45 protein-coding genes, 1 tRNA gene and 1 pseudogene (1 of these 47 running past the window's edge) are annotated in these 57,671 nt (G+C 69.4%); 44 read left to right on the forward strand and 3 right to left on the reverse strand.

From position 1 onward, the window contains the following. From QN163_09310 to cas1, 3 genes are all read left to right on the forward strand, one after another. Positions 1 to 2,625: HD domain-containing protein (locus tag QN163_09310; GenBank protein ID MDR5684210.1), on the forward strand; the 2,625-nt coding region annotated here is incomplete at its 5' end. Beyond that, complete coding sequence (locus QN163_09315) at positions 2,622 to 3,746, forward strand: hypothetical protein (GenBank protein MDR5684211.1); 1,125 nt, start codon at positions 2,622 to 2,624, stop codon at positions 3,744 to 3,746. The genes QN163_09310 and QN163_09315, both read left to right, overlap by 4 nt. Positions 3,747 to 3,768: 22 nt before the next feature. Next, positions 3,769 to 5,457 (forward strand): CRISPR-associated endonuclease Cas1, encoded by a 1,689-nt coding sequence (gene cas1, locus QN163_09320; GenBank protein ID MDR5684212.1) that lies wholly within the window; start codon positions 3,769 to 3,771, stop codon positions 5,455 to 5,457. A 1,343-nt stretch (positions 5,458 to 6,800) separates the two neighbouring features. Here cas1 and QN163_09325 read toward each other — a convergent pair. Continuing rightward, a complete protein-coding gene (locus QN163_09325) occupies positions 6,801 to 7,775 on the reverse strand; it encodes a LysR family transcriptional regulator (GenBank protein ID MDR5684213.1) in 975 nt (324 codons plus the stop codon). A gap of 119 nt (positions 7,776 to 7,894) precedes the next feature. Here QN163_09325 and QN163_09330 point away from each other — a divergent pair, with 119 nt between their 5' ends. From QN163_09330 to fusA, 24 genes are all read left to right on the forward strand, one after another. Further along, positions 7,895 to 8,797, forward strand: a complete 903-nt coding sequence (locus tag QN163_09330; GenBank protein MDR5684214.1) for a nucleotidyltransferase domain-containing protein — start codon at positions 7,895 to 7,897, stop codon at positions 8,795 to 8,797. Positions 8,798 to 8,860: 63 nt separating this feature from the next. After that, a complete protein-coding gene (locus QN163_09335; GenBank protein ID MDR5684215.1) occupies positions 8,861 to 13,168 on the forward strand; it encodes a DEAD/DEAH box helicase in 4,308 nt (1,435 codons plus the stop codon). Positions 13,169 to 13,251: 83 nt separating this feature from the next. Next, positions 13,252 to 14,631 carry a sigma-54 dependent transcriptional regulator gene (locus tag QN163_09340; protein MDR5684216.1) on the forward strand — a complete coding sequence of 460 codons (1,380 nt, stop codon included), beginning with the start codon at positions 13,252 to 13,254 and terminating at the stop codon, positions 14,629 to 14,631. A 52-nt stretch (positions 14,632 to 14,683) separates the two neighbouring features. Continuing rightward, positions 14,684 to 16,117, forward strand: coding sequence for an RNA polymerase factor sigma-54 (gene rpoN, locus QN163_09345; GenBank protein ID MDR5684217.1), 1,434 nt, complete (start codon positions 14,684 to 14,686; stop codon positions 16,115 to 16,117). Positions 16,118 to 16,214: 97 nt separating this feature from the next. Next, positions 16,215 to 16,490 (forward strand): NifU N-terminal domain-containing protein, encoded by a 276-nt coding sequence (locus tag QN163_09350; protein MDR5684218.1) that lies wholly within the window; start codon positions 16,215 to 16,217, stop codon positions 16,488 to 16,490. A 2-nt stretch (positions 16,491 to 16,492) separates the two neighbouring features. After that, entirely contained in the window at positions 16,493 to 16,960 is a 468-nt protein-coding gene (locus tag QN163_09355; GenBank protein ID MDR5684219.1) for a (2Fe-2S)-binding protein, read from the forward strand. Positions 16,961 to 17,044: 84 nt separating this feature from the next. Then, on the forward strand, positions 17,045 to 19,330 hold the full coding sequence (locus tag QN163_09360; protein ID MDR5684220.1) for a xanthine dehydrogenase family protein molybdopterin-binding subunit: 2,286 nt from the start codon (positions 17,045 to 17,047) through the stop codon (positions 19,328 to 19,330). Positions 19,331 to 19,370: 40 nt separating this feature from the next. After that, positions 19,371 to 20,348: a xanthine dehydrogenase family protein subunit M gene (locus QN163_09365; GenBank protein MDR5684221.1), complete on the forward strand. Its 978-nt coding sequence runs from the start codon at positions 19,371 to 19,373 to the stop codon at positions 20,346 to 20,348. Positions 20,349 to 20,680: 332 nt separating this feature from the next. Beyond that, positions 20,681 to 20,977: an Asp-tRNA(Asn)/Glu-tRNA(Gln) amidotransferase subunit GatC gene (gene gatC, locus QN163_09370; GenBank protein MDR5684222.1), complete on the forward strand. Its 297-nt coding sequence runs from the start codon at positions 20,681 to 20,683 to the stop codon at positions 20,975 to 20,977. Next, a complete protein-coding gene (gene gatA / locus QN163_09375) occupies positions 20,974 to 22,449 on the forward strand; it encodes an Asp-tRNA(Asn)/Glu-tRNA(Gln) amidotransferase subunit GatA (protein MDR5684223.1) in 1,476 nt (491 codons plus the stop codon). The genes gatC and gatA overlap by 4 nt, the downstream gene beginning before the upstream one ends. Continuing rightward, positions 22,446 to 23,948, forward strand: coding sequence for an Asp-tRNA(Asn)/Glu-tRNA(Gln) amidotransferase subunit GatB (gene gatB, locus QN163_09380; protein MDR5684224.1), 1,503 nt, complete (start codon positions 22,446 to 22,448; stop codon positions 23,946 to 23,948). The genes gatA and gatB overlap by 4 nt, the downstream gene beginning before the upstream one ends. A gap of 22 nt (positions 23,949 to 23,970) precedes the next feature. Continuing rightward, positions 23,971 to 25,344, forward strand: a complete 1,374-nt coding sequence (gabT, locus tag QN163_09385) for a 4-aminobutyrate--2-oxoglutarate transaminase (GenBank protein MDR5684225.1) — start codon at positions 23,971 to 23,973, stop codon at positions 25,342 to 25,344. Positions 25,345 to 25,412: 68 nt separating this feature from the next. After that, complete coding sequence (locus QN163_09390; GenBank protein MDR5684226.1) at positions 25,413 to 28,829, forward strand: DNA polymerase III subunit alpha; 3,417 nt, start codon at positions 25,413 to 25,415, stop codon at positions 28,827 to 28,829. Positions 28,830 to 28,869: 40 nt separating this feature from the next. Continuing rightward, positions 28,870 to 31,506, forward strand: coding sequence for a DNA polymerase I (gene polA, locus QN163_09395; protein ID MDR5684227.1), 2,637 nt, complete (start codon positions 28,870 to 28,872; stop codon positions 31,504 to 31,506). Continuing rightward, the gene (locus tag QN163_09400) at positions 31,503 to 32,480 is read left to right on the forward strand and encodes an NUDIX domain-containing protein (protein ID MDR5684228.1); all 978 of its coding nucleotides are present in this window, start codon (positions 31,503 to 31,505) and stop codon (positions 32,478 to 32,480) included. Before polA ends, QN163_09400 begins: the two co-directional genes overlap by 4 nt. Beyond that, positions 32,477 to 33,082 (forward strand): dephospho-CoA kinase, encoded by a 606-nt coding sequence (coaE, locus tag QN163_09405; GenBank protein ID MDR5684229.1) that lies wholly within the window; start codon positions 32,477 to 32,479, stop codon positions 33,080 to 33,082. Before QN163_09400 ends, coaE begins: the two co-directional genes overlap by 4 nt. Positions 33,083 to 33,175: 93 nt before the next feature. Continuing rightward, entirely contained in the window at positions 33,176 to 35,308 is a 2,133-nt protein-coding gene (locus QN163_09410) for a stalk domain-containing protein (protein MDR5684230.1), read from the forward strand. A 140-nt stretch (positions 35,309 to 35,448) separates the two neighbouring features. Beyond that, positions 35,449 to 35,907, forward strand: coding sequence for a DNA-3-methyladenine glycosylase I (locus tag QN163_09415; GenBank protein MDR5684231.1), 459 nt, complete (start codon positions 35,449 to 35,451; stop codon positions 35,905 to 35,907). Between the two features lie 30 nt (positions 35,908 to 35,937). After that, positions 35,938 to 36,150 carry a hypothetical protein gene (locus QN163_09420; protein ID MDR5684232.1) on the forward strand — a complete coding sequence of 71 codons (213 nt, stop codon included), beginning with the start codon at positions 35,938 to 35,940 and terminating at the stop codon, positions 36,148 to 36,150. Between the two features lie 26 nt (positions 36,151 to 36,176). Beyond that, the gene (folD, locus tag QN163_09425; protein ID MDR5684233.1) at positions 36,177 to 37,028 is read left to right on the forward strand and encodes a bifunctional methylenetetrahydrofolate dehydrogenase/methenyltetrahydrofolate cyclohydrolase FolD; all 852 of its coding nucleotides are present in this window, start codon (positions 36,177 to 36,179) and stop codon (positions 37,026 to 37,028) included. 16 nt (positions 37,029 to 37,044) lie between these two features. After that, positions 37,045 to 38,367 (forward strand): folylpolyglutamate synthase/dihydrofolate synthase family protein, encoded by a 1,323-nt coding sequence (locus QN163_09430; protein MDR5684234.1) that lies wholly within the window; start codon positions 37,045 to 37,047, stop codon positions 38,365 to 38,367. A gap of 36 nt (positions 38,368 to 38,403) precedes the next feature. Then, positions 38,404 to 40,017, forward strand: a complete 1,614-nt coding sequence (gene lysS, locus QN163_09435) for a lysine--tRNA ligase (GenBank protein ID MDR5684235.1) — start codon at positions 38,404 to 38,406, stop codon at positions 40,015 to 40,017. Then, positions 40,014 to 41,003: a D-2-hydroxyacid dehydrogenase gene (locus QN163_09440; protein MDR5684236.1), complete on the forward strand. Its 990-nt coding sequence runs from the start codon at positions 40,014 to 40,016 to the stop codon at positions 41,001 to 41,003. The genes lysS and QN163_09440 overlap by 4 nt, the downstream gene beginning before the upstream one ends. Before the next feature lie 118 nt (positions 41,004 to 41,121). After that, entirely contained in the window at positions 41,122 to 43,203 is a 2,082-nt protein-coding gene (gene fusA, locus QN163_09445) for an elongation factor G (protein MDR5684237.1), read from the forward strand. Positions 43,204 to 43,224: 21 nt separating this feature from the next. Here fusA and QN163_09450 read toward each other — a convergent pair whose 3' ends face one another. Next, complete coding sequence (locus tag QN163_09450; protein MDR5684238.1) at positions 43,225 to 44,739, reverse strand: HD domain-containing protein; 1,515 nt, start codon at positions 44,737 to 44,739, stop codon at positions 43,225 to 43,227. A 109-nt stretch (positions 44,740 to 44,848) separates the two neighbouring features. Here QN163_09450 and rplU point away from each other — a divergent pair, with 109 nt between their 5' ends. The 16 genes and pseudogenes from rplU to QN163_09530 all read left to right on the forward strand — a co-directional run bounded on the left by rplU (position 44,849) and on the right by QN163_09530 (position 57,240). Next, complete coding sequence (gene rplU / locus QN163_09455) at positions 44,849 to 45,157, forward strand: 50S ribosomal protein L21 (protein ID MDR5684239.1); 309 nt, start codon at positions 44,849 to 44,851, stop codon at positions 45,155 to 45,157. A 16-nt stretch (positions 45,158 to 45,173) separates the two neighbouring features. Then, positions 45,174 to 45,437, forward strand: a complete 264-nt coding sequence (gene rpmA, locus QN163_09460; protein MDR5684240.1) for a 50S ribosomal protein L27 — start codon at positions 45,174 to 45,176, stop codon at positions 45,435 to 45,437. A 91-nt stretch (positions 45,438 to 45,528) separates the two neighbouring features. Then, positions 45,529 to 46,509, forward strand: a pseudogene (gene obgE / locus QN163_09465) (GTPase ObgE). A gap of 90 nt (positions 46,510 to 46,599) precedes the next feature. Further along, on the forward strand, positions 46,600 to 47,226 hold the full coding sequence (nadD, locus tag QN163_09470) for a nicotinate-nucleotide adenylyltransferase (GenBank protein ID MDR5684241.1): 627 nt from the start codon (positions 46,600 to 46,602) through the stop codon (positions 47,224 to 47,226). 48 nt (positions 47,227 to 47,274) lie between these two features. Then, the gene (gene rsfS / locus QN163_09475; GenBank protein ID MDR5684242.1) at positions 47,275 to 47,634 is read left to right on the forward strand and encodes a ribosome silencing factor; all 360 of its coding nucleotides are present in this window, start codon (positions 47,275 to 47,277) and stop codon (positions 47,632 to 47,634) included. Between the two features lie 62 nt (positions 47,635 to 47,696). Next, the gene (locus QN163_09480; GenBank protein ID MDR5684243.1) at positions 47,697 to 48,581 is read left to right on the forward strand and encodes a GNAT family N-acetyltransferase; all 885 of its coding nucleotides are present in this window, start codon (positions 47,697 to 47,699) and stop codon (positions 48,579 to 48,581) included. Between the two features lie 52 nt (positions 48,582 to 48,633). Continuing rightward, positions 48,634 to 49,560, forward strand: coding sequence for a DMT family transporter (locus tag QN163_09485; GenBank protein MDR5684244.1), 927 nt, complete (start codon positions 48,634 to 48,636; stop codon positions 49,558 to 49,560). 118 nt (positions 49,561 to 49,678) lie between these two features. Continuing rightward, on the forward strand, positions 49,679 to 50,059 hold the full coding sequence (locus QN163_09490; GenBank protein ID MDR5684245.1) for a DUF2089 domain-containing protein: 381 nt from the start codon (positions 49,679 to 49,681) through the stop codon (positions 50,057 to 50,059). Positions 50,060 to 50,089: 30 nt separating this feature from the next. Continuing rightward, positions 50,090 to 51,490 carry a DUF4097 family beta strand repeat-containing protein gene (locus QN163_09495; protein ID MDR5684246.1) on the forward strand — a complete coding sequence of 467 codons (1,401 nt, stop codon included), beginning with the start codon at positions 50,090 to 50,092 and terminating at the stop codon, positions 51,488 to 51,490. Continuing rightward, positions 51,490 to 51,846: a hypothetical protein gene (locus QN163_09500; GenBank protein MDR5684247.1), complete on the forward strand. Its 357-nt coding sequence runs from the start codon at positions 51,490 to 51,492 to the stop codon at positions 51,844 to 51,846. Before QN163_09495 ends, QN163_09500 begins: the two co-directional genes overlap by 1 nt. A 79-nt stretch (positions 51,847 to 51,925) precedes the next feature. After that, positions 51,926 to 52,936, forward strand: coding sequence for an ATP-binding cassette domain-containing protein (locus QN163_09505; GenBank protein ID MDR5684248.1), 1,011 nt, complete (start codon positions 51,926 to 51,928; stop codon positions 52,934 to 52,936). Further along, complete coding sequence (locus tag QN163_09510; protein MDR5684249.1) at positions 52,933 to 53,754, forward strand: ABC transporter permease; 822 nt, start codon at positions 52,933 to 52,935, stop codon at positions 53,752 to 53,754. The genes QN163_09505 and QN163_09510 overlap by 4 nt, the downstream gene beginning before the upstream one ends. Next, positions 53,754 to 54,566 (forward strand): ABC transporter permease, encoded by an 813-nt coding sequence (locus tag QN163_09515; protein ID MDR5684250.1) that lies wholly within the window; start codon positions 53,754 to 53,756, stop codon positions 54,564 to 54,566. The genes QN163_09510 and QN163_09515 overlap by 1 nt, the downstream gene beginning before the upstream one ends. A gap of 78 nt (positions 54,567 to 54,644) precedes the next feature. Further along, on the forward strand, positions 54,645 to 55,565 hold the full coding sequence (folP, locus tag QN163_09520; protein ID MDR5684251.1) for a dihydropteroate synthase: 921 nt from the start codon (positions 54,645 to 54,647) through the stop codon (positions 55,563 to 55,565). Further along, complete coding sequence (gene folE, locus QN163_09525; protein MDR5684252.1) at positions 55,556 to 56,167, forward strand: GTP cyclohydrolase I FolE; 612 nt, start codon at positions 55,556 to 55,558, stop codon at positions 56,165 to 56,167. The genes folP and folE overlap by 10 nt, the downstream gene beginning before the upstream one ends. Positions 56,168 to 56,184: 17 nt before the next feature. Further along, entirely contained in the window at positions 56,185 to 57,240 is a 1,056-nt protein-coding gene (locus tag QN163_09530) for an iron ABC transporter permease (protein MDR5684253.1), read from the forward strand. A gap of 8 nt (positions 57,241 to 57,248) precedes the next feature. Here QN163_09530 and QN163_09535 read toward each other — a convergent pair. Beyond that, positions 57,249 to 57,322: transfer RNA gene (locus tag QN163_09535), tRNA-Cys, on the reverse strand. Between the two features lie 176 nt (positions 57,323 to 57,498). Here QN163_09535 and QN163_09540 point away from each other — a divergent pair. Further along, positions 57,499 to 57,671, forward strand: the beginning of a protein-coding gene (locus QN163_09540) for a sugar ABC transporter permease (GenBank protein ID MDR5684254.1). 769 nt of this gene lie beyond the right edge of the window; only the first 173 of its 942 coding nucleotides appear in the window; its start codon is at positions 57,499 to 57,501; its stop codon lies beyond the right edge, outside the window.

Genomic DNA, 57,671 nt, shown 5'->3' on the forward strand with positions numbered 1-57,671 from the left:
GGCCTCCTGAAAGTAGTGGCCGACCGGCTCCGGATGCTGAGCGGGACCGAACGCCCCCTGGCAGTGGCACGCCTCCGCGGCGGGATCTTCCGCGACGACGGCTGGGCGCGGATTCCCTCGCAGCCGGCGATCATCACCTCGACGGTCGACCAGCTCGGTTCCCGCCTCCTCTTCCGAGGCTACGGCCACAGCTTGCTCACGGCGCCCATCTTCGCGGGCCTTGCGGCCAACGACAGCCTCATCATCCTGGACGAGGCCCACTGCGCGGTGCCGTTCATGCAGACGCTCGCCGCCATCGCCCGGTTCCGAGGGCCGAAATGGGCGGAAGAACCGCTGCCCGCGCCCTTCGCCTTCGTCATCATGTCGGCCACACCGCCACCCGAGATACCACCCGAAGCGGTCTTTCCCGGCGACGTGCGGGAGCCAGCGCTGGACCACCCCGAGCTTCACCGCAGGCTCCGAACGTCGAAGCCGGCCGAGCTGATGACGGTCGCGAACTCGGGGAAGGCGAAGAATCAGACCCAGGACGACCGCGATCCGTTGGTGGTCGACGCCAGCGCCCGCGCGGCGCACTACATCGCCGAGGGAAAGCACCGCGTGGGCGTGATGGTCAACCGCGTGCGGACGGCCGAGCTGATCGCAGAGCGGCTCCGCGAGGCCCTCGCCGACCGCGCGGACGTTATCCTACTGACCGGACGCATCCGCCCGTTCGAGCGCGACGGGTTGGTCGAAGGCTGGATCCCGTATCTGCGAGCCACGAACCCGACGGAACCGGAACGTCCCGTCATCGTGGTCAGCACCCAGTGCCTCGAAGTCGGCGCGGACTTCAGCTTCGACGCGCTCGTCACCGAGTGCGCGAGCCTCGACGCCCTTCGGCAGCGCTTCGGGCGTCTCGTCCGGCTGGGAGCGGATACCCCGGCCCCTGCGGCGATCCTGATTCGGGATGGCGACCTGGACCCCGACGAGCCCGACCCCATCTACGGTCGGGCGCTGTTCGAGACGTGGCGGTGGCTCCGGGACCAGGCGGCGCCGGATGGGGAAGGGCGCCTTGTGGTCGACATGGGCGTCGAGGCGCTGGAGGCGCGGCTCCGCGACGTGGAAGACCTGTCGCCCTTGCTGGCGCCGAGTCCGGACGCGCCGGTGCTGCTCCCCGCGCACCTCGACCTCCTGTGCCAGACGGCCCCAGCGCCTCATCCGGAGCCCGACGTCTCGCTCTACCTGCATGGCCGGCCTGGTCCGCCCGAGGCGTCGGTGGTGTGGCGCTGCGACCTGTCGGCGGACGACCCCCACGCGTGGAGCGAGACGGTGGCGCTCTGTCCGCCGGTGAGCGGCGAGATGCTCGCGGTCCCGCTCTGGCGTCTGCGAGCGTGGCTCGCTGAGCGACCGGAGGCCGACGACGCGCCGGATCTCGAGGGGGTCGGCCCTGCACCGGAAGGGCGCGATGGCCGGGTCAGGCCGTTTCTCCTGTGGCGCGGCCGCGAGCGCTCGCGCGTGGTGACCGATCCCAGGGAGATCAGGCCGGGGGACGTGGTGGTCGTGCCGGCTACCTATGGGATCGAGGGGCTCGGCCAGGCGACGCGGGCGAGGGCGCTGGGCGAGGGCGGCCTCGATGTGTGGGAGGCGGCGAGGAAGGCTTCCGCACAGCCGGTCGCCGTGCGCCTGACCCAGGCGGCGCTGGCCCCGTGGCTCGGATGTCCCGCGCTCAAGGAGCTGCTGGCGGCGGCGAGCTCCCCGGTGTGGGACCGTGGCGCGATCAAGGACGCCATCGAGGCGGTGCTCCAGTACCGTCCCGCGAGCGAGGACGCCCCGCCGCCGCCCCCGGCCTGGTGGCTCGAGCTCCTCAAGGCTGCACGGACGGGCCCCTTGTCCGAGCACCCCGCGGGCGGGATCGTCCTGTTCGCACGCCGGGGAGCACCCTTCAGGGCCGAGCTGGACCTGTTCGCGGACGACGACGACCTGCTGTCGGCCGCCGGTGCTGCGGTGGGCCTCGACGAGCACTCCCGCGCGGTCGAGCGGGCGGCCAGGAAGCTCGTGGCACTGTGCCTGTCCGAGAGGGAGCGGGACGCCGTGCGACTGGCCGCGCGCTGGCACGATGCGGGAAAACTCGACGAGCGATTCCAACTCATGCTGCACGAGGGCGACGAGGTCGCCGCGGCCGCGGCACCCGGCCCACTCGCGAAGTCGGCAGCCATTCCGGAGTCGCCGGCCCGGCGGCGGGAGATCCGGGCGGCGAGCGGCCTGCCCGAAAGCTTCCGGCACGAGATGCTTTCGATGGATCTCGCCGCGCGCTTCGCCGGGCTACCCGGGGACCCTGTACTGGCCGACCTCGTGCTCCACCTGGTGGCGAGCCACCATGGCCACGGGCGGCCCTTCGCTCCCGTGTGCGCCGACCCCTCGCCGTCCGGCGTCCATGGCGAGTTCGGTGGTGTCCGCATCGACGTCGACGGCGGGACCCGCGCGGCCTGGCCGCCGGTTCACCGTCTGGACTCGGGCGTGGCGTCGCGCTTCTGGCGGCTGGTGCGCCGCTACGGCTGGTGGGGGCTGGCCTACCTCGAGGCGATCGTGCGGCTGGCCGACTGGTACGGCAGCGCGTTCGTGATCCCACCGGAGGAGGACAGCCGATGACTGCCCGGTCCTTCGAGCTCGGGGGACTCGACGGCGCGAACCCGCTCGGGTTTCTGGCCGGAGTAGGCGTCCTCGTCACGTTGACCTGGAAGGGCGAGCGCGAGGCGCGGCTGCGGTGGGTACGACGCCACACGTGGGTGCCGGAGCTCGAGGGCGTCTCGGCAGCGAGCGAGAGCCATCTCGCCCGGCTCCTCGCCGACGCCTTGCGCGGTCGCGCGACTTCGGAGGACGCCCGACGCGAGCTCGAGGCAGCGCGGAAGGCCATGGAGGCTGCGAAGACGGAAGTGAAGAAGAAGCGACAGGACTTGAAGCAGCGGCGGTTGGCCCGCAGCGAGCGCGCGCAGGAAGAAGAACGCAAGCTGCGGCCGATCGAAGAAGAGTTGCGCACTCGGCGGGCGGAGTACCTGGAGGCGCTGCGGGCGGCCGTACCTCGCAGCGAGCTGGCGCTCGGGAAGCGGGTGGAGGATGCGACAGCCGAGGAATATCGCGAGCTGGTCGACGGCGTCGTCGCACGGAGCGACCCTGCGAACCGCGACGAGCTCGATCTGCTTGCGGCGCTGGCGAGCGATGCGTGCGTCGAGCGTGGCCGGCTCCAGCCGACGCCGTTCGAGTTCACGCGCGGGTCCGGACATCAATCCTTTTTGGAGGATGTCCGCAAGCTGGTGGGGTGTGTGACAGAGGAGCGAGTGCTGCGCTGCCTCTTCGAGCCGTGGGATTACCGTGACGAGGGTCTGTCGCTGCGCTGGGATCCAGTGGAAGACCGCCGCTACGCGCTCTTGGATCGGAACCCGTCGGATGAACGCGCCCGCACGGTCTGGATGGCAAACCTTCTCGGATACCACGCCCTCGCCGTCTTTACGACTGCTCCCGTCGGAGGCAGGTTGGCAGCTGCCGGTTGGGATCGAAACGCGAGGAGCTTTACGTGGCCTCTGTGGCAGGTCCCTGTTGGCGTGGATATCGTCCGTTCCCTGGTGCACCTTCGTGAGTTGACCGTAGAAGGCCCGGACGCTCTTGTGCTACGAGAACGAGGAATCATTGCAGTCTATCGGGCGGAACGAGTCGAGGTGGGACAGGGACGCAACCGAAAGATCAACTTTTCGCCGGCACGCGGAATTGCGTAGCCGCTGAGGTGGGAAACTCCATCTGGCGCTCAGACGAGCGATGGCTATGGAGGACAGGGTTCTGCCCGAGGGTGAAGCCGCCGAGCTCGTTCCAGCTCGTATGGTGAGTGAGTTCGTCTACTGCCCGCGTCTTTTCTACCTGGAGTGGGCGCAGGGCGAGTTCGTGCACAATACAGACACTCTCCAGGGCGCGGCGGTCCACCGCCGCGTGGATCGGGAGGAAGGTTCTCTGCCTGATCCAGTGGACCTGGAACCGGAAGACCGAATCACCGCTCGGGGGGTGCTACTGTCTGCCCCATCTCTGGGCCTCATCGCGCGCATTGATCTGCTCGAAGGAGAAGGCGGTCGAGTTCGTCCCGTCGACTACAAGAAAGGGTCACCTGGGCGGGAAGGGCCTTGGGAACCGGAGCGCGTCCAGCTCTGCGTGCAGGGATTGATTTTGCGTGAGAACGGATACCGCTGCGACGAGGGAGTGATCTATTATGCAGGCACGCGCCAGCGCTTCGTTGTACCCTTCGATGCGGCTTTGATCGACCGCACGCTGGACGCAGTTCGCGGAATTCGCAGTGCGATTGCGAATCCTCTGCCTCCACCCCCACTGGTCGACAGTCCAAAGTGCCCTCGGTGCAGCCTCGTTGGGATCTGTTTGCCCGATGAGATCAATCTGCTACGGGGAGTCGATGTCGACGAGGTGCGCCGGCTGATCCCAGCCCGCGATGAAGCCGGCCCGCTTTACGTGGTCACACAGGGAGCCACCGTCGGCAAGTCGGGGGAGCGCCTGACGATACGTAAGGCGGAAGGAGAAACCGAGTACGTCCGCCTCATCGACGTGGCTGAACTGTCACTCTTCGGCCATGTGCACCTGACCGCTGCAGCAGTCCGCGCTCTGATGGAGCGGGGCGCACCCATTCTCCATCACACGTACGGCGGCTGGTTGATCGCCGTGACGACGTCCCCGACGCAGAGGAACGTGCTCTTGCGTCTTGCTCAATATAGGGCCGCCACGGACGATCGGACGGCGCTCAGGTTGGGGAGGGCGTTCGTATCGGGGAAGATTCGCAACCAGCGCACGCTGCTACGACGGAACCATCGAACCGTCAGCGACGCCGTTCTGGAAGAAATGGCCCGCCTGGCGCGCGCGGCCGAGCGCGTTCGATCTGCGGATCGGCTGCTCGGGGTAGAGGGCACGGCTTCACGTCTGTACTTCTCTCAGTTTGCCGGCATGCTGAAGACCACTGCGGAGTTCGATTTTTCTACGCGCACACGACGCCCGCCGACCGATCCGGTAAATGCGCTGCTGTCCTTCTTGTACTCTTTGCTTGCGAAGGAGTGCGTCCGTGCAGTCTTGGCGGCTGGCCTTGACCCGTATCTAGGTTTCTTTCACAGGGTTCGCTACGGCAGGCCGTCGCTCGCCCTCGATCTTGCCGAGGAGTTCCGTCCCATCATTGCCGATTCCACGGTGTTGACGTTGCTGAACAACGACATGCTGGATGAGTCCGATTTCGTCCGCCGGGGACCGGCGTGTGCCCTGCGAGATAGGGGACGGAAGAAGGTATTGGAGACGTATGAAGCTCGCATGGAGACCCTGATCCGGCATCCGCTGTTCGGTTATTCGGTGAGCTACCGCCGCGTCCTGGAGGTCCAGGCGCGGCTCATGGCTCGAGTCGTGGAGGGCGAGGTTGGAGAGTACAGACCGTTTGTCACGCGATGAAGGAGATGAAGGATACGATCCGACACAGGTTCGTCGTCTGCTACGATGTCAGGGAGCCGAAGCGATTGCGTCGAACACACCAGACCATGCTTGGCTACGGCGATCCCCTTCAGTATTCGGTGTTTGTATGCGACCTGTCGCCGATGGAGCTTTTGCTCATGGAGGAGAGACTCCGTAATGTGGTAAGTCTTGGGGAAGACGCGGTCCACATCGTGGACCTGGGCCCGATCCGCGGTCGTGCGGCACTCAGGATTCGATCCCTAACCGGGACCGTGTTCCCGGCGCCGGTGCGACACCGCGTCATTTAGGACTGCGCTGATCCTTGACAACCGAATACCTGTGCGGGAGCGTGCGAGAGGTGAGGTGGAAAGTCGATCCGTGGGGACCTCTCGCAGGGTTACGAGCCTCGCTGTTCTTGGCTTCCCAGCGTGGGATCCTCGACCGAGCTTCCTGTGCATAGGAGGAAGAGGCAACGCTCTCGCGAACACTGGCTAGGAGACCTTATCGGAGCGCGTTGTGGCGTCGGCTGTTTCCGCGGTCACTCGACCGCGGCTCCATTGAAGCTACCTGCATGCGTGGGATCCCCGTGATCCTCTTTGACGGCCATCCCTACCGTCATCCTGCCTCCTTGCCAGGCATGGCGGACTGGTTCTCCACGTGCTGCGTGACGATCGAGCAGCGGATGATCGGGTGGAGAATCGGATGGGTTGTGGCACCGCGGGATCTCGCCGATGACGTGGCCAGGGCGCACATCTACAACGGGCTCACTCCAGGAGGAACTGCGCAGGCGGGGGCGCTGGCCGCTCTCCGCGGCCCGGCCGCGGACTTGGCCGCAGCAGTCACTGAGTACCAGCGCCGCCGCGACGCAATCCTCGACCAGCTCAAGGGCCTTCCAGCGGTGCGACCCGCGGCCGGGTGGTTCCTGCTCATGGAGACGGAGCCACTTAGGTGCTCTCCACAGTATAGGGTGACGGACCGGTCGTGTGGTCCGCGCACACAAGTACGTACAGCAACGAGCCGGGTCGAGCGGCTGGCCCTCGTGGGGCAGCGCCTGCGGCCTGCCCTGGCGAGCCTCCGCTGAACGGCTGGGACCTTCGCCTTGGACGCGGCAAATCCGGTCCAGTCAGGCCTGGCTCTTCGTGCGGTGGTTGCTTCGTGCCGTCGTGCAGGTCTGGGACTTATGCACAGAGGTGCGCGCCTGCGTGTGCGCGTCTGGTGGCAGACGGAAGGAAGCCCCAACGGGCCGGGTGGACCACTCGGTGGGTAGCGGCGTCTGGGTGCATCGATCGAGAGCCCCGAGGGCGAGTCGTGTCCTGCCGAGAGCAGCGCGCGCTTGAGGCGGTTCAGCGGCGCGAAGGGCGGGCGCGAGGGGATGACGGGACGCGCCCGGCGCGCGCGGTGCGTCGGGCGGCGAGTCGGGCGCGGGCGAGGGCGACGAATGCCCGCGCGCTCGCCGACAGCCGGCCGACCCTGCGGAGGGCGAGGAAGATCTCGCGGCGGGTCTCGGGCAGCCCACGGACCGAGCGGGTCCGGACCATGCCGCCGCGGACGTACGGCGCGACGGATCGCAGGGGTGCGAACCCCACGCCGGTGCCGCGCGCGATGAGGACCACGCCGAGGGGGATGCCGTCCACTTCGATCGCCGCGCGCAGCCCGAGTTCGTCCTGCATCCAGCGTTCGAACTCCTCGAATCCCTCGCCCCACTGCATCGCGATCAGCGTGTGGCCGGCGAGGTGGCGCACGTGCAGCCCGCGCCGCCGGCTGAGCGGGTGGCGGGGCGGCACGACCAGCACGATGTCGTCGGACAGCAGCGGCTCGATCGAGATCAATGGCTCGTGCAGCGGCCGCACGACGAACCCGACGTCTACCAGCCCGTCGCGGAGCAACTCCAGCACCTCGTTGGAGTGACCGTAGCGGACGACGATGCGCGCGCCCGCTCGGCGGCGTCGGAAGGCTTCCACCAGATCGGGGAGGAGCGCGGTGGCGGCCGATACCGTCGCCCCGACGAGCACGCTGCCGTGGCCCTCGGCCTCGCGCGCCGCCTCGCTGCCCTCCTGCAGCAGCTCGATCGCGCGCACGGCATAGGGCATCAGCGCCTCGCCCGCCTCGGTCAGGCGCACGGTGCGCCCGCGCCGCTCGAACAGCGGCCGGCCGATCTCCTGCTCGAGCGCCTGGATCCGCGCGGTGACGGAGGGCTGCGTCAAAAACAGCGCCGCGGCGGCGCGGGTGAAACTGCGCTCGCGGGCGACGTGCAAAAACGCTTCGAGATTCTGGATGTCCATGGAAGGGAACCGTCCATCAGAAAGGTTCTTGGCCATCGATAGACTTCCTCTATGGTTCGGCAACCGACCAGGCGCGGCGCACAGGGGGTCGGCTGCGCCACGCGGCTGGCTGCCGTCGCCTGGCGGGTCGAGGGCGTTCGCAGTAGCATAGGGGCATGGGCAGCGCGTTCGACGAGCTGCGCGTGTATTTCCGGGGATCCGCGGAAGTCGCTGCGGTGTACCTGTACGGCCGGTACGCTGACGACCAGACCCATCCCGACAGCGACATCGAGATCGGGATCGTCCTGCCTCCGGAGTCGTCGGAGGAAGACGTCTCCGCGTACATGGAACGGCTGGCGCACGACAATCCGCTGGGCCCGGCGCACGGTGTGCTGATGCCCTCGGCCCTCAACCAGCACCTGCCACAGGTGGCGCACGAGATGATCCACTACGGGTCGGTGCTGGTGGACAACGACCCGGTCGCACGCGAGCGGTTCGTACAGATGACCGAAGAGCGGATGCAGGCCGAGAGGCCGCGCCTGCTGGAGGAGGCACGCGAACTGCTGCAGCAGAGCCGCTCGCTCGGGGAGGGCGTACCGACCTTCCGGCCGCGGTCGGGGCAGCCGATGAAGATGGTGGATCCGGTGCGGGTGGGGTGGCGCCTGGGCCGCGTGCTCACCTCGCTGGCGGTCATCGAGGTCGGCACGCGCGAGATCGAGGAGGCGGTCCAGGACGCCGAGCGCGTGAACCAGATGATCGGGTGGTTCTCCAATGCGGCGGGGGCGGCGACCGGAATCGCGAAGGCGATGCTTACCACCTACGACGTGCCGCGCCCACCTCGGCGCTGGCAGGTCTTCTTGCCGCTGGCCGACCTGGGACTGCTTACGATGGAGCACGCGCTGTGGATGGCGGCGATGGTGGAGACGCGCTGGAGTCTGATGTTCGCCGACACCGTCACCGCTCCCGAACGCGTGCTGATCCACATCCGCACCTATCTGCCGCACCTGCTGCAGTTTGCCCGCGTCGCCTGCTGGGCCACGGAGATGCCGACGTTGGGCGAGGCGGCGCGATTGCATTGAAGAGGGGGATTGGCTTGCGGGCAGCCCGGCGGGGACTGGGCTCCGACCGCTGACCGCCCGTCCATGGACATCCTGTACGGATTCCATCCCACCGTCGCTGCCTGGTTTCGGACCACGCTGGGTGGACCCACAGCGCCGCAGCGCATGGGCTGGCCGGCGATCGCACGCGGCGAGCACGTGCTGATCTGCGCGCCCACGGGCTCCGGCAAGACGCTGGCGGCGTTCCTGTGGGCCATCGACGACCTCGTGCGGCGGGCGGAGTCGGGGCAGCTCGCCGACGAGACCGCGGTCGTCTATGTCTCACCTCTGCGGGCACTGGGCAACGACATCCACCGCAACCTGACCGAACCGCTGCGGCAGATCCGCGATCTGGCCGCTTCGATGGGATCGCCCCTGCCCGAGATCCGGGTGGCGGTCCGCTCGGGCGACACGACGGCGGGCGAGCGCGAGGGCATGGTGCGCAAGCCTCCGCACATCCTGATCACCACGCCGGAGTCTCTGTACATCCTGCTGACCGCCGAGCGCAGCCGTCGCTTCTTGCGCACCGCGGGCGCGGTCATCGTCGACGAGATCCACGCGATCGCCCCGGACAAGCGCGGCGCGCACCTGGCCCTGTCGCTGGAGCGGTTGGACCGGCTGGCCGGCCGTCGCCTGCAGCGAATCGGGCTGTCGGCCACCGTCAGGCCGGTGGAGGAGGTGGCGCAGCTGCTCGTCGGGAGCGACGGACGGTGCCAGATCGTCGACGCCGGCCACCGGCGCCGTTGGGACCTGTCGGTGTGGGTCCCCTCCCAGCCCCTAGGGCCTGTTGCCACGCACGAGCTGCGCGGCGAGGTCCTCGACCGGATCGCGCGGCTGGCAGGCGAGCACAGGACGACCCTGGTGTTCGTGAACACACGCCGCATGGCGGAGCGGGTGGCCCACCTGCTCACCCAGCGGCTGGGCGAGGGCAAGGTCGCAGCGCACCACGGGAGCCTGTCGTTGCGGATGCGGCGGGCCGCCGAGAGTGGGCTGCGGTCGGGCGAGGTCCCGGTCGTCGTCGCAACCGCCTCGCTGGAACTCGGGATCGACATCGGCCACGTGAACTTGGTGTGCCACATTGGGGCACCGCGTGCGATCTCGACGATGCTGCAGCGGGTGGGACGCTCCGGTCACGGCGTGCTCGGCACGCCCAAGGGGGTTTTGTTCCCGCTCACCCGCGACGAGCTCATCCAGTGCGCGGCGTGCGTTCGCGCCGCTCGGGAAGGAGAACTCGACCGTATCGTGCTCCCCCCTGGCCCGCTGGACGTCCTCGCCCAGCAGATCGTCGCGGAGTGCGCGGCCGGCGAGATGCGCGAAGCCGAACTGTGGGAGATGGTCCGGCGTGCACATCCGTACCGGAGCCTGCGGCGCGACGACTTCGAGGACGTCCTGGAGGTCCTCGCCGACGGCGTGGCCACCTCCCGCGGGCGGCGGGGTGCGTGGCTGCACCGCGACCGGGTCCACGGCATCGTCCGGGGAAGGCGGGGCGCGCGCCTGGCCGCGATTACCTGCGGTGGGGCGATCCCCGACGTTGCCGACTACGACGTGGTGGAGGATCCCACGGAGACGTTCCTCGGCAAAGTCAACGAAGACTTCGCCGTGGAGTCGATGGAGGGTGACGTCTTCCTCCTCGGCAACGCTTCTTGGCGGATCCGACGGGTGGAGTCCGGCCGCGTCCGGGTGGTCGATGCCGGCGGCCAGCCGCCGTCGGTCCCGTTCTGGTTGGGCGAAGCACCCGCGCGCACCCCGGAACTGTCCGAAGCTGTGGCAGCGGTGCGCGAACGGGTGGAAGCCGGGCTGGTGGATCGTGAGGCGACGATCGCCTGGCTGCAGGCCGACTGCGGGGTCGACCGCGGTGGGGCGGAGCAGATCGTCGAGTACGTGGGCCAGACCCAGCTGGCCCTGGGAAGGGTGCCGACGGGGCGGCGCGTCGTTGCGGAGCGCTTCTTCGACGAGGCCGGAGGGATGCAGCTGGTCGTTCATGCCCCGTTCGGCGCCCGGATCAACCGGGCGTGGGGACTCGCGCTGCGCAAGCGTTTTTGCGTGACGTTCGACTTCGAGCTGCAGGCCGCGGCGACCGACGACGGGATCGTGCTGTCGCTGGGCGAGCAGCACAGCTTTCCGCTGGACAGCGTGTTCGCGTTCGTCCGTCCGCACAATCTGCTGGACAGCCTCACGCAATCCGTCCTGCAGCACCCGGTGTTCGGAACCCGTTTCCGGCAGAATGCACAGCGGTCGCTGGCCCTGCTGCGGTTCGAGCGTGGCCGCCGGGTCCCGATGCCGATCCAGCGGATGCGCTCGGAGGATTTGCTCGCATCGGTGTTTCCGGAGCAGGTCGCCTGCCAGGACAACCGTCCACCAGGTCCCATCACACCGCCCGACCACCCGCTCGTCACCGAGACGCTGCGCGACTGCCTGCACGGGTGGATGGACACCGAGGGGCTGCGAACGATCCTTGAGCGCATCGAGGCGGGCGAGATCGAGGCGGTCGCCGTGGAGACCCCGCGGCCGTCGCCGATGTCGCACGAGATCCTCAACGCGAATCCCTATGCGTTCCTGGACGAAGCGCCGCTGGAGGAACGCCGCGCGCGGGCGGTCGCGCTGCGCCGGACTGACCCCGAACTCGCCAGGGGCGCAGGGGCGCTCGATCCGGTCGCGATCGAGACGGTGCGCGCGCAGGTGTGGCCCGACGTGCGCGACGCCGACGAACTGCACGACTTCTTGCTGTCGGTGGTCCTGCTGCCGATCTCCGAGGCCGGGGCGTGGGAGGGATTGGCCCAGCGCCTGGTGTCCGACCGACGCGCGACCGTGGCGTCGTGGGCCGCACCCTCGGGCACTTTGATGCGGGCCTACGTCGCGGCCGAGCGCCTGGAGTCCACGCGCCGGGCGCTGGGCGACGTCCGCATCGAACCTACCGTCGTCGCGCCGCCGCTGCGCCGCAGTCGGGCGGAGCCCACGCGCGAAGAGGCGCTTCGGTGCATCGTCGGGGGATGGGCGCAGCACCTGGGGCCGGTCACCGTCCCGGATCTTGCCCGCCGCTTGGGTCTCGATCCATCCGAGGTCGCTTGCGCGATGGTCGCGCTGGAGTCGCTCGGGGCGGTGTTGCGCGGCACCTTCACGCCGGGAGCGGGTGCCGAGGAGTGGTGCGACCGGCGCGTGCTGGCCCGGATCCACCGGCTGACCGTTGCGACGCTGCGGCGGGAGGTCGAACCGGTCTGTGCGACTGACTTCGTGCGATTCTTACTGCGCTGGCAGCACGTCCAGCCGGGCACCCAGCTGCACGGCCGCGAGGGCCTGGCGCAGGTGATTCGCCAGCTCCAGGGACTGGAGCTGCCGGCGCCGGCGTGGGAGTCGTGGGTCTTCCCTGCCCGTGTGGCGGGCTACAGCCCCGCCGACCTGGAGACGCTGTGCCTCTCGGGGGTGGTGGCGTGGGGCCGGCTCACCGGCGGCGACGAGGAGGCCGGTCAGACGAATGGGATCGATCGGCGGCCGGTACCCACCCGCAGCACACCGATCGCGTTTATGCTCCGCGAGCATATTCCGCTGATCTTACCTCCGCGCGGTGCCGACCCCGACGTGCGGTGTCTGTCGGGCGCCGCGCAGGAAGTGGTGCGTTTCCTGTCCACCCACGGCGCGTCGTTTTTCACGGACATCGTCCGGGGCTGCGGATTGCTCGCCGCGGAGGTCGAAGACGCCCTTTGGGAGTGCGTCTGCGCGGGGTTGGTGACGGGGGATGGGGTCGCCGGGCTGCGGGTGCTGCTCGGCCAAGCCGCGCGTGCACGCCAGAGGACCCGCAACCTGCGCGCGGTCCCGACCCGATTCTCCGCGGCGTTCGGCAGGTACGTGCCGACGGGACGCTGGGGTCTGTGGCGCCCGCCCGACGAGATGGTGACGCCACAGCGGCGGCACGAGGCGATGGCCCAGCACCTGTTGGTGCGCTACGGGGTCGTCTTCCGCGAACTGTGCGCACGGGAACGGTGCGCCCCGCCGTGGCGGGTGTTGGTCGACATTTACCGCAGATGGGAGGCGCAGCAGCGGATCCGTGGAGGCCGTTTCGTCTCGGGGTTTGCTGGCGAGCAGTTCGCCCTGCCGGAGGCGCTCGAGGCGCTGCGCGCGGTCCGGCGGGCGCCCGCCGAACGCGAGGTCGTGGTTGTCTCGGCGGCGGACCCGACCAACCTGGTCGGCGTCGTGCTGCCGGGCGAACGGGTGCCAGCGCGTTCGGGGCTCGTCGTCGCTTATCGCAACGGAGCGGTGTGCGACGTCGGGACGCTGGGCGCCGTCCGCAGCCGTCTGCTCGCCGACATCGTCGGGGCGACCCGGGCTGACGGACTTCGACATCGCCCGTATCCCTGAACCCCGTTCCCCATCGCCCCCCCGCCATCCGGTTCGCCATAGGAGTTCCGGGCCGGAGTGCCGAAAGGCGGTCTCGGGAGCCCATGGCGAAACGCGTCCTGGTTGTCGACGACGAGGAGAACATCCGGACCCTGATCACGCAGATTCTGCGGCGCGAGGGGTTCGAGGTGGAGACCGCCGCGGACGGAGCCGCCGGCCTGGCGCGTGCGCAGTCGGGTGAGTTCGACCTGATCCTGCTCGACGTGCGCACCCCGAAGATGGATGGGATGACGGTGCTGCGCGAGCTGCGGCGCGTCGACCCCAGCGCGATCGTCATCATCGTCACCGGATACGGCACGCTGGAGATGGCCGTCGAGGCGATGCGCAACGGCGCGTTCGACTACGTCCCCAAGCCGTTCAAGCAGGACGAGCTGCTCGTCAAGATCCGCCGCGCGCTCGAACACGAGCAGCTGCTGGAGGAGAACCGCCAGCTCCACGAGGAGCTGCGGCGGACGTTCAAGTTCGAGGGCATCATCGGCACCTCGCCGAAGATGCAGGAGGTGCTGCGCGTGGCGGCGGCGGTGGCGCCGACCGACGCGACCGTCCTCCTGTACGGAGAGACGGGGACCGGCAAGGAAGTGCTTGCGCGCTCCATTCACTACCAGAGCCACCGCGCCGAAGGACCGTTCGTGCCGATCAACTGCGGGGCGATCCCCGAGACCCTGTTGGAGACCGAACTGTTCGGCCACGAGAAGGGAGCGTTCACCAGCGCAGTTGGCAGCCGCATGGGCAAGTTTGAGGCGGCCGACGGGGGGACGATCTTCCTGGACGAGATCGGCGACATGAGCGCGGCGATGCAGGTGAAACTGCTGCGCGTGCTGCAGGAGCGGGCATTCGAGCGCGTGGGCGGCAACAGGGTCATCCGCGTCGACGTCCGCGTCATCGCCGCGACGAACAAGGACCTGCGCCAGGCGATCCGCAACGGTGCCTTCCGTGAGGACCTCTTCTACCGGCTCAGTGTGGTGCCGATCGAACTGCCCCCGCTGCGCGACCGGCCCGACGACATCCCCGTGCTGGCCCAGCATTTTTTGGAGAAGTACCGGGAGCGCTATCGCAAACCGATCCAGGGGTTCAGTGCGCAAGCGGTGCGCAAGCTGCGCAGGTACACGTGGCCGGGCAACGTGCGGGAGCTGGAGTTCGCCGTCGAGCGCGCGGTCATCCTGTCGCGCACCACGGAGATCTGGGCCGAAGACCTGTGGCTGGGCGATGGCGTACCCGCGCCGGCAGAAGAGGCCATCCCCGCGCTGGCGGCGGTGGAGAGGCAGCACATCGTCAGGGTGTTGCAGCACACCGAGTGGGACACCCGGACCGCAGCGAAGACGCTGGGGCTGTCGGCGGCTGCCCTGCGCAAGAAGATGGACCAGCACGGCATCGCCCCACCGGCGGCGGAGGCACCGGAACCCAGAAAGGCCCGCGGCCGGTGAGGGTCCGGCCTGACGGGGCGTCGGCCGAAGGGGAGGGCGCTGAAAAGCGACCATGGAGATCCGTCCTGGGGTCGAGATCGCCCCGCTGCCGCAGCAGCGGATGGTCCCCAAGCTCATGGCGGTCAACGCCGTCCTGGTGCTGCCGCTGCCGCAACTGGAAGTCCGCATCGAGGAGGAGCTCCACGCCAACCCCGCGCTGGAACGCGCGGAGAGCGCCTGTCCGAGGTGCGGGGCCGAGATGAGGGGGCCGCTGTGCCACGCCTGCGGCCACGTGCTGGGTGAGCCGCTGGGCGAGGAAACCGTGCCGTCGACGCGTTCGGCGGACGACGACTTCGACCCTGTCGCGCACGTGATGGCGGAGGTGTCGCTTCAAGACTACCTGCTGCTCCAGCTGGGCGCCCGGGATCTCAAAGGACGCCGCCGCGCCCTGGCGGAGTTCCTCATCGGCAGTGTTGACGAGCGCGGCTATCTGGTGGCGGACCTGGACGAGGCGGCCGGCCGTTTCCGCGTGTCGCGGCGGACCGCCGAGGAAGTCCTGGCACTGATCCAGACGTTCGAGCCGACCGGTGTCGCCGCACGCTCGGTCGAGGAGTGCCTGCTGCTGCAGCTGCGGGCGCTCGAACCCTCGGAGACGAACGGCCTCGCCCAGCGGATCGTCATGGAAGGTCTGCTGCCCGACCTCGGGCGGGGACAGTACGCGAAGATCGCCCAGCGGCTGGGCACCACGCCGCAGGCGGTCCGCGACGTGCACACCTACATCCGCCGGCATCTGGTGCCATACCCGGCGGACCGCTACGAGGCCGAGCGCGAGGGCGGAGGGCGCCTGCGCCCGCAGGAGGTGCCGCGTCCGGACGTCGTGATCGTGCGGACCCCCCGGGGCTACGCGGTCGAAGTCGCCGGACCTCCGGCGATGGGCCTGCGGGTGAACGACGTGTACCGCGAGCTGTACCGCCGCGCCCGCAGGTCTCCGGAGGAGTTCGCTGCGCACGCGCGGGAACACATCCGCGACCACGTCAACCGGGCGAAGCTGTTCATCGAGACGGTCAAGCGGAGGAACTGGACGCTGCGGTCGATCGTCGAGGCCATCGTCCAGGCGCAGCGCGAGTTCCTCGACCGGGGGGTGGAGCACCTCAAGCCTTTGACGCTGGCGATGGTGGCCGCCCAGGTGGGGGTGAGCGAGTCCACCGTCAGCCGCGCGCTGGACGGGAAGTACGTGCAGCTGCCCAGCGGGCGGGTCGTCAGCTGCCAGGTCTTCTTCGACGGTTCGCTGCCGGTCAAGGAACGCATCCGCCACCTGGTGGCCACCGAAGAACCGGACGCGCCGTACACCGACCGTGAGATCGCAACGCGGCTGCGGCGCGAGGGCATCCGCATCGCGCGGAGGACGGCGGCCAAGTACCGCGAGGAGATGGGCATTCCGCCCTCGGCGGCACGCCGGGAACGCGGTGAGGTACGACCGCGCGGCGCAGTCGCCGGATCCGCCTGAGCGCCGCGCGTGAATTTGTCAAGACTGCCCGACCGCGCCACGGGACGGTACGCTGTTGGAGGTTCCGCCTGACGGTGGTGCGGACGGAGGGTGCGCCGTGCGGATCGACGTGCAGCCCACACCCAACGTGCACGCCCTGAAGTTCATCCTGGACCGCCGGGTGACTGAGGGGAAGAGCCAGACGTACACCGCGGTCGAACAGGCCGCCGAGGCGCCCCTGGCCCGCAGACTCCTGTCGGTGCCGGGCGTGCGGATGGTCTTCTTGCTGAACGACTTCATCACGCTGACGCGCGACCCCGACGCCGACTGGAACGCGATCGTGCCGGAAGCCGAACGCATCATTCGCGAACACTACAGGAGCGAAGGGGACTAGGCGTGGTCGTGCTCCGCGTCAACGGCCGGGACCACAGCCTCGACATCACGGCCCACCGCACCCTGCTGCGGGTTCTTCGGGACGACCTGCACCTGCGCGGGACCAAGGATCCCTGCGAGCGCGGCAGTTGCGGTGGCTGTACGGTGCTCGTCGACGGCCGGGCGGTGTACAGCTGTCTGCTGCTGGCCGTCACGTGCGCCGGACGCCAGATCACGACGATCGAGGGCCTGGACGGCGGGGCGCTGCACCCGATCCAGCGGGCGTTCGTCGAACACGATGCGCTGCAGTGCGGTTACTGTACCCCGGCGCAGATCCTGACGGCGAAGGCGCTGCTGGGCACCCGACCCGAACCGTCCGAGGCCGAGGTCCGGGAGGCGATGTCCGGCGTCCTGTGCCGCTGCGGCTCCTACCCGAAGATCCTGCGCGCGGTCCTGACCGCCGCGGGCGCGATGAGGGCGCACGGCGGGTAGGGGCAGGGCTGGTCCGCGCACGCAACGGGTCGATGGCACCCGGCGGCCACCGAGAGCCGCATTCTTTCGATCGAGGCTTGCGCCGTGCCGAGGATCGTCAAGACCAAAGTCGAGTTCGAAGGCCGCATCGAGGAGCGCGAGGTCGTCGTCGAGGGTGAGGACCTGCCGCCGTACGAGCAGACCTCCTTCCGCTACGTCGGCAAACCGATCCCGCGCGTCGACGGCCCGTTGCGCGCCACCGGACGGGCGACGTACACGGCGGACCTGGCGCCGCCGGGGACGCTGCATGTGCGGTTTTTGCGGTCGCCCCACGCGCACGCGCGGATCCGGGCCGTCCGGACCGAGCGGGCCGAACGCATGCCCGGGGTCTTCGGGGTAGCCACCCGCCACAACTGCGACCTGGTCTGGCGGCGGTGGCGGTTGTTCGAGGACGTCGTGCGCTACGCGGGGGACGAGGTGGCGGCGGTGTGCGCCGCAACCCAGGAGATCGCCGAGCAGGCGCTGCGGTGCATCGAGGTGGACTACGAACCCCTTCCGTTCGTCACCGACATCGAGGACGCGATCGCACCCGATGCACCGCGCGTGTGGGAGTCGGGCAACCTGCTGCGCGAGCCACCCTACGTCCGAGGCGACGTCGAGCGCGCGCTCGCCGGTGCCGATGTGGTCGTCGAGCTGGAGGTGCGGACGGCCTGCGCCCTGCACAACTCCATGGAGCCACACATTGCGGTGGCGCAGTGGGAAGGGGACCGGCTGACGGTCTGGGAGTCCACGCAGCACATCTTCGGTGTCCGCGACGCGCTCGCCGCCGCCTTCGGCCTGGGCGTCGACCGCGTGCGCGTCCTCAAGCAGTTCATGGGCGGAGGGTTCGGCAGCAAGAACGCCGTCGGCAAGTACACCCTGATCGCATCGCACTTCGCGCGCATGACCGGACGGCCGGTGCGGTGCGGACTGGATCGCCACGAGGAGAACCTCTGCGCCGGAAACCGCGGCGCGTCGCTGCAACGGATCCGGCTGGGCGCGCGCGGCGATGGGACCCTGGTGGCGATCGACGCGACCCTCTACACACAGCTGGGCGCCTACGCGGCTTGGGCGCCTGCGATCGGCGGGCCGTTCCGCGAACTGTACGCGTGCCCGAACGTGCGCACGGAGGAAGTCGGGGTCTTCACGCACACCGGACCGTTCGCGGCCTTCCGCGCTCCCGGTTACGTGGAGGGAACGGTGGGCCTGGAAGTCGCGATGGACGAACTCGCCGCGCGGCTGGGAATCGATCCGCTGGAGATTCGCCGCCGCAACCACGCGGACCGCGACCCGGCCACCGGGCAATCCTATTCCGCCAAGCACCTGTTGCGCGCCTACGACCTGGGAGCGGAACGGATCGGATGGCAGCGCCGCGGCCGGCTGCCGCAGGGCACCAAGCGGCGCGGCCTGGGGATGGCCAGCCAGATCTGGGGTGGCGCCGGCGGCCCGCCTGCGTATGCGATGGTGCGCCTCAACCGGGACGGCAGCGCAGAGGTGATCACCGGCACGCAGGACATCGGTACGGGCACCCGCACCGTACTCGCCCAGATCGCCGCCGAGGAGCTGGGGCTTCCGATCGAGCGAGTGACCGTCCACCTGGGGGATACCGAAAACCCGTACTCCCCGCTGTCGGCCGGCAGCCAGACCCTGGCCTCGGTGGGGCCCGCGGTGCGCATGGCGGCTGCGGACGCCCATCGGCAGGTGCTGGAGTTCGCCGCACAGATGCTGGAGGCCGACCCCGCCGACCTGCGGGCGGACGACGGCGAGATCGAGGTAGCGGGCGCGCCGACCCGACGTCTGTCGTTTCGCGCGGTGGCCGAAAAACTGGGCAACTTCCAGATCCTGGGCCGCGGCTTTCGGGGCCCCAACGCCGCCGACCAGCGCCTGCGGACGTTCGGGGCTCAGTTCGCCGAGGTGGAGGTGGACGTCGACACCTTAGACATCCACGTGCTGCGGATCGTCGCGGTGCACGAGTGCGGCCGGATCATCAACCCACTCACCCTCAGCAGCCAGGTCGAAGGCGGCATCCTGCAGGGCGTAGGCTTCGCGCTCACCGAAGGGCGGCTGCTGGACCCGGCCACAGGCCGGCCGGTGAACGCCAACCTCGAGGACTACAAGATCCCGACGGCCCAAGACGCGCCGGTGATCGAGCACTACATGATCGAGGCCAGCGACGACGCAGCCAACAACCTGGGTGCCAAGGGCATGGGCGAACCGCCGATCATCCCGACCGCGGCGGCGATCGCCAACGCCGTCTCGGATGCGCTGGGCGTGCGCATCACACACCTTCCGATCCGACGCGAAGTCGTGCTGGCGGCGGTCGAGCAGGCACGGCGGTCGGGGCAACTGTAGCCGTGGTGTCGGTGACCGGGCGGCGCAACGTGGAGTTTCCGTGAACCCGTTCGCGTACCTGCAGGCGAAGACCCTCCGTTCGGCGGTCCGGGCAGCCCGACAGGAGGGCGCGGCGATCCTAGCCGGCGGCACGGACCTGATCCCGCTGATACAAGACGGTATCGTAACACCGGCCGTCGTGGTGAGCCTCGGTTCGGTGCGTGGGCTGGACGGGATCCGCTCCGGGTCCGAGGGGCTGCGGATCGGCGCCTGCGTCACGTTGAGCGCCCTCGCCGCCCACCGCGCCGTCCGCACGCGCTACACGGCACTCGCCGAAGCGGCACGGGCTGCGGCGTCCTGGCAGATCCGCAACCAGGGAACGGTCGGCGGCAACCTCTGCCAGCACTCACGCTGCTGGTACTACCGGCAGGACTTCCCGTGCCTGCGGCGGGGCGGGGACCGGTGCTCGGCCGCAGACGGCGAGAACCGGCTGCATGCGATCCTCGGCGGCGGACCGTGCTACGACGTGCACCCGTCCGACCTCGCTCCCGCGCTGGTCGCGCTCGATGGGCGCGTCCGGATCGCCGGCCCGGGGGGGAACCGTGAGATCCCACTGGAGCAGCTGTTCGTCCACCCGTCGGCCAATGCCCGCCACCACCTGGCGCTCGGCCGCGGCGAGATCGTGACCGCGGTGATCGTACCCCGGCCGGCGGACGGGACGCGCAGCCTGTACCTCAAGGCGATGGACCGCGCAGCCTGGTCGTTCGCGCTCGCCAGCGTGGCGGTCGCCGGGCGCGTCGAGGACGGCCGCGTCACCGGACTGCGTGTCTGCCTGGGCGGCGTGGCGCCGGTGCCGTGGCGGGCCCGGGCGGTCGAACAGGCACTGGTGGGCCAGCCCCTCCACAGTCAGCGCGTCGAGCAGGCGGTCGAGCGGGAACTGGAGATGGCCAAACCTCTGGGCCGCAACGCCTACAAGGTCGCGCTCACGCGCGGCCTGCTGCGGCGGGCCCTGCACACGCTCGGTCACGCCAAGGCCTGAGCACGCGGCGCCCGCGCCTGGATGCGGCGATTCCCACCCGCGTCGAGGGCCGAACCTACTGGATGACGAACCGCCCCGCGCTGGCCATCAGCAGGAGCACGAAGACGGTGAGCAGCACCAAGATCAATTCGGTGTTGCCGGAGAACACGGCACACCTCCCGTCCCCTTTGTCCGACCTCCGATCCTCTGCTTGGGAGTACGCACGTCGCACCGTGCGGGTTCACCTGGGTGTGGGCTGCGACAGGCCGGTCACCTGCCCGGCGCATTGGCGACGTGCGCGACACCCGTGCTACGATACGCAAGGCTCCCCGGATCTTCGACACGAGGATCTCATGCGGATCACACCGGACACCGTCGCCTACGTCGCGCGGCTCAGCCGCCTGGAGCTGACCGAAACCGAACGAGAACGGTTCGGCGAGCAGCTCAACGCGATCCTCGCGCACTTCGCAGCGCTGGACCGGCTGTCCACCGAGGGGGTGGAGGCGACGTCGCACGCGGTTCGGGTGACGAACGTCTTCCGCGACGACCGGGTCGACCCCTCCCTCCCCATGGACGAAGTGATCGCGATGGCGCCGCAGTCGCGCGAGGGCTTCGTCGTCGTCCCGCGTGTCATAGAGCCCGACGAATGACCGATCTGCTGGCCCTTTCCTACACCGAAGTCCGATCTCGTCTCGGCAAGGACCTGTCGGTGGCGGAGGTCGTAGAGGCGTACCTCGACCGGATCGCTGCCGTCGACGACGTCGTGCACGCGTACATCACGGTCACGGCCGAGTCGGCGCGCGCGGAGGCCACAGCGCTGGACGCCCGGATCGCATCGGGCGAGCCCGCCCCCCCTCTGGCAGGCCTCGCGGTCGCCATCAAGGACAACATATGCACGCGGGGCGTGCGGACGACCTGCGGGTCGTCGATCTTGCACGACTTCGTGCCGCCCTACGATGCGACCGCCGTCCGCCGGCTGCGCTCGGCGGGGGCCGTCGTGCTGGGCAAGACGAATCTGGACGAGTTCGCGATGGGGTCGTCTACCGAAAACTCGGCGTTCGGCCCGACGCGCAACCCATGGAACCTCGACGCGGTGCCGGGGGGCAGCAGCGGCGGATCCGCGGCCGCGGTGGCGGCCGGGGCTGCGCTGGCGGCGCTCGGATCAGACACCGGCGGTTCGATCCGTCTGCCGGCGGCGCTGTGCGGCGTCGTCGGCCTCAAGCCGACCTACGGGCGGGTGTCGCGCTACGGGCTGGTCGCCTTCGCTTCCTCGCTGGATCAGATCGGGCCGTTCGCCCGGACCGTGGCGGACTGCGCGTGGGTGCTGAGGGCGATCAGCGGACGCGACCCGCTCGATTCGACGTCGGTCGACCTGCCCGTGCCGGACTTCGCCGGGCAGCTGACCGCAGACGTGCGCGGCCTGCGCGTCGGCGTGCCGACGGAGTTCTTCGGCGAGGGTCTGCGGCCGGCGGTGCGCGACGCGGTTCTAACCGCCGTGAAGGTCCTCGAAGGCGCGGGTGCGGTCGTGGAGGAGGTGGCGCTGCCGACGCTGGAGTACGCGTTGCCGACCTACTACCTGATCGCCTGCGCGGAGGTCAGCAGCAACCTGGCCCGCTACGACGGCGTGGCCTACGGACACCGGTCGCCGCGGGCGGAAGACCTGTATACGCTGTACACGAGGACGCGCGCGGAGGGCTTTGGCGCGGAGGCCAAACGGCGCATCATGCTGGGTACGTTCGCGCTGTCAGCCGGCTACTACGAGGGCTTTTATAAGAAGGCCCAGCAGGTGCGCACGCTGGTGCGCCGCGACTTCGACCGCTGCTTCGAGCGCGTGGACATCCTCGCCACACCGGTCTCGCCCACACCCGGGTTCTGGATCGGCGAAAAGGTCGACGACCCGCTGCAGATGTACTTGTCCGACGTGTACACGATCCCTGTCAACCTGGCCGGGCTGCCGGGGATCTCCGTCCCGTGCGGGTTCGACGGCGGGCTGCCGATCGGGCTGCAGCTGATCGGCCGTCCGTTCGACGAAGCCACAATCCTGCGCGCCGCGCACGCCTACGAACAGGCGACGGAGTGGCACAGGGCACGCCCGCCGCTGGGTGCGCGGGGCACAGCATGAGCGCGGGAGCGCCGGTGGGACTCGCAGGCGAACGCCCAGGCGGCGATCCGGAAGTCGAGGTCGTCATCGGTCTGGAGATCCACGTCCAGCTGCTGACGGCGTCCAAGATGTTCTGCGGTTGCAGCACGCGGTTTGCAGCACCGCCGAACACGCAGACCTGCCCGGTCTGCCTGGGCTTGCCCGGCTCGTTGCCGGTGATCAACCGTCGAGCGGTCGAACTGGGGCTGCGGGCCGCGCTGGCGCTGCACTGCACGGTCCAGCCGATCTCCCAGTTCCACCGCAAGAACTACTACTATCCGGATCTCCCGAAGAACTACCAGATCTCGCAGTACCAGTACACCGGTCATCCGCCTCTGGCGACGGACGGCCATCTGGAGATCAACACCGACGGCGGCCGGCGGCGGGTCCGAATCCGGCGCGTGCACCTGGAGGAGGACACGGCCAAGCTGATCCACCCCCCGGGCGCCGACCACAGTTTGGTGGACTACAACCGTTCCGGCGTGCCGCTGATGGAGATCGTCACGCAACCGGACCTGCGGTCTCCGGCGGAGGCCGGCGCCTTCCTTCGGGCGCTGCGCCAGGTGCTGCAGTACGCGGAGGTGTCGACGGGCCGCATGGAGGAAGGCACCTTGCGCTGCGACGCGAACGTCTCGCTGCGCCACCCCGATGGAGAGCTGGGCACGCGCACCGAGGTCAAGAACATGAACTCGATCCGGTCGGTGGAGCGTGCTTTGGCCTTCGAGGTGGCCCGCCAGCACCAGGTTCTGGTGCACGGCGGCGAGGTGGTGCAGGAGACCCGCCACTGGGACGAGCGGCGCGGGGTCACGTTCGCCTCGCGGACGAAGGAGCAGGCTGAAGACTACCGCTACTTCCCCGAACCCGACCTCGTACCGATGGTGGTGACCGAGGCCTGGCTGGCCGAGATCGCATCGGGTCTGCCGGAGATGCCCGAAGCCCGGCGCAACCGGTTCGTCTCAGCCTACGGCCTGGGGACGCACGAGGCAGGCGTGCTCGTACAGACGCGAGAGGGGGCCGACTTCTTCGAGGAGGCGGTGCGGCTACACCCCAGCCCGCAGGCGATCGCGAACTGGCAGATCGGGGACTTGGCCGCGTATTTGAACGAGCACAACCTGGAACTGAGCGATCTGCCGATCACTCCGGCCCACCTGGCGGAACTCGTGCGCCTCGTCGAAGACGGGACGATCAGCGGCCGCATCGCCAAGGAGATCCTGCCGGAGGTGCTGTCCAGCGGCCGCCGACCGGAGGAGGTCGTCGCCGAGCGCGGGCTGGTCCAGATCCGGGACGAGGCGGCACTGCGCGAGGTGGTCCGCGCGGTGATCGCGGACAACCCGCAGGCAGTAGGCGACGTACGGGCGGGCAAGGAACGCGCGATCGGTGCGCTCGTCGGCCAGGTGATGAAGCGGACGCAAGGACGCGCGGATCCCGCGGCCGTCAACCGCCTTCTGCGCGAGGAGCTGGACCGCGACGGCGGAAGGTGAACGGTCCATACCGGAGGCGAAGATGAACCAGACGCGTGTGCTCACCCAACTGCCAGGACCCCGCAGCCAGGAGATCCTACGCCGACACGGCCAGGTGGTCGCCCGTGCCCTGAGCGTACATCTGCCCGCGGTCATCGACCGCGGAGAAGGCGCGCTGCTGTTCGACGTCGACGGCAACCGGTTCATCGACCTGGCCGGCGGCATCGGGTGCCTGGCGGTCGGGCATGCGCATCCGCGGGTCGTGCGGGCGATCCAGCAGCAGGCGGCGCGGTTCACGCACACCGACTACACCGTCGTACCCTACGAGGGCTACGTGGAACTGGCCGAGCGTCTGGCCCGCAGCGCGCCAGGCGACTCCGCGAAGAAGGTGGCTCTGTTCAATTCCGGTGCGGAGGCTGTAGAGAACGCGGTGAAGATCGCGCGCGCGGCCACCGGCCGCCCGGCGGTCGTCGCCTTCGAGGGAGCCTTCCACGGCCGGACGTACATGGCGATGTCGCTGACGAGCAGAGTCGACCCCTACAAGCGCGATTTCGGGCCGTTCGTGCCCGAGGTCTACCGGGCGCCGTTTCCGTACGTCTACCGCAGCCCGTACCCGACGCCGGAAGCGACCGCGGACGACTGCATCCGGCAGCTGGAACGGATGTTTGCGCTGCACGTGCAGCCCGACCGGGTGGCCGCGGTCGTCGTCGAGCCGGTGCAGGGGGAGGGCGGGTTCGTGGTGCCGCCCCCGGACTTTTTGCCCAGGCTGCGGGAGCTCTGCGACCGGCACGGCATCCTGCTCATCGCCGACGAGGTGCAGACCGGTTTCGGCCGCACCGGTCGTATGTGGGCGGTCGAGCACTTTGGGGTGGAACCCGACCTGATCACCGCGGCGAAGGCGATCGCGTCGGGGATGCCGCTGTCCGCGGTGATCGGGCGGGCGGAGATCATGGACGCCGTCCCGGACTCCGGGATCGGCGGGACCTACGTCGGCAACCCCGTGGCGTGCGCCGCCGCCCTGGCTGTGCTGGATGTGATCGAGCAGGAGGGACTGATCGAGCGAGCGGTGCACATCGGCGAGCAGCTGACCGAGCGGTTCCGCGCCATCCAGCGCGAGTGCAACATTGTGGGCGACGTGCGCGGCCTGGGCTCCATGGTGGCCATGGAGTTCGTCCTCGATCGGGACACGAGGACGCCCGCGCCTGCACACGCGCAGTCCGTAATCCGTCGGGCGATGCACGACGGCGTGCTGCTGCTGAAGGCGGGGATCTACGGCAACGTCATCCGCATCCTGGCCCCGTTGGTGATCACGGACAACCAGCTCCACGAGGCCCTTGACGTCATCCACCGTGCCGTCGCCGAGACCCAGCGCCGACCGCTGATGGAAGTCCCCCAGACCAAGGGGACCGGGGTGTAAGGGCGGCTGTCCCCACAGAGCGATCCTGGGTACAATATCTGGCGTAGGCCACGGCCCCGGACCACAAGATGTCGGACTTCGTCCACCTCCATCTGCACACCGAGTATTCGCTGCTGGACGGCCACAGCCGCATCCAACCCCTGATGCATAGGGCGGCTCAGCTCGGCATGCGCGCTTTGGCCCTGACGGATCACGGCGCGATGTACGGCGCGATCGAGTTCTACAAGGCCGCGCGGGAAACCGGCATCAAGCCGATCCTCGGGGTCGAGGCCTACCAGGCGGTGCGGCGTCACACCGACCGCGATCCGCGGGCGGACAACGCGTCGTTCCACCTCACTCTGCTGGCCTGCAACGAGGAGGGTTACCGGAACCTGATCCGGCTCGTGACGCGGGCACACCTGGACGGATTCTACTACCGCCCTCGCATCGACAAAGACCTGCTGGCCGCCCACAGCCGGGGTCTGATCGGCCTGTCGGGCTGCATGCAGGGCGAGGTGCCGCAGCGCCTGCTGCGCGGTGATCCGTCGGGCGCACGGGACGTGGCCGGGCTGTTCCGCGACATCTTCGAACCCGGCAACTTCTTCGTCGAGCTGCAAAACCAGGGACTGCCCGAACAGCAGCGGCTGATTCCCGCACTGGTCCAGCTGGCGCGCGAGGTGGGGCTGCCGATCGTGGCGACCAACGACGTGCACTACATCGCCCCCGAGGACGCCGAGGCGCAGGACGTGTTGATGTGCGTGCAGATGAACAAGACGGTGCACGATCCGGACCGGCCCCGGATGGGCGACGTCCCCCACTTCTACCTCAAGAGCGCCGAGGAGATGGCCCGCCTGTTCGCCGAGCTGCCCGAGGCCGTCCGCAACACGGTCGCCATCGCCGAGCGCTGCGACACTCGCATCGAGCTCGACGTACCGAAGCTGCCGGAGTTTCCGGTGCCCGAGGGCTTCACGGCCCAGAGCTACCTGCGCCACCTGTGCGAGCAGGGCATCCAGCGCCTGTACCCGCGCGTGACCCCCGAGATCCAGGAGCGGCTGGATTACGAACTCGGGGTGATCGAAAAGACCGGGTACGCGGCGTACTTCTTGATCGTCCAGGACTTCGTCCGGTTCGCCAAGGAGCGCGGCATCCTCACGACGGTGCGTGGATCGGCCGCGGGTTCACTGGTGCTGTACGCCTGCGGGGTCACGGATGTCGATCCGCTCGCCTACAAGCTGCCCTTCGACCGCTTCCTCAACCTTGAGCGGTACACGCTGCCGGACATCGACGTGGACTTCATGGATACGCGGCGGGACGAGGTCATCCGCTACGTCATGGACAAGTACGGCTCCGACCGCGTGGCCCAGATCATCACCTTCGGCACGATGAAGGCGCGGCAGGCCGTGCGCGACGTCGGCCGGGTACTGGGCATGAGCTACGGTGAGGTCGATCGGATCGCCAAGCGTGTGCCGTTCGCCGCGACGCTGGACGGTGCTCTGCACGGCGACCCGGAACTGCGTAAGATGGCCGACGAGGACGAACGGGTCGCCCGGCTGCTACAGCTGGCCCGCAAGCTCGAGGGCGTCGCCCGCAACGCCAGCACGCACGCAGCCGGGGTGATCATCTCGCGGGATCCGCTGACCGAGCACGTCCCCTTGACCCGGGGCAAGGACGACGCGGTGATGACGCAGTATGACATGAACAGCGTCGCCGACATCGGCCTGGTGAAGTTCGACTTCCTCGGTCTGACGAACCTCACGATCCTGGACACGGCACTGCGGATCATCGAGCGCAAGCGCGGCGTGCGCGTGGACCTGGCCCGGTTGCCCCTGGACGACCGGAAGACCTACGAACTGCTTTCTTCGGGGGAGACGACGGGGGTGTTCCAGTTGGAGTCGTCGGGGATGCGCCGGTACCTGCAGGAGCTGCGGCCCAGCAGCGTGCAGGACATCATGGCCATGGTCGCCCTGTTCCGGCCGGGCCCGATGGCCAACATCCCCGCCTACATCCGCCGCAAGCACGGGCGTGAGAAGGTGACCTACCCGCACCCGCTGCTGGAACCGGTGCTGCGCGACACCTACGGTGTGATGGTCTACCAGGAGGACATCATGACCGTCGCGCAGGCGCTGGCCGGCTACACACTCGCCGAGGCCGACGTGCTGTGCTATGCGATCCGCAAGAAGGTCAAGGACAAGCTGCTGGCCCAGCGGGAGAAGTTCGTGCGCGGTGCGCGCGAGCGGGGCGTGCCCAAGGAGGTCGTCGACCGGGTCTTCGAACAGTTCGAGCCGTTCGCGCGGTACGGGTTCAACCGTGCCCACGCCGCATGCTACGGCCTGATCGCCTACTACACCGCGTACCTGAAGGCCAACTACCCGGCGGAGTACATGACTGCGGTGCTCAGCGCCGACAGCGGCAACCTCGAGCGCATCGGGCTCGACGTGGAGGAGTGCCGCCGGATGGGCATCGCGGTGCTCCCGCCCGACGTCAACGAGTCGGAAGCCGACTTCACCGTCGTCAACGAGAACACGATCCGGTTCGGGCTCAGCACGATCAAGAACGTCGGGACCGGTGCCGTCGAGCAGATCGTCCGCGCCCGGGAGGACGGCGGGCCGTTCCGGTCGCTGTACGACCTGTGCGCGCGAGTCGACGGCCGAGTGGTGACCAAGCGCGTCGTGGAGAGCCTGATCAAGGCCGGGGCGACCGATTCCCTGGGTCACCGGGCGGCGCTGCTGGCAGCGCTGGACGACGCGATGGAGTACGGGACGCGGCGGCAACGGCAGGCGGCCGGCGCGCAGACAGGCTTGTTTTCTTTCACCGCCGAAACCGACGCACCGCCCCCTCTGCCCGATGTGGAGCCGCTGGACACGCGAACGCTGCTCAAGATGGAACGGGAGATGCTCGGCCTGTACGTCACCGACCACCCGGTGCGCACGTGGCAGCCGATCCTCGAACGACAGGCCAGACACCGCATCGCGGATCTGCCCGCGGTCGGCGACCGGGAGACCGTCGTCGTCGGCGGCATCGTCACGCACGTGCGGGCCATGACTGCGAAGTCCAGCGGGAGCCGATTCGCGGCGGTGACCTTGGAGGACCTCACCGGATCCGTGGACGTCCTGGTGTGGCCGCGGACCTACGAGCGCTGCGGGTCCATCCTGCGCCCCGATGCGGTCGTCGTCGTGCGCGGACGCATGGACAACTCTGAGGCCCGGCCGAAGCTGCTGGCCGAGGAGATCCTGCCGGTCGAGGCTCTGTCGATGGGCGGCGAGGGCGGCCCCAACGGCGCCGCCAACGGTGCCCGAGCCCTGCATCTGCGGGTGTCGACTGCCGAAGAGATGCTGCAGCTATCGGACTTCCTCCAGGGCCGTACCGGTCCACGCGAGGCGTACGCGCACGTGCTGACCCTGCAGGGGGAGTCCGTGCACCGTCTGCGCCGTGGAGTGCCGGCCGACGACGAGTTCCGCCGAGAACTGGAGATGCTGCTGGGTGAGGACGCCGTCTGGGAGGAGTAACCGCACCCTGCGGGCGCGCGAATTCCGATAGAATCTCCCCGTGACCGGACAACGCCCCAAACTCGTGTTGCTGGACGGCAACGGCCTGGTCTACCGGGCGTTCTACGCGCTGCCGTACTTCACGACCAGCGACGGCAGGCCGACCAATGCCGTCTACGGGTTCACCACCATGCTCCTCAAGGTCCTGGAGGAGGAGAAGCCCACCCACGTCGCCGTGGCGTTCGACCGCGCCGCGCCCACGTTCCGCCACGCAGACTACAAGGAGTACAAGGCCACCCGCGAGCGGATGCCCGACGACCTGCGGCCGCAGATGTCGCTCGTGAAGGAAGTCGTCGAGGCCTTCGGGATCCCGATCTTCGAGGTCGAAGGGTTCGAGGCCGACGATCTCATCGCCACCCTGGCACGGCGCGCCGAGCGCGACGGATTCGAGGTGCTAATCGTCACCGGCGACCTCGACATGCTGCAGGCCGTCGGTGACCGCACGCGCGTCATAGTCACCAGCCGAGGGATCTCAGAGACCGTCACCTACGACGTCGAACGCGTGCGGACCCGTTTCGGGATCTCCCCCGAGCAGATGGCGGACTTCAAGGCGCTGCGCGGCGACGCGACCGACAACCTGCCCGGCGTGCCCGGCATCGGCGACAAGACCGCCGCCCAGCTGTTGCAGCAATTCGGGACCGTAGAAAACCTCCTCGAACGACTGGACGAAGTACCCCCCAAGCTTCGCGATCGGATCGCGGACCACGCCGACCGGGTCCTGCAGAACAAGCGGCTGGCGACGATCGCGCCCTGGGCCCCGCTCGAACCGGCCTGGGAGGATCTGCGGGTGCGCGAACGCGACACCGAACGGCTGGGCGCTGTGTTCGCCGACCTGGAGTTCAAGAGCCTGCTCGAACGCATCGGCGCCTCACCGGCGCCGCATCCGATCGGGGAGTACGCGCGGTCCGCCGACGTGGAAGAGGAGATCGCCTCCAGCGAGATCGCGGTGGTCCTCGATGCGGAGGGCCGGGCCATGGAGGGCCGGCCGGTCGGCGCCGCGGTGTCGGCGTCGGCCGGACACGCCACCTACGTCGCTTTCGACGGGTCCGTGCCGCCGAACCTCGCGCGGCTGCTGGAGTCCTCCGGAATCCGCAAGATCAGCCCGGACGCGAAGGCGGATCTGGTGCGCCTGCGGCGGATGGGGCTGGCACCGCAGGGGTTCGACTTCGACGTGGGGATCGCATCGTACGTCCTCAACCCGGGCCGCCGCAGCCACGACCTGCAGACCGTCGCGTGGGAGCAGATCGGCTGGCGGCTGGGGGGCGGCGCGGGTGGGGGGTCGGAGGGATTGCAACTCACGCTGCGCGAGCGCTGGCACGACCTGTGCGAGCACGTGGACGCCCTGCAGCGCGTCAAGGCGCCGCTCGAGCGAGCCCTGCGCAACCGCGAGGTGGAGGCGGTGTTCCGCCAGATCGAGATGCCGCTGGTACCGGTGCTGGCCGAGATGGAGATGGCCGGCGTGGCGGTGGACGTGGCCTACCTGGCCGATCTGGCGCGCGAGCTGCGGGAGCGGGCGGAGCGGCTGGCCCAGGGGATCTACGAACTGGCGGGTACGGAGTTCAACATCGCATCCACGCGGCAGCTGGCATTCGTCCTATTCGAAAAGTTGGGGTTGCCGCCGGTCAAGAAGACGAAGACCGGATACTCGACCGATGCCGACGTGCTGGAGGCGCTGGCGCCGCACCACGAGATCGTGGCCAAGATATTGCAGCACCGGGAGCTGTCGAAACTGCTGTCGACGTACGTCGAGGTGCTGCCGCGGTTGGTGAATCCCCAGACCGGCCGTGTGCACACGACGTTCAACCAGACCGTGACCGCCACCGGCCGGCTGAGTTCGCAGGATCCGAACCTCCAGAACATCCCGATCCGCACCGAGGAGGGCCGGCGGATCCGACGCGCGTTTGTTGCTCCTCCCGGGCGCGTACTGGTGGGGGCGGACTACAACCAGATCGAACTGCGGATCCTCGCTCACATCAGCGGCGACGAGGCGTTGCGCGAGGTGTTCCGTGCCGGCCGCGACATTCACGCGGAGGTCGCCAGCGACGTGTTCGCCATCCCGCGCGAGCGGCTGGGGCCCGAACAGCGCCGGCGCGCGAAGGCGATCAACTTCGGCATCGCCTACGGCATCAGCGGGTTCGGGTTGGCGCAGCAGATCGGCGTCAGCCCGCAGGAGGCCGACGCCTACATCGAACGGTACTTCGCCCGATATCCGGGCGTGCGCGCGTACATCGAGCGGACGATCGCGCAGGCGCGCAAGACGGGTTACGTGGCGACGCTGCTCGGGCGCCGCCGCTACCTGACGGACCTGCACAGCCGCAACCGCGTCGTTCGGGAAGCCGCCGAGCGGGTGGCGATCAACACTCCCATCCAGGGAACCCAGGCCGATCTGATCAAGGTGGCCATGGTCCGCATCTACAAGGAGGTGCTGCGGGGCTTTCCGGGCGCGCGAATGATCCTGCAGGTCCACGACGAGCTGCTGTTTGAGGCCGACCCTCACCAGGCGGCGCCGCTGGGGCGGGCCGCCGCGGAGGTGATGCGCGGGGCGATCCGGCTGGACGTCCCCATCGAGGTTGACCTGAAGGTCGGGCCGAACTGGCGGGACATGGAGGTGCTGGAACCGACGGAGGTCGGGTCGTGACGATCCGCGCGACGTTGTGTTTCATCGTGCGCGACGGGCAGGTGCTGCTGCTCCGCAAGGCGGAAGGGCTGTGGGGCAGCGGCAAGTGGAACGCGCCCGGCGGCAAGCTCGCCGACGGCGAGGATCCCTGTGCCGGAGCCGTGCGCGAGGTGCGGGAGGAGACGGGGTTGACGGTCGCTGACCCGCAGCCGCGGGGCACACTCAGGTTCTACTTCGGGCAGCGGCCCGAACCGGCCTGGGTCGTCTACCTCTTTGTGGCGCGCCGGTTCTCCGGACGGCTCCGACCGGGCGAGGAAGGCATCCTGCAGTGGCACGCGCAGGACGCGCTGCCCTACGACCAGATGTGGGAGGACGACCGCTACTGGCTGCCGGCACTGCTCCGAGGCGAGACGGTCGACGGCGACTTCTACTTCGACGAGGCCGCGGCCAAGCTGCTGCGCCACGAGCTCCGTGTCGACTCCCTCGCAGGGGGAGAGGGCTGCCCGCCGGACGCCGGCGTCGTGCACTCCATCCAGGTCTCCCGCGGCGGCGTCCCCAAGCATCCGGTGCCGTGCGCCTCGGTCACCTTCGAGGGGATCGAGGGCGACGGCCACCACGACGCTCGCCACCACGGCGGCCGGGAGCGCGCGCTGTGCCTGTTCTCCCTGGAGGTCATCGAGCGGCTGCGCGCCGAGGGCCATCCGATTTCACCGGGGTCGGTGGGAGAGAACCTGACTGTGTCCGGGTTGGACTGGTCGCGGGTCGTCCCCGGCACGCGGCTGCGGGTCGGCGAGGTCGAGATCGAGGTCACCCAGTTCACCACGCCCTGCGCGACCATCCGGGCCAGCTTCCGCGAGGGACGGTACGAGAGGATCAGCCCGACCCTCCACCCGGGCGACAGCCGCGTCTACGCCCGCGTGCTGCAGCCCGGTATGGTGCGCGTCGGCGACGCAGTACGGATCCTGATGGCTTCGCCGGCACCCAAGCTCCCATGAAGGTCGTCGCGCTCACCGGCGGCATCGCGAGCGGGAAGTCCACGGTCGCGCGGCTGTTGCGGGAACTCGGAGCGGAGGTCATAGACGCCGACCAGATCGCGCGCGAGGTGACCGCGCCCGGCCAGCCGGCGCTTGCGGAAGTCGTGGCCGCGTTCGGGGAAGCATACCTGCTCCCAGACGGAGGACTGGACCGCCGCAAGCTCGGTGAACTCGTGTTTGCCGATCCCCAAGCCCGTGCGAAGCTGAATGCCATCGTCCATCCCCGCGTGCGGGCGCGGTTGCGGGAGGCGCGGGAGCGCATCGCCCGCGAGCGGCCCGACACCGTGCTCGTCATGGACATCCCGCTGCTGTTCGAGAGCGACGTACCCGACTACGAGGGGATGGACGCCATCGTCGTGTACGCCTCCCCCGAAACACAGATCGCGAGACTGATGGCGCGCGACGGTCTGAGCCGAGACCAGGCGCAGGCGCGCCTGCGCGCACAGATACCCCTGGCCGACAAACTGCCCCGTGCCCGCTGGGTGGTGCACAACGACGGACCGCTGGCCGACACGCGGACGCAGGTGGCGAGGATCTGGGAGGAAATCTTGGCCCAGCGTTAGCCACGAACCCATTCGACCTCGATTGCGTAGTTAGGAGACGGAGTACCGCCGCGCACTCCGCAACGTCGTCGGAACGCAGAGGAGGTCGACGGGATGCGAAGAGGCTTGTTGTTCGTACTCGTCGCGGCGCTCGCGGTGGCGTCCGTGGAGCCGGCCGCGGCGCAGGGAATTCGGGTGATCCTCGACGGGCAACCGGTCGCCTTCGACGTGCCGCCGGTGGAGATCCAAGGGCGCGTGCTGGTGCCGCTGCGGGGCATCTTCGAACGGCTCGGCGCCTATGTCGACTACGATGCGGCGACCCGAACCATCGACGCGCGGCGCGGAGGCACCAGTGTCAGGCTCCAGCTGGGCAGTCGCGTGGCCTACATCAACGGCGCGCCGACCAGCCTCGACGTTCCTGCGATGTCGGTGCGGGGGCGCACGATGGTCCCCCTCCGCTTCGTCAGCGAAGCGCTCGGCGCGGTCGTGGAATGGGATGGGGCGACGCGCACGGTGATCATCACGACCGGCACTGCGCAGGTCCCTCCGCCTCAGCGATACACGCCGCCGCCGGGTGGGGCGCCGGCCCCACCGATCGCCCAACCCGCGACGATCGAAGGGGTGCTGGTCGCGGTCAACACGGCGCAGAGCCGCATCATCGTGCAGCGGGAGAACCTGGCCTACACGATCGCGGTGACGGCCGACACGGCGATCGCGCGGATCAACGCGGACACGAATGCCGGCGGCTCGGTCTCGCTGGCGGAGCTGCGGCCCGGCGACCAGGTCCGCGTCACGGTTGACGCCAACAACCGCGCGATCACGATCCGTGCGACCTACCGGGTGGCCAGCGGCCGGATCGACGCGGTCACCGCAACGGTGATCGTGCTGGACAACGGCCAGTCCTTCCGCTTCTCCCCCAACGTGGAGGTGACGATCGACGACCAACAGGCCCGGGTGGCCGACCTGCGGCCGGGGATGAACGTCACGCTGCGCGTCAACCCGCAGAGCAACGAGGTGTGGGGAGTGGAGGGCCGCCGCACCGCGGCGATCCTTGCGCCCCCGCCGGCGGCGGGCACGGTAGTCGTGGAGTCGTTTGCGCACAACGCGCAGCGACCCCTGCGGGCCGGCGAAGCCCTGACGGTCACGCTGCGGGGTACCGGCGGCGGACGCGCCACGTTCTCGATCGGGGACCAGATCCGGGACGTGCCGATGCAGGAGACGCAGGCGGGCGTTTACGTCGGTGCGTATGTCGTGCGCCCCGGCGACAACCTCACCAACGTCCCCGTCTTCGGCCGGCTGCTTGTCGGCAACGTCAGCAGCCCGATCGTGCAGTCCGGGACGCCGGTGACGTTCGACACCGCGGCACCGCGGATCGTGGATGTGGCGCCCCCCAACGGTGCGCGCATCCCCAACAACCGTCCCAACATCGTCGTCGTGGTCGATGACGGGCAGGGGTCCGGCATCGGGGCCTTTCGCCTGGTCGTTCAGGGGCAGGATGTCACCGCGCAGGCCGCACGGTCCGACCGGATCATCAGCTACAACCCGCCCCAGGCGTTTCGCGATGGCGCCGTGACCGTGCGGGTGCGCGTCGCCGACCGGGCTGGCAACGCCACGGATTTCCAGTGGGCGTTCACCGTGGCGGCGCAGACGGCAGTGATCCAGTCGGTGACGTTCGGACCGAACCGGCCCCTGCGCGCCGGAGACGTGCTGACCGTCGTCATGGTGGCCGAGCCCGGCGGACGGGCGACGTTCTCGATCGAAGGGCTCGCCGCGACGGTGCCGATGGCAGAGCAGGAGCCCGGCCGCTACGTCGGGACCTACACGGTGCGTCCTGGCGAAAACGTGAACAACGCGGCGATCACCGTAACGCTGGTGCGCCGGACAGGGGGGGTCGTGACCGCCAGGGCCACCGGCGGCGTCGTCGTTGCAACCGGTCGGCCGGCACCGCCCACCATCGAGCAGCCCCTGGCCGGACAGACCGTCGCGTCTCCGCTCACGATCCGGGGCCGCGCGACGCCCCTTTACAGGGTGCGCGTCGTTGTCACCTACGAGGGCAACCTCGGACCGATCGTCGTACGGGGGCGCCTCGGCGAGGTCGAGGTGACCGCGGACGCCAACGGCCACTGGACGGCCACGATCCGGTATCCGATCGCGCTGAGCGGCGCGCGGATCACCATCACCGCCGTCACCGTCAGTCCGATCGGGGAGCCGTCGGAGCCCGCCACGCTACAGGTCGTACAGCGGTAGGAGAGGCCTTTTTCTCTCCCCGCGCCGCAACACGCGGAGGTGGCGTCGGCGGGCTGCGCGCGGTACGCTGAGGCCAACCGCGCCGACGGCCACCGAGCCGGCCGGGGACGGGGAGAAACCACGGGACCCGACCGCCTTCCATGTATCGCTACGTGATCCCCCCGCGGGCCGTACCGCGTGCCGACGACCGCTACTTCGAGGTCCTCAGCCAGTCCGTGTTCCAGGCCGGGTTCAGCTGGGAGGTCGTCCGCCGCAAATGGCCGGCGATGCGGCGTGCGTTTGCGGGCTTCGACGTCGATGCGGTGGCGCGCTTTCGGACGCGCGACGTCGAGCGGCTGATGCGCAATGCCGCGGTCGTGCGCAATCGGCGCAAAATCGAAGCGGTGATCGAGAACGCCCGGATCCTTCAGGAGATCCGGCGCGAGCACGGATCGGTCCGACGGTACATCCGGACACTGCCGCGATCGTACGCCCAGCGTGTGCAGATCCTGTCGCGCACGTTTCGATTCCTCGGGCCGACTGGGGTCTTCCACTTTCTGTGGTGCGTGGGCGAACCCGTGCCGTCCTGGCGCGATCGAGACCCGACCCGCCGACGGTGAGGCAGCGGACCGCGAAGTAGGAGCGAGGCGATGACCATCCGGGAGGTGCTGCTGGCGCACATCCGGCGCACCTACGAGGAGGAAGCATGGCAGCCGTCGCCGCGGATGGCAGTGGAATGGATGAGCGCGATGGAGATGGCCACCCACGACACCTACCACACGCGGGGCAGATCCGCTACGTGCGGGCCCTGCAGGGCGCGTGACCCGCGGGCGTCGCGGTCGTCGGCGCACGCGCTAGACTGAAGGGGATTTCCAATCCGGGAGGCTGGATGGCCCAGATTTTGGACGGGAGGGAACTGGCCGCGAGGATCCGCGCAGAGCTGCGGACCGAGGTCGCGTCGTTTCGGGAACGGCACGGCCTGAGTCCCTGCGTGGCAGCGATCCTCGTCGGCGACGATCCGGCGTCGGCGATCTACGTCCGCAGCAAGGCCAGGGCGGCCGGAGAAGTAGGCATTCGCTCGGAGACGTTCCACCTGCCGGCGGCGACCCGGCCCGACGAACTGGCCGACCTGATCGACACGCTGAACCACCGCGAGGACGTCCACGGCATCCTGCCCCAGACCCCGCTGCCCGAGCAGATCGACACCGAGGCGGTCTTTGAGCGGCTGGACCCGCGTAAGGACGTGGACGGGCTGGGCCCCTACAACGCCGGGCGCCTGAGTCTGGGCCGACCCGTCCTCGTCCCCTGCACGCCCCAGGGTGTCATGGCGCTGATCCGCCAGACCGGCATGCGGCTGCGAGGTGCGGAAGCCGTGGTGGTCGGCCGCAGCAACCTGGTCGGCAAGCCGACGGCACAGCTGCTGCTCGCCGAACACGCGACGGTGACGCTGTGCCATTCCCGCACCGCGGACCTCGCCGCGCACACGCGGCGGGCAGACGTGCTGGTTGTAGCAGCCGGCCGGGCCGGTCTGGTCACCGGTGAGATGATCAAGCCGGGTGCGGTGGTGATCGACGTAGGGATCAACCGAGAGGCCAGTGGACTGGTGGGCGACGTCGACTTCGAGAGCGCGCAGGCCGTGGCCGGTTGGATCACGCCTGTCCCCGGCGGCGTCGGCCCGATGACGATCGCGATGTTGCTGCGCAACACGCTGCAGGCCGCGCGCCTGCAGGTGGGCGGGTAGTACCCCTTCGACACGCATGCTCACGTACGCACAGGCCCTGTCCTGGCTCGACGACCTGCTGCGCTGCCCGCGGCCGGCCCTGCCCTACGAGGAGGTGCGGCTGCAGCGGATGCGGTCCCTGCTGGGCCGTCTAGATGACCCGCACGAGCGAATGCCGACCGTGCTCGTGGCCGGCACCAAGGGCAAAGGTTCCACCGCCGCGATGCTGGCTGCGATCCTACAACACCGAGGACTGCGGGTCGGACTGTACTCCAAGCCGCACCTCGTGGACTACCGGGAGCGCATACGCGTCGACGACGAGCTGATCCCCCCGGCTGCGCTGGCTCGGCTCGTCGCCCAGGTCCGGCCGGCGGTGGAGGCCGGCGACGCCGAGCCGTGGGGTCGGCCGACCTACTTCGAGACCTCGGTCGCCCTGGCGCTGCTGTACTTCCTCGCGCGGAGGGTGGATCTGGCGATCCTGGAGGTGGGCATCGGGGGTCGGCTCGACGCGACGAACGTCTGCGATCCGCACCTGTCGGTCATCACGCCGATCTCCTACGACCACACCGACCTGTTGGGCCGCACGCTGCGGCAGATCGCGACCGAGAAGGTAGGGATCGTCCGCCCCGGCGGGTGGGTCGTGGTCGCGCCGCAGCCGCAGGAGGCGCGCGACGCGATCGGTGAAGCCTGCGCGGTACGGGGTGTGCGGTGCGTCGAGGTCGGGCGGGAGGTGACGTTCGACATCGCCGAGAGCACGCTGGAGGGAGTACGCCTGGCGGTGCGCACACCCGGAGGTTTCTATGACGACCTGCGCGTGCCGCTGTTGGGGCGCCACCAGGCGACCAACGCGGCCGTCGCGGTCGCTGCGGCCGAGATGCTGTGCGACCTGGACGCCCAGGCCGTGCGGCGCGCGCTGGCCCAGCTGCGGTGGCCCGCGCGCTCGGAGATCCTGGCGCAGCGGCCAACCGTCCTGGTGGACGTGGCGCACAATCCGGCCTCGATGCTCGCGCTGCGGGCGACCCTGACGGAACTGTTCGCGCGCCGCCGCATCGTGCTCGTCTTCGGAATGATCGCCAGCCACGATCCGGTCGAACCGGCGGCCCTCATCACACCGCTCGCCGAAGAGGTCATCGTGACCACGCCGCAGCACGTCCGGCCCTTACCGGCCGACGAGCTGGCGCGGGTGGTCCGGCCGCACAACCCGCGCGTCACGGTACACGAGGGTCGCGAGGAGGCCCTGGAGAACGCGCTGGCGCGCACGGGGCCCGAGGACGTCCTGCTGGTGACTGGGTCGTTCTTTTTGGTGGGCGTGGCGCGCGAGTGGCTGCTGGAACGCCTACGCCGCGCGCCTGTATCGTAGCGGATAGCGAGCGCCGAGGGCGGATCGCCGTCGTCCATGTGGGTCGATCTCCTCGTCGAAGAGATCCTGGCCACGAGAACCGGGCCGCACATCGTCAACGACGCGTGGACACCGTCGGGGTTCGCGCACGTCGGGTCCTTACGCGGCGTCGTCCTGCACGACGCGGTGGCGCGGGGGCTGGCCGAGCGTGGCCATCCGGTCGAGTTCTTCTACGGCTTCGACGACTTCGACCCCATGGACGGCCTGCCGCCCCACCTGCCGCGCGACTTCTACCAGGCTCACATGGGCCGGCCGCTGTGCGATGTACCGTGGCACGAACCCGACGCCGCCAGCCTCGGTCGGTACTTCGCCGACGACTTTGAGGCCACGTTTCGCGCGCTCGGCTGTCGGCCCCACGTCTATCGGACGAGCGAGATGTACCGGTCCGGGCAGTTCAACGACGCGATCCGCGTCGTGCTCGAGTCGGCAGACCAGATCGTCGCGATCGAGAGGGAGATCACCGGCAGCCAGCGCGCAGAACGGCATCCGATCCAGGTCCTGTGCGAGAGGTGCGGTCGGATCGGTACGACGGTCGTGCGGGGGTGGGACGGCAGGTATGTCGAGTACGAATGTCGGCCCGACAAGGTGGTGTGGGCGACCGGCTGCGGTCACCGAGGCAGGCGTTCTCCGTTCGACGGCGGGGCGAAGATGACCTACCGGACGGAGTGGGCGGCGAAGTGGAAGGTGCTGGGCGTCACGGTCGAGGGAGCGGGCAAGGACCACATGACGCGCGGCGGTACCCACGACACCGCATCGGTGGTCGCCGAGCGGATCTTCGGGATCCGCGTGCCCTTCCCCATCCCCTACGAGTTCTTCCTCGTGGGCGGCCGGCGCATCTCCAGCAGCTCGGGGCGGGGCGTGCCCGCGAAGGAGCTGCTGGACGTACTGCGGCCGGAGCTCGTACGGTTCCTCGTCGTCCGATCGTACTACCGGAGCGCCATCAACTTCGACCCCGGCGGCGATACCGTACCGAGGCTGTACGACGAATACGATCGAGCGGCGGCGGCATACTTCGGCGAGCTGCAGGCCCAGACACCGGGGCAGGCACAGGACGTCTATGACCTGGCCCGGTCGTTCCACTACGCGTGGCTGGGCGACTCCGCCCCGGAGCCATTCTGGAGGCCGCGTTTTTTGCAGGTGGCGATCCTCGTGCAGATGCCGCACGTGCGCCTGGAGGAGGCGGTCGAGCACGACAAGGGGGCGCCGCTGACCGATGCGGACCGGCGGGAACTCGCCGCGCGCGCCGCCGACGCGCGCCGGTGGCTGGCGCGGTGGGCGCCGGGGGCCTACCGGTTCGAGGTTCGCGACCGGCTGCCGGAGAACACCCTCGCGCTGTCGGCCGAGCAGCGCACGTTCTTGGAGCGCCTGGCCGCGGCGGTGGAGTCCGACCGCATGGACGCGCAGGCGCTGCACGCGCGCATCCACGATCTGAAGAACGAGATGGGCCTTGCCGCCCAGCAGGCGTTCGGCGCAATCTACCTTGCGTTCTTGGGCAAGACCAGCGGGCCGCAGGCCGGGGCGTTTCTAGCGGCGCTGGACCGCGAGTTCGTCGTGCGGAGGTTACGGGAGGCGGCGCGCGCGGGCCGGCAGGCCACAGGTGGTGGGCCGTGAACGGGCGCTGCGTCGTCGTGTGCACCTCCCGGATCGAGCCGCGGCACGAGCGCGCGATTCTCGACGTCTCGCCGCGCGTGGACCTGCGCGTCGTCTCTGGCGAAGGGGCGGAGGCGCATGCCGAAGAGGCCGAGGTGCTGGTCGGGTGGGTCGTCCCCGACGCGTTCTTCCGCCGCGCGAGCCGGCTGCGCTGGATCCACGCGACGTCGGCGGGCGTGGACCACCTGATCGACACTCCGGCCTGGAGCGCGGACGTCGTGATCACAAACAGCCGCGGCATCCACGCGATCCCGATCGGCGAGCACGTGCTGGGTTGGATGCTGATGTTCGCGCGCAACCTGCATACGGCGCTGCGCAACCAGATCGCGCGGCGCTGGGATCGCCAGATCGGCGGCGAGTTCCATGGGGCGACTGTCGGCATCCTGGGGTTCGGTGCAATCGGCCGTGAAATCGCCAGGCTGTGCGCGGCCTTCGGGGCACGCACATTGGCGATGCGACGCCACCCACTTTCGCTGGGAGAGGCTTCGGCGTCGTCCCTGCCTGGGGGAGAGAGATTGGGCGGGACCGTCGCTCTATACGGCCCCGACGGACTGCGGGAGGTGCTGGAGGCGTCGGACTACGTGGTCGTGGCGCTGCCGCTCACCGCGCAGACGCGCCGTCTCATCGGCGCCCGGGAGATCGGCTGGATGAAGCAGGACGCGGTGCTCATCAACGTCGGCCGCGGGGAGATCGTCGACGAGGCGGCGCTCGTCTCGGCGCTGGCGGCACGGCGCATCCGCGGGGCGGCTTTGGACTGCTTCGAGGTCGAACCCCTGCCGGCCACCAGCCCGCTATGGGAGGCCGACAACGTCTTGATCTCGCCGCACGTCTCCGGCTCTTCGCCGCGGTACATGGACCGCGCGATCCCGCTGTTCTGCGAGAACCTGCGGCGCTACCTGGCGGGAGAGCCGCTGCTCAACGTCGTAGATAGAGCAAGAGGGTACTAGTTTCGCGTACGCGTGTGGGGTTGACGAAAACGTGAGCAGCGGTCGGCAGGGGGCCCGAGGCGCTGTCCGGAGTCGCCTCTGATGCCAGGAAGGCCCAGCGATCCACGATGGGAGGAGGATGGCGGTGAAGACCTATGCCGTGGAGAAGATCCGTAACGTCGCGGTCGTCGGGCATGGAGGAGTGGGGAAGACCACCCTCGTGGAGTCCCTGCTCTTCCATGCCGGCGCGATCGACCGCACGGGCAGGGTGGACGACGGGAACACGACGACTGACTTTGACCCCGAGGAGATCCGCCGCAAGATCACGATCAACACCGCGACCGCGCCCCTGGAGTGGAAGGACCACAAGGTCAACCTGCTGGACACTCCCGGCTACCCGGACTTCATCGGCGAGGCGATCGCGGCGCTGCGCGTCGCCGACGCCGCGCTGTTCGTGCTCGACGCGGTGGCGGGGATCCAGGTCCAGACCGACAAGCTCTGGAAGGTCGCTGATGCGGACCGCCTGCCGCGGCTGGTCTTCGTGAACCGTATGGACCGCGAGAACGCCAACTTCGGCCGCGTGGTCGATTCGCTGCAGGCGCGGTTCGGAGCGCACGTCGTACCGGTCGAGATCCCCGTCGGCCAGGAGAGCGGCTTCCGCGGCGTGGTGGACCTGATCGACATGCGCGCGTACCTGCACGAGGGCGGCAAGGTCGTGCCCTCCGAGATCCCAGCGGAGATGCGCGAAGAAGCGCAAAGCTACCGCGAAAAACTGATCGAGGAGGCGGCCGAGGGCGAGGACGCGCTGGTGGAGAAGTACCTAGAGGCCGGCGGGCTGACCGACGAGGAGATCAAGCGCGGCCTGCGCGCGGGCGTCCGGTCCGGCGTGGTCATCCCGGTGATGTGCGGCGCCGCGCTGCACGGCACGGGCACCGAACAGCTCCTCAACGACATACTCACGCTGTTGCCCCACCCCGCCGAGCGCGGTCCGGTGCCCACCCTCGAGGGCGGGGAGCTGGCGGTGGACGCCGCCGGTCCTCTGGCCGCGCTGGTGTTCAAGACGATGGCCGACCCCTACGTCGGGCGGCTGTCGTACTTCCGCGTGTACTCCGGTACGCTGCGGTCCGACTCCCAGATCTACAATGCCAACAAGGAACGCGTAGAGCGCGTCGGTCAGGTGTACGTGCTGCGTGGCAAGCAGCAGATCGCGGTGCCCGAAGTTCCCGCCGGCGACATCGGCGCGGTCGCCAAGCTGGGAGAGACGCAGACGAACGACACCCTGTGCGGCAAGGACCACCCCGTGCGGCTGCGCCCGATCGATTTCCCCAAGCCGTCGATCGCGATGACGATCGAGCCCCGCAGCAAGGCCGACGAGGACAAGCTCGGCCAGGTGCTGCACCGGCTCGCGGAGGAGGACCCCACGATCCACGTCGAGCACGACACCGAGGCCCACAAGACGATCCTGTCCGGATTGGGCGAGTCCCATCTGGAGATCATCGCCGACCGGCTGCGACGGAAGTTCAACGTCGAAGTCCAGCTCGGCGCCCCGCACGTCCCGTACCGGGAGACGATCCGCAAGAAAGCCACCGCCGAGGGGCGGTACGTCAAGCAGACAGGCGGCCGCGGGCAGTACGGTGTGTGCACGCTGGAGATCGAGCCGCTCCCGCGGGGAGCGGGCTACGAGTGGGTCGACAAGATCTTCGGCGGCGTGATCCCCCAGCAGTTCCGACCGTCGGTCGAAAAGGGCGTGCGAAAGGCTATGGCGGAGGGCGTCGTGGCCGGCTACCCGGTCGTGGACGTGCGGGTGACGCTCGTGGACGGGAAGACGCACGAGGTTGACTCGTCGGACATCGCCTTCCAGATCGCTGGATCGATGGCGTTCAAGAGTGCCTTCCAGAACGCGAACCCCGTGCTGCTGGAACCGATCATGCAGGTGGCCGTCACGGTTCCGGACGAGCAGATGGGCGACGTCATCGGCGACCTGAACGCGCGGCGGGGGCGCATCCAGGGGATGAATCCCAACGGCGACGGCACGACGACTGTGCAGGCGCTCGTGCCGATGGCCGAGATGCTCCGGTACGCGAGCGACCTACGCTCGATCACCGGAGGCCGCGGGTCGTTCGAGATGTCGTTCTCCCACTACGAGGAAGTGCCGGCGCACATCGCGCAGAAGGTCATCGAGGAAGCCAGCAGGCAGAAGGAGGCGGCGCAGGCCCACTGAGGGCAAACGGCAGAAACCGGCTCAGCGCTGGGCGGCGACGTCGCGGACCCGGCCGACGAGGAACCAACACGCCTGTGCGAGGTCCTGCGGCAGGGAGGCGAAGGTTTCCTCGAGCAGGTTCTCACAGATCCGCTCTCCGCAGACGCGCTGTGCGTAGGCGATCATCCGCGCGACCTGGTTGCGGTAGTCCTCGACTTTCCGGCGCACGCTTCCGTCGGAAGCCGCGCCTTCGCTGTCTGGGACCGGCGGCCGTTCGAACACCGGGATGATCGGAAGCGATTCGACCAACTCCTCGGCCACCCAGGGTCCCACCGTGCGCTCGAAGCGCTCGATGAACCCCCACGTGAACGCGTAGAACGCACCTGCCAGACGGCTGGAGGCCTCTACGGGGTGCAGGGCCAGTGTCGGATCGGGGGTAGGGCCGGAGACGTCCGAGACCTCCTTTGCCAGCCGGTCGGCGTCCTCTGACTGGAGGAGGCTCAAGAACGCGTCGACGACCACGGGGTCGAACTGCGTTCCCCGGTGCCGTCGCAGTTCTTCGGCGGCCTGTGCCCACGACATCCCCGGCTGGTAGGGGCGATCCGAAGTCATCGCCTCGAACGCGTCCACCACCGCCAGGATGCGGGCGGCGCGGGGGATCCGCTCGCCGGCCAGGCCCGCCGGGTACCCCTTCCCGTCGTACCGCTCATGGTTGTGCCGGACGGCCTCGACGACGGCCTGGGGCATGCCGGCCGCAGCCAGGATGCGCGCGCCGACGATCGAGTGCTGCTCGACCTCCCGGCGTTCGGCTGCACTGAGTTTGAAGGGTTTGAGCAGCACCTCATCCCGGATCCCGATCTTGCCGATGTCGTGGAGCAGGGCCGCGGTCTCCAGCGTGTGCAGCTCCTCTGCTTCGACGCCCAGACGGCGCCCGACCGCCCGCGCGTACGCCCGCAGCCGCCGTGAGTGCCCGGCTGTGGGGTGGTCGCGGGCGTCGACGGCTTCGGCCAAGCTGATGATCATGCGGTCGTGCATGGACCGCAACTGCTGGTAGGCCTCGGCGCGGTCCACCGCCACCGCCACCTGACCCGCCAGCGCCGACAGAATGTTCGTCAGGTCCTCCGGGTATTCGCGCGGGCTGGCGAAGTTCACATACACCAGGCCCCGGACGTCAGCGTCCACCGCCAGCGGGAGGCAGGCGAAGGACCGGATGCCGGCTGCCAGGACGTCCGGGCTCAGCGTCGGATCCTTCTGGCAATCGGGAACCATGACGACGCTGCGGCTGCGGACGGCCCGCAACGTGAAGCCGTTTCGGCGGGCCCGCGCGTGGCTGCGGAAGCCACGCACCGACCCCGCCGACGCCCGCATCTGCAGCGACCTGTCGTGGGCGTGGTAGGCGTAGGCCACGACCGACTCGGCTTCCAGGGCGCGGCGCAGCCCGGCCGCGGCCCGGCGCAGTACTTCGTCCGGGTCCAGGGTCGCGGTGGCCCAGGTGCCCACCTCGAACAGGCGGGGCCCCAGGCGGTCCAAGAGCCGGCGGGACGGGTGCGCGGCCATCGCCCACGCCCGCCAGCAAGAAACGTGCCAGGATGGCCGTGCCGGGCCGGTTGCGAGCCCACGACCCTGCTGTTACAATCCGCTGGGTTGCTAGGACGGAGGTGCAGGCGTGTACGCGGTGGTGGACAGCGGCGGCAAGCAGTACCGTGTCGAAGAAGGCCAGGTCCTGCGTCTGGAGAAGATCGAGGGCGAGGTGGGCGAGGAGGTCGTCCTCGAACGCGTCGTCCTCCTCGGCGGGGAGCAGACGGTCGTCGGCGCCCCTGTGGTCGAAGGTGCCCGCGTCGTCGCGAAGATCGTAGAGCAGGGAGTCGACCGCAAAGTGACCGTGCTCAAGTACAAGCCGAAGGTCCGCTACCGGCGCAAGCGCGGGCACCGGCAGCCGTACACGGCGGTCCGGATCGAGCGGATCGAGACCTAGAAAGGACGGTCGTGCCATGGCACAGAAAAAGGGTGGCGGCAGCACGAGGAACGGAAGGGACAGCCAGGGCCAGCGGCTGGGCGTCAAACGGTTCGGCGGCCAGACCGTGACCGCGGGCAGCATCCTGGTCCGCCAGCGTGGTACGCGCATCCGGCCGGGCCGCAACGTGGGCCTGGGGTCCGACGACACACTCTTTGCGCTCATCGACGGCGTGGTGGCCTACGAGCGCCGCGGGCGCGACGGCAAGCAGGTGAGCGTGTACCCGGCGGGCGGCGGATAGTCGCCGAACGACCGCCGGTCGTCGGCCATCCGGGTCGTCCTGCCCGCTCCGGACCGCCGGTGACATCCCCAAACCGGCGGCGCCAGGCCCCATGTTCATCGACTTCGCGAGGATCCACGTCAAGGCCGGCGATGGTGGGCGCGGGTGCGTTAGCTTTCGCCGCGAGAAGTTCGTGCCCAAGGGAGGGCCGGACGGCGGCGACGGCGGCGCCGGTGGCAACGTCGTATTGCGCGCCGACGAGGGGCTGCACACCCTCACCGACTTCCGATACCGGCGGCACCTACGGGCGCAGCGGGGCGGGCACGGCCAGGGTGCCAACCGCGCCGGGCGGTCCGCGCCCGACCTGGTGGTACCGGTCCCGGTAGGCACCGTCGTGCGGGACGCCGCCACCGGTGAGCTGATCGCCGACCTGACCGAGCACGGCCAGACTGTTGTCGTCGCCCGGGGAGGGCGGGGCGGGCGGGGCAACGCCCGGTTTGCGACCCCCACGCGCCGATCGCCCAGGTACGCGGAGCCCGGAGGCAAGGGCGAGGAACGCGAGTTGACGCTCGAACTCCGCGTGCTGGCCGACGTCGGACTCGTAGGCCTGCCCAACGCCGGCAAATCCACCCTGCTGTCGCGCATCTCCGCAGCACGGCCGAAGATTGCCGATTATCCCTTCACGACGCTGCACCCGCATCTGGGCCTGGTCCGCGTCGACGAGGGCGCGTCGTTCGTCGCAGCGGACATCCCGGGCCTGATCGAGGGGGCGCACCGGGGTGCCGGGCTGGGCCACCGGTTCCTGCGGCACGTCACCCGCACGCGAGCGTTGGTAGTCGTCCTCGACGCGGCCTCCGCGGATCCGGTCGCGGACTACGCCACGGTCCGCGTGGAGCTCGCGGCCTATGATCGGCGCCTGGCCGATCTCCCCCACCTGGTCGCCGCCAACAAGGTCGACCTGCCCGAAGCGCGGGCGCGGATCGGTGCGATCCGGCGAACGCTCGAGGCGCAGGGGGTCGAAGTCGTCCCGATCTCGGCGGCGACGGGCGAGGGAGTCGCGGCACTCGTGCGGGCGGTGTGGCGGACCCTGCAGGGTTCCGGGGACGCCGGGGACAGCGGGCGGAGGAGGGCTTCCGCGCTGGTCGAATAGGTTCGAGGACGATTCCCGACCGCTGGAGTGTGAATGGCCCGGTACGGCATCATGGGCGGCACGTTCGACCCCATCCACCTGGGGCACCTGGTGACCGCCGAAGAAGCCCGCGCGCACCTCTCGCTGGAACGCGTCATCTTCGTACCGAATCGGCATCCGCCCCATAAGGACCCCGCAGAGGTAAGCGATCCCGAACACCGCTACCTGATGACGGTGCTGGCCACCGCAGCGAACCGGTACTTCGACGTGTCGCGCGAGGAGATCGAACGACCCGGTCCCAGCTACGCAGTGGACACGATCCGCACTTTCTGCAGCCGTTACGCCGGCGTCGAACTCTTCTACATCACCGGCGCCGACGCAATCCACCAGATCCTGCGCGGTGAGTGGCGCGACACCGAGCGCCTCCTGCAGATGTGCCGGTTCATCGGCGCCTCGCGTCCCGGGTATGCGATCGACCACGACGAGTGGCACAACAGCGAGATCGCGCGCGAGTACCGCGACCGCATCCACCTTCTGGAGATCCCGGCTTTGGCGATTTCGTCTACCGAGATCCGGTGGCGCGTCCGCAACGGCAAGCCGATCAAGTACCTGGTGCCGGACGCCGTCGAGCAGTACATCGCCAAGCACGCCCTGTACCGCCAGGAGGAGAACGTGACCTGACCGGTCGGCTGGCCCGCCGCGCTCGGATGTTCGATTCCGGAGGTGCCGTTGACGCCAGGTGACAGGGCGCGCATCGCCGCCCGGGCGGCCGAGGACCGCAGGGCCGAGGACGTCGTGGTCCTGGACCTGCGGGAGCAGACGCTGATCACCGACTACTTCGTGATCGCCACCGGGCAGACGAACATCCAGATCCGGGCGATCGCCGACGGCGTCGAGGAAGCGCTGGCGGCATCCGGCGCGCGGCTGCTGCGCCGGGAGGGGACCGAGCGAGGGCGCTGGCTGCTGCTGGACTTCGGGGACGTCGTCGTACACGTCTTCGGCCCCGAGGAGCGCAAGTTCTACCGCCTGGAGCGCCTGTGGGGCGCGGCGGCGCGGCCGCCGACGGATCCGCAGCGGCGGACGCGCTGATCGATCGCAACCCCGCGCGGCCCCATCGAAATCCGTTTCGACCGACGGAGGGCCTGCTTCCCATGCTCGTTGCGATCCGACCCGCGACCGCAGACGACGTGGACGTGCTCGTGGCCCTCTACGAGCGCATCTACGGCGACGGGTACTCCGCGTGTTTCGATCGGTACGGGCCCGTCGGGCCCAAGGACTTCTGGTGGGTGCAGTCCGAAAAGGACGTCCACGTCCTGGAGATCAACCGGCGTCCGGTGGGCATGATCGTCTTCGGACGGGACCGACGGCGCATGCTCGTCGAGGAAGTGCTGGGTGACACCGCGGGGACGACGGTCCGCACGGGTCCGCTGGATCCGACCGACGAGGTTCTGCTGCGGCGGATCTGGCAGTTCGTCGTCGACGCCTTTCGGTCCGCGCGGCAGGACAGCGTCCTGTTGCGCACCCACGAAGCCAACCCCCTGGGGCTGGCACTGGTGCGTCGGCATGAGCTGACGTTCGTCAACGCGCTGCGGACGGTGGCACGCACCGTGACGGGGAAGCTCGCATACGAGGTCCCGGACGGTTACGCTCTGCGTCGGGCGGTTGCCGGCGACGACCGCGAGATCGCCCGCATCCACCACGAGTGCTACGGCGAGCGGGTCCGGCCCGAGGAGATCGCGCGCTGGATGAAGCGGCCGCACACCCGCACGGTGGTCTGCGAGCGGGCGGGGTTCACCGTCGGCTACGCCCACGGCGCCCAGCGCGACGGGATCGCAGATCTGTGGGTCGCGGTCCGCGAAGCGCACCGGCGCAAGGGCATCGGCTCGGCGCTGGCCTGTCCCGTCGTGAACTTCCTGCAGGGCCGGGGGGCCGCTCGGGTCAACCACTGGGGGCTGGACGTGCCCGCCTTTGCGCTGTTGCGCCGGCTTGGCTTCGTCACCGAGCGCGTGCACCTGTACTTCGAGAGGCCGATCTGACGACGCCGGTCGGCGGTCCCAGATCGGATGCGCCGCGGCGCGGGAGGTTCCGTTGCGCTTTAGGGACTGGGTCGTCCTCGTCGCCCTCGGGCTGATCTGGGGCACGTCGTACTTGTTCATCAAGATCGCGGTGCGCGAGTTCGCGCCCGCAACCCTGGTCGCCCTGCGCCTGGGGCTGGCCGCGGTGGTCCTGCTGCCGGTCGTCTACCTGCGGGGCGGGAGGTTGCCGTCCGATCCGCACACGTGGGGGCGGCTCGTCCTGCTGGGCACGATCAACGCCGCGGTCCCGATCACGCTGATCTCCTGGGCCGAACTCCACATCACGAGTGCTGCGGCCTCGATTCTCAACGCGACGACCCCACTGTGGTCGGTGATCCTCACACAGCTGGTCGGCGAAGAGCCGCTCACCTGGCCGCGTGTGATCGGCGTCACACTGGGATTCGTCGGGGTGGTCGTGCTGCTCGGCGGAGATCTGGGCGCGGTCGCCCGAGCCGACCTAGTCGGCAGTCTGGCGGTTGTGATCGCCTCCGGGTTGTACGCGGCCGGGATCCTGTACGCGCGCCGGAAACTGAGACATCTCGACGTCGCGGTGCTGGCCGTGGGTTCCCTGGTGGGCGCCACGGTGTTCCTGATCCCCTTCGCGGTCGCCAGCGGCCTGCCGGCGCGGGTATCGCCCGCGCCGTTGGCCTCGCTGCTCGCCCTCTCGCTGGGCGGCACCGCGATCGCCTACCTGCTGTACTTCCACCTCGTCAAGAACGTCGGTGTCACGCAGGTCACGCTCGTCACCTACATCAACCCGGCGACCGCGGTCCTGTGGGGGTGGCTGGTCCTCGCCGAACCCGTAACCGGTCAGGTCGCCGGCGGCCTGGGATTGATCCTGCTGGGTATTGCGATCGTCAACAGTGTCCACGAACGGCTCCGCATGGGGCACCGCAAGCCACCCGATATGCGAACATACGACCGTGTCAAGTCCTCGTGATCGGCATTGTATAGTAGTGTCTTTGATATATGCAAAGTCTTCCTTGACAGATATCAAACCATTGGCTTGAATACGTACAAACGCGGCTGTACGGTCCACGTCGCGGGCGGAGGATGCGGTGATCAATCGCCTGATCGGGAGGTGTCCGGTCTGCGGTGACGATCTGGAGGTCGTCCGCCTCGAGTGCGGGCGGTGTCACACCGCGGTCGAGGGCCGCTTCGCGCTGACCAAGCTGGCTCGGCTGGACGACGAGCAGTTGCGGTTCGTCGAGACCTTCCTGCGCGTGCGTGGCAACATCAAGGAGATGGAGCGCGAACTGGGAGTCTCGTATCCCACGGTCCGTAGCCGGCTGGACGCCGTGCTGCAGGCGATGGGCTACGCGGTCGAGCCCGCCCGAGACGTGGAACACGCACAAAGACGCCGGGAGATCCTCGACCAGTTGCAGGCGGGCAAGATCGGTGCCGACGAAGCGATCCGGCTGCTGCAGCGACGGCGATGATGGAGATGGTCTCCGTCGTGGGAGGGCGCGATGAGTGACGAACGCCTGATGGTGCTCAAAATGCTGCGCGACGGCAAGGTCTCGGTCGAAGAGGCGGAGGCCTTGCTGGAGGCGCTGGGCGAGGAGGGGCTGGGCGCGGCACCGGCCGGGGACAGCACCGAGGAGGGGCAACGGCGGGCGCACCAGGATCAGGCCACGGAGGCGTCCGGCGCCCGGCGTGGCCCGGGGCCGGGTCGCGGCTGGGAGGGGCGGGTCGGCCCGAGCTGGGCGTCGTTGGGGCGTGAGGTCGCCGAGGCGGTGCGCGAGGCTGTGGCGGACATCGGCCCCTCGGTGGGCGAGGCGCTGAGGCGGCTGAAGGAGGAGATCAAGGGCGGGGGCGTGGTTTCGGCATCCGCACTGGTACAGGGCCTGTTCGGGTTGGCGTCGGCCGCCGACGAGGTTGGCCTGTCGCATCCGCTCGGCCCCGGCGGACGCCTGCGGGTGCGCAACCCGCGCGGAGACGTGCGCATCGAGCGCTCCCCCGACACACAGGTGCACGTGCAGGCCCGCAGGCAGGCGTGGTTCCGGGACGAGCAGACCGCCCGGTCTCTGCTCGACCGTATCGAGGTCAGGCTCCGACCGCAAGACGGCGACGCCGTCGTCGAGGTCGGCGCCGACCCCGGAGTTCGGTTTCGGGTGGACCTCGTCGTGCGCGTCCCCGACGGGGCGCCCGTCGCAGTCGACGTCGACAGCGGCGACGTGCGGGCGGACGGTCTAGCGGCCGACCTCGAGGTCGAGATCAAGAGCGGAGACCTCGAGATCGGCTCCCACCGCGGAGCCATCCGCGGATCCGTCAACAGCGGGGACGTGCAGATCCGGAAAGCGGCCGCGTGTGTGCTGCGGGTCCTCAGCGGAGACTTCGGTGCCGAGGAGGTCGCCGGCCGTGTCGACCTGTACGTGGCCAGCGGCGACGCGCGGATCGGACGGGTCGGCGGGGAGCTGGTCGCGCAGGTGTTGCACGGAGACCTGGCGGCCGGCCACGTCGTGGGCCACGCCCAGCTGAAGGTGATGAGCGGGGACGCGGAGGTAGGGGAGTGCTCGGGCGACGTGGAGGCGCTCGTCTACAGCGGCGACCTCAAGCTGGGCGTGCGCGGATCCCGATCGACCCGGGCGAAGGCGATGTCCGGGGACGTGGAGGTGCGCATCGTCGCACTGCCCTCCGATGCGGAAGTAGCGCTGGAGACGGTGTCGGGAGACGTCGACCTACTGATCGCTCCGGGCGTCGACGCGAGGGTCAGCGCCCAGACCCGAAGCGGTCAGGTGGACTGGTCGATCCCCGCACAGATCGTCCAGCGGTCCCGGGCCGCGGTGGAGGGCGTCGTCGGATCGGGCCAGGCCACGGTGTCGATCCACGCCCTAGCTGGCGACATCTCCGTCCGCGAGGCGACCTGATGGAAGAGCGGTCGCGGATCCTGCAGATGGTGCGCGAGGGCAGGTTGTCGGTCGAAGAAGCCGACAGGCTGCTGCGGGCGCTGGAGGCCGACCTCCAGCGGGCGTCGGCGGGCCGCAGCCGCGTCTTGCGGGTCCGCATCACGAGTCACCGCGGGGACGACATGAACGTCGCGCTCCCTCTGGCGGTCGCGGACATGATCCTGCGGTTTTTGCCCAAGGGGCTGCGCGTCACCACGCAGGAAGGAGAGGTTGACCTCGCGCGGCTGGTCACCGAGGTCCGCGACAGCGGAGCCCAGGGCGCGATCGTCGATGTCACCGACCACCGGGGCGACCGTATCCAGGTTACCGTCGAATAGCAGGCCGCGCCGTCCCACGACCAATCCAGCTCGGCGTCAAGGCTCGACGGCTACGCCTGGGTCGGCTGCAGGAGTGTAGATGATCAACGCGATCGAACTGCACGACGTGCGCAAGGAGTACCCGAAACGCCGGCAGGGCGTGTGGCCCTTCCGCGGGGGCGGACCCCAGACCCTCACCGCCGTGGACGGCGTGACGCTGCACGTCCCGCAGGGCGAGTTCTTCGGCCTGCTGGGCCCCAACGGCGCCGGCAAGACCACCATCGTGCGGATGATCTGCACGCTGCTGGAGCCGACGTCCGGCACCGTGCGCGTGCTCGGCTACGACGCAGTGCGCCGGCCCGCCGACGTGCGCGCCCGCTTGGGGGCCGTCCTCACCGGCGAGCGGTCGGTGTACTGGAAGCTGAGCGGGCGCGAGAACCTCGAGTACTTCGCGGCCCTGTACGGCGTCCCGCCGCGACAGACCCGCGGCCGCATCGAGGAGGTGCTGAGTCGTGTGGATCTGGCGGACCGGGCCGACGAACTCGTGGAGCGCTACTCCCACGGGATGCGCCAGCGCCTCATCCTGGCCCGCGCCCTGCTGCCGGATCCGCCCCTGCTGGTCCTGGACGAACCGACCATCGGCCTCGATCCGCAGGCCGCACGGAACCTGCGCGATCTGCTGCGGGAACTGCACCGGGCTGGCAAGACCGTCCTGCTGACCACGCACTACATGGAAGAAGCTGACCAGCTCTGCCAGCGCGTCGGCATCATCGACCGCGGGAGGATCATCGCGTTGGACACCCCCGTCAACCTCAAGCGCGGCCTGAGTGGCACGAAGGCGATCGAACTGGAGGCGGTGGGCGGGGACGGATCGGCCGCGCGGGCCCTGCGGGCGATCCCGGGGGTCGAGCAGGTCGCACACGACCAGGGTGCCGAAGGCGTCGTGCGGTACCGGGTGCTCGCCGCCCACCCCCGGGCCGTGCTCGCCTCCGCGGTGGGTGCGGTCAGCGCCGACGGTGCCCGTCTGCAGCACGTGCGGGTCGCAGAGCCCACGCTGGAGGACGTGTTCCTGGCGCTGACAGGACGGACCCTGCGGGAGGAGGTCGCGTGAGCGCGCTGCGTGTGGTCGGCGCCACGGCGCTGCGCGAGTGGCGGATGTGGCTGCGCTACCCGCTGTTCGTGGCGGCGTTCTTCTTGTGGCCGGTGCTGTTCGGTTTCGGTCTGGTGTTCACTGCGCGCGCATTGGCCGGCCCCGAGGGCGCGGCCGCCGGCTTCCTCTCCTCGGCGGGCACGGCGGACTACGCGACTTTCCTCGCGCTGGGAACCGCCACCTGGATGATCCTCAACTGGTCACTGTGGGTCCTGGGGATGTCGCTGCGGCAGGAACAGTGGCGCGGCACGCTGGAAGCGGTCTGGGCGACACCCGCCCCCATATCGCTGGTCATGCTGGGCTGGGCGGTCGCGTCGTCCGCGGGATCGCTCGTCGGATTCGCGGTGACGTTCTTGCAGTTCGACCTGTTGCTGGGCGCTTCGTGGCGCGGCAACGCCCTTGGGGTCGCCGTCGTCCTGGCGGCGTCCATGCCGGCGCTGTACGGCTTCGGCGTGTTGTTCGCATCGTTGGTGCTGTGGGCGAAGGAGGCGCAGGCCGCGGTGTTCTTCGTCCGTGGCGTGTTCACGATCTGCGCGGGGATCACTTACCCGCTGTCCATGCTCCCCCAGCAGATGCAGGCCTTCGCGTGGTGGCTGCCAATGACGCACATGGTGGAAGGAGTGCGGCTGGCCGGGCTTCACGGGGCCGCGCTGCCCGAACTGCTGCCGACGGTTGGGGTGCTGCTGGCTTTCGGCGCGGTCTTGGTGGTGCTGGGGCAACGGGCCCTCGCATGGTGCGACCGGCGCGTCAAGACCTTGGGTACCACGGGGGTGTTCTGATGGCATGGCGCGCGGTCGTGGCGACGGCGGTGCGCTCGCTGCGTGCGTACTTCCGCTATCCGTTCAACGCGGTGATGCAGCTGTTCAACTTCGTCGCCTGGCTACCGCCGCTGTACTTCCTCGGACGGGCGTTCATGGTCGACGGCAGCCTCCCGGGGCTGGCCGCCTACGCAGGCACCGACGACTACGCAGCGTTCTTGGTCGTGGGTTGGATCGCCGCGGGGTTCGTCTACGCGGCCTACTGGGGCGTTGGGTTCAGCCTGTACGAGGAGATGACGACGGGGACATTGGAAGCGGTGTGGCTGGCACCGGCGCCGCGGTGGGCCGTGTTGGTGGGGCGGTCGGTGCACATGCTGGTCGTCACCGCTGTGCAGGCAGGCGTCGTGCTCGCGGCATCCTGGCTGCTGGGCGTGCGCTTCGCACCCGACGCTGTGCGCGCGGTATGGGTCCTGCTGCCTGGCCTGGTTGCCCTGTACGGGTTGGGACTCGCCGTCGCCGCCCTCGTCCTGGTGGCCAAGAACCCCAACAACCTGATCGACATGGTCAGTTACGGGATGAACTTCCTGTCCGGGGACCGCGTCCCGGTGGCATCGTTCCCCGCACCGCTGCTGTGGCTCGCACTGGCGATGCCCACCACCTACGCGTTCGACGGGATCCGTCACGCGCTGCTGGGGACGACGCCCCTGCTTCCGTTCTGGACGGAGTTGGTGCTCCTGTGCGCTCTGGCGCTGCTGACCGCCGGGCTCGGGTGGGTGGCGTTTCGGGCCGCCGACCGCCGCGTCCGCGTCGGCGGCACGCTGGGGCATCACTGACGCGATCGCAAAAGGCCTAGATGCGGACCGAGACGATGGGCCGCAGCGGCGTCGGGTCGGGGGCGAGGATCACGGACGGTGAGCGGCCGCCCGGCCGCTGCCGTACAATGGGAATTCGTGGAGTGGCCCGGGCCTTCGGTTCTGCGTCTGCGCGATCGTGCCCTGGATCTGTCCCGTGTGCACGTCGTCGGGATCCTCAATGTCACCGACGACTCCTTCTACGCCGCGGCGCGCCACCCCAGCCCCGCAGCGGCTGTGGCGAGAGCGTACGAGATCGCATCGGAGGGCGCCGACCTGATCGAGGTCGGCGGCGAGTCGGCCCGGCCCGGACCCCCGGTCGATGAGAGCGAAGAACTCCGCCGGGTCGTGCCACTCGTCGAGAGGATCGTCGCCGAAGTGGGGCTTCCGGTCGTGGTGGAGACCGTCAAACCGGTTGTGGCGTGCGAGGCGGTGGCGGCCGGTGCGGTCTGCATCAACGACGTCAGCGGGTTGCGGCGGCCCGAGGTGGCGGAGGCCGCGGCGTCCGCGGGCGCCGGGTTGGTCATCATGCACCGCCGCGGCCCCCACAAAGTCCCGGCCCCCACTGTCGAGGGCGACGTCGTGGCGGAGGTTTGCGCCTTCTTGCGGGAGAAAGCGGAGTCCGCGCGGGCGATCGGCGTGGGGCCCGACCGGATCCTGATCGACCCCGGGTTCAGCTTCGACAAGACACCCGCCCAGGATGCCGAACTCTTGCGCCGCCTGGCGGAGGTCGCCGGCCTCGGCTACCCTATCTACCTGGCGACATCCCGCAAGAACTACCTCCGCGACCTACTCGGATTGCCGGCCGAACAGCTTCTGGAAGCCACCCTCGCGGCCGTCGCGCTGGCCATCGAGCGCGGGGCGCGCGTCGTCCGGGCGCATGACGTGCGCGCCGTCGTGCGGGTCGCCCGGATCGTGGAGGCCGTACTCAGAACGCACGCAGCAGAACGTGCCGATGTAGGAGGCGACGGATGGACGTGAAGGCCGCGACGAGGAACGACGATCTGAGTCCCGCACGTCTCGACCGTGCCCGCATCGAGGCGGCGGTGCGGGAGATCCTGGAGGCGATCGGCGAGGACGCACAGCGCGAGGGCCTGGCCCAGACGCCGCGGCGGATCGCCGAGATGTACGAGGAACTGTTCGCCGGGCTGCACCACGACCCCCGCGAGCTGCTGGAGGTCGGGTTCGACGACGAGGATCACCACGAGATGGTGGTCGTCAGGGACATCCCCTTCTACAGCATGTGCGAGCATCACCTCATGCCGTTTCACGGCGTGGCGCACGTCGGCTACATCCCGCGGGGCCGGATCCTGGGTGTCAGCAAGATCGCCCGTCTGGTCGAGATCCTGGCGCGCCGACCGCAGGTCCAGGAGCGGCTGACGTCGCAGATCGCCGACTTCCTGTGCGTGGAAGGCTTGGGTGCCCTCGGTGCCGGCGTCGTGATCGAAGCGGAGCATCTGTGCATGACTGCACGCGGCATCCGCAAGCCCGGCAGCAAGGTCGTCACCTCCGCGACGCGCGGAGTGTTTCGCGACGATGCGCGCACGCGCGCGGAGTTCTTCTCCCTGGTTGGTCACAGTTGAGACCTTCCTCGCACTGAATGCTTCCGGAGCCGTCGCGCGCGACCGTTCTCCTAGGCAGCGCGGTGCTGCTCGCCATCAGTGTGGGAGCCGGCGTGGCGGTCGGCTCGGTCTCGGTGCCGCTGCCATTGACGGTCCGGGCCCTGCTGGACCCGGCGTCCGTCCCGCCGGAGTTGCGGACGATCGTCGCGGACCTGCGCGCGCCGCGCGTGCTGCTGGCGGCCCTCGTCGGCGGGGGATTGGCGGCGTCGGGCGTGACCTACCAGGGATTGTTCCGCAACGCGCTGGCCGATCCGTACGTGATCGGTGTTTCCGCGGGCGCCGCCCTGGGCGCGGTGGTCGCCATTGCCCTCGGAGCGGGAGGGCTCACGGTGCCGATCGCCGCGTTCGCGAGCGCGCTGTGCACCGTGGGGTTGGTGTTCCAGATCGCACGGCGCCGGGGGGTGGTGCGCATGGAACACCTGCTGCTGGCCGGCCTAGCCGTCGGCGCGTTCTTCGCCGCACTGCTGTCGGTCGTGCTGATCCTGGCATCCGGATCGCTGCAGCAATCGCTCGCGTGGCTGATGGGCGGGTTCGGTGGCCGCGGATGGCGTCACGTGGGGATCGCCACGCCGTTCGTCGTCTTCGGGTACGTGCTGGCCCAGCTGCGCACGCGGGAACTCGACCTGCTCTTGCTTTCGGAGGATGAAGCGCGGTCGATGGGTGTGCACGTCTCGCGGACGCGGGGGGTGCTGATCGCCGCGGCGACCCTGATGACCGCGGCCTCCGCGGCCGTCGCCGGCCTGATCGGTTTCGTGGGTCTGATCGTGCCGCACCTGGTGCGGCGCCTGACCGGCCCGGACCACAGAGTCTTGCTTCCGGCGTCGGCGCTGTGCGGGGGATCGCTGGTGGTGCTGGCCGACCTCGCCGCGCGCACGGTCGCTCCGCCCATCGAGATCCCCGTGGGGGCGGTGACGGCGCTGCTGGGCGTGCCGTTCTTCCTGTGGCTGCTGTTCCGAGGGGAAGCGCGGGCGGCGGGCGGAGGCCAGGAGCCCGACACGAACGATCCGCCCCGTCGGCCCTGGACCGCCGGCTGATCGAACCCTGGAGGCGACGCCCGGATTCGAACCGGGGGTGGGGGTTTTGCAGACCCCTGCCTTGCCGCTTGGCTACGTCGCCTCGGGCAACTGCATTGTAACATCGTCTGTTGCCACCTGCCACGGACTCGCCGGGTCGACCCGCAAGGTCGATGTAGTATAATTCGTGCTGCACTCCTGCTGCAGCGGCCCAAGGCGTACGGTGACGGATCCGGTGTCGCCTCCGCTCGACCGGACAGCCCGCGGGGAGGCCGTCGCATGAGATCGGCGGCGGTCGGGGTGCGCTCCGTGGCCGATGCACTGGCCCGAGGCGGGCGCTGGGCGCGGCGGGAGCGGGTCCTAGGGCCGGCGCTGATCCTGCCAGCCTTCCTGTACGTCGCCCTCCTCGTTGGACTGCCCTTCCTGTATGCCCTCTACCTCAGCATGAGCGA

The organism is Armatimonadota bacterium (assembly GCA_031432545.1).
Lineage (GTDB): Bacteria > Sysuimicrobiota > Sysuimicrobiia > Sysuimicrobiales > Sysuimicrobiaceae > Caldifonticola > Caldifonticola tengchongensis.

Excerpts from the sequence above, each read along its gene's own strand:
- QN163_09315 (MDR5684211.1), top strand. The coding sequence starts at position 2,622 with ATGACTGCCCGGTCCTTCGAGCTCGGGGGACTCGACGGCGCGAACCCG.
- QN163_09325 (MDR5684213.1), bottom strand. The coding sequence starts at position 7,775 with ATGGCCAAGAACCTTTCTGATGGACGGTTCCCTTCCATGGACATCCAG.
- QN163_09330 (MDR5684214.1), top strand. The coding sequence starts at position 7,895 with ATGGGCAGCGCGTTCGACGAGCTGCGCGTGTATTTCCGGGGATCCGCG.
- QN163_09335 (MDR5684215.1), top strand. The coding sequence starts at position 8,861 with ATGGACATCCTGTACGGATTCCATCCCACCGTCGCTGCCTGGTTTCGG.
- QN163_09340 (MDR5684216.1), top strand. The coding sequence starts at position 13,252 with ATGGCGAAACGCGTCCTGGTTGTCGACGACGAGGAGAACATCCGGACC.
- rpoN (MDR5684217.1), top strand. The coding sequence starts at position 14,684 with ATGGAGATCCGTCCTGGGGTCGAGATCGCCCCGCTGCCGCAGCAGCGG.
- gatC (MDR5684222.1), top strand. The coding sequence starts at position 20,681 with ATGCGGATCACACCGGACACCGTCGCCTACGTCGCGCGGCTCAGCCGC.
- gatA (MDR5684223.1), top strand. The coding sequence starts at position 20,974 with ATGACCGATCTGCTGGCCCTTTCCTACACCGAAGTCCGATCTCGTCTC.
- gatB (MDR5684224.1), top strand. The coding sequence starts at position 22,446 with ATGAGCGCGGGAGCGCCGGTGGGACTCGCAGGCGAACGCCCAGGCGGC.
- gabT (MDR5684225.1), top strand. The coding sequence starts at position 23,971 with ATGAACCAGACGCGTGTGCTCACCCAACTGCCAGGACCCCGCAGCCAG.
- QN163_09390 (MDR5684226.1), top strand. The coding sequence starts at position 25,413 with ATGTCGGACTTCGTCCACCTCCATCTGCACACCGAGTATTCGCTGCTG.
- coaE (MDR5684229.1), top strand. The coding sequence starts at position 32,477 with ATGAAGGTCGTCGCGCTCACCGGCGGCATCGCGAGCGGGAAGTCCACG.
- QN163_09410 (MDR5684230.1), top strand. The coding sequence starts at position 33,176 with ATGCGAAGAGGCTTGTTGTTCGTACTCGTCGCGGCGCTCGCGGTGGCG.
- QN163_09415 (MDR5684231.1), top strand. The coding sequence starts at position 35,449 with ATGTATCGCTACGTGATCCCCCCGCGGGCCGTACCGCGTGCCGACGAC.
- QN163_09420 (MDR5684232.1), top strand. The coding sequence starts at position 35,938 with ATGACCATCCGGGAGGTGCTGCTGGCGCACATCCGGCGCACCTACGAG.
- folD (MDR5684233.1), top strand. The coding sequence starts at position 36,177 with ATGGCCCAGATTTTGGACGGGAGGGAACTGGCCGCGAGGATCCGCGCA.
- QN163_09430 (MDR5684234.1), top strand. The coding sequence starts at position 37,045 with ATGCTCACGTACGCACAGGCCCTGTCCTGGCTCGACGACCTGCTGCGC.
- lysS (MDR5684235.1), top strand. The coding sequence starts at position 38,404 with ATGTGGGTCGATCTCCTCGTCGAAGAGATCCTGGCCACGAGAACCGGG.
- fusA (MDR5684237.1), top strand. The coding sequence starts at position 41,122 with ATGGCGGTGAAGACCTATGCCGTGGAGAAGATCCGTAACGTCGCGGTC.
- QN163_09450 (MDR5684238.1), bottom strand. The coding sequence starts at position 44,739 with ATGGCCGCGCACCCGTCCCGCCGGCTCTTGGACCGCCTGGGGCCCCGC.
- rpmA (MDR5684240.1), top strand. The coding sequence starts at position 45,174 with ATGGCACAGAAAAAGGGTGGCGGCAGCACGAGGAACGGAAGGGACAGC.
- nadD (MDR5684241.1), top strand. The coding sequence starts at position 46,600 with ATGGCCCGGTACGGCATCATGGGCGGCACGTTCGACCCCATCCACCTG.
- QN163_09480 (MDR5684243.1), top strand. The coding sequence starts at position 47,697 with ATGCTCGTTGCGATCCGACCCGCGACCGCAGACGACGTGGACGTGCTC.
- QN163_09495 (MDR5684246.1), top strand. The coding sequence starts at position 50,090 with ATGAGTGACGAACGCCTGATGGTGCTCAAAATGCTGCGCGACGGCAAG.
- QN163_09500 (MDR5684247.1), top strand. The coding sequence starts at position 51,490 with ATGGAAGAGCGGTCGCGGATCCTGCAGATGGTGCGCGAGGGCAGGTTG.
- QN163_09505 (MDR5684248.1), top strand. The coding sequence starts at position 51,926 with ATGATCAACGCGATCGAACTGCACGACGTGCGCAAGGAGTACCCGAAA.
- QN163_09515 (MDR5684250.1), top strand. The coding sequence starts at position 53,754 with ATGGCATGGCGCGCGGTCGTGGCGACGGCGGTGCGCTCGCTGCGTGCG.
- folE (MDR5684252.1), top strand. The coding sequence starts at position 55,556 with ATGGACGTGAAGGCCGCGACGAGGAACGACGATCTGAGTCCCGCACGT.
- QN163_09530 (MDR5684253.1), top strand. The coding sequence starts at position 56,185 with ATGCTTCCGGAGCCGTCGCGCGCGACCGTTCTCCTAGGCAGCGCGGTG.